This window comes from Dyadobacter sp. (genome assembly GCF_017744695.1).
GTDB lineage: Bacteria > Bacteroidota > Bacteroidia > Cytophagales > Spirosomataceae > Dyadobacter.
In genome coordinates this window covers 1,550,113-1,607,783 of the sequence record NZ_JAGIAS010000001.1, presented here as the reverse complement: position 1 = coordinate 1,607,783, position 57,671 = coordinate 1,550,113, and the positions used below count along the sequence as shown (strand labels likewise).

The window sequence follows — 57,671 nt, the reverse complement described above, 5'->3', positions numbered from 1 at the left end:
CGAAAAAGGCGGTAAATGCGAAGTCTTTGGCCTCGGAAAAATTGACGCCGGTAAGCTTGCAATTGACGAACGTTATATCGGAAATCTTACAATTTTTGACCGACGCGTTGCTCAGATTGCAATCTTCGAATACACAGTCGATGAAATCGATACCAGACAGGTCCGGGATGTTGCATTGCACAAACCGGACCTGCTCGTAGCTGCTTTCCAGCAGTGGCTCAATGTTAAAATCTTTATTTTCAATCGTGTCGAAATTGCGGGTACTACGCATTGAGCCAAAGAGGTATTAAATGTATTGCTTGATAACGGATTTCAGCTGGTCGGCCTGTACTACGCCCGACTGGCGCCAGAGCGGCTTGCCGTTTTTGAAGACGATCAGCGTAGGAACGCCCTGAATGCGGTACGCTTGCGCCGCCGACTGGTTTTTATCCACGTCGACCTTAATAATCGTTGCCGAGTCGCCCAAATCGGCCTTTACTTTTTCGAGGATCGGCTTCATCATTTTACAAGGGCCGCACCATTCGGCCGAGAAGTCCACCAAAACCGGTTTATCGCTGTTGATTAATTCTGAGAATGTTGCCATAACGCTACTGTTTTGTCTTAACTGATAACCCATCCGGGCCCCGAAAGGTTTAATCAAAGCCCAACGGAAAAGCGGGAGTAAAGATCATGCCATCAATTCCAGTTGTCCCTCAGAAATTTACCGACGCGTTTTTCCACCCATTCATAGGTGAAATGCGAATAGAGGATGGTGAGCCCGATTGAACTGAGCAGGGAAACAGCGAACATGCCCTCATTTTCCGGCGATTTGAAGAACCTGAATAGCACGATGTTGACGAATATCAGCACGATTGCGTGGTTCAGGTAAATAGAGTAGGATATTTTGCCGAGATATTGGAAGGGCTTGCTATTCAGCATTTGTGTCACAATGCCTGTCGAGCTGGCGAAAATGACAATGCCAATCGAGAAAATAAACGGAAAAATGAGTTTCCAAAGATTCAGCTCCCAATGATGCACGCAATACATAGCCGCCACCATAAAGAGCAGGAAAGGAATTTCGAACGCAGAAAGCTGAAATGTTTTTTGCCTTAACAACTGGTGCGTGAATATGCCCAGCGAGAAACACAGCAGCCCGCGTACGTAGCCGTAGTCGTAGGCGAGCAGGTATTCGCCCCTCGAATAGATGAAAATGCCGGATAATAGCCCGATGAGGGCAAATGCCGCATACTTGAACCGGGGCAGTATCAAAACGACCAGCCCGAACACGACGTAGGAAATCATTTCAGCGGAAATCGACCACGAGGGGTAATTATTGCTGATCCATCCGCCGAAAACCGTGCTGGAACCCATGAATGTGAGGGCGTCCAGGGACGTGTACAAATAGTAGCTCAAACCCATTCCGGCCACATTTTTCAATGCGCTGTGCTCACCGAGCAGATTGGCAACGACAAAAACGACTTCCGTGTAAAACAGCAGCGGATAGAGTCTGATAAAGCGCTTTTTCAGGAAAGTCAGGAAATCGCCTGTGCTATGGATGCGGTCGACATAGTTGAGTGCAATCACGAAACCGCTCAGCACGAAGAAAAAATCGACAAACAGGCTCGCATTGATGACGAAAAAGTTGTTGTAAAGAATCGACTCTTTGAATGCGTTATGGTGATGGGCAATGACCAGGACGGCAAATATGCCCCTTAACCCGTCCAGTTGTTCAACTCTGTTCTTCATGTGCGGAATGCTGGGAACCGCTCGGAAAGGTTCCACGGCTCGGGGGAGCGTATCAGGTGGTTACGGTGCTAACGGGTTGCGGCTGTGGCCTTGAAACCTTTCTAAATCTCGGGATAGCGTCCAGATATTTGATACCCAGGAAGCGGATCATGACCGAATACGGGAACCAGAATGCGATATCGTAAGGCCGGCCACCGGTAAAGAGCAGCACCATCATGGACAGGAAGAAATAGGCGAGGAACGTCGTCAGCGGATTGGTATGGCGGCGCACTTCGCGTATCACGTAGATGAACAGGAAGAAGTTGAAGCTCGTAAAGAAAATGAATCCGAAAATTCCGTGGTTTACCCACGATTCCAGGATCGGCACGTCGAGATAGTCATTCTTATAGCCCCTGCCCAGGAAAATGTCCCATGAATACAGTGTTTCCAAAAATTCTCCAAAACCACTTACGCGTCCCATTGCCGAGTAATCGACATCGGCTTCTTCGGAAAGCCGTACCCCCGTGGAGGTAAAAATCACGTTCATGATCCGGTCCTGGAAAATGTCCCAATACCCTAAAAGCAGGTTCAGAATGTCACCATAGCGGGCGAGGAAATAGTAGATCACCAGCAATATCATGATGATAAACACCATATTCCTGAACTTGAACGCGCTGCCGATGGCCGAGCCGATGTCCGAAAATTTGAAGTGGAAGAGGAAATATGCCCCGAAAGCAATACCCAGGCCCAGGTAGCTGGATTTCGCCAGCGACAGGACCACTACGCCCAATCCGAAAAAGACGGAAAAGAACAGGAAGAGCCTGGTGAGGAGGTGCTTGGTGTTGCCGAGCAAAACCATGGCCGAGAGCAGGGTAATCACCCCGTTTCGCGCCGTAATGTGCGGATTACCGCCCGGTTGGGCGCCTTCATTCGCAAAGCTTACCGCGGCCCGCATCCCCGGCGTCCAGTTAGGATCGGTGATGAGCGCGTAAACGAGGGTAATGTTGGTGAAGAACGAAAATACGAACAGTACCTGTATCAGCGTGTCTTTCACATCGTTAGGGACATGCATCAACAATGCGAGAAACCCGAACGTGAATACAAAGTTACCGATATCTGCGATGGATTTTCCCTGATGGTTCATGAACATGAAGTACCAGAGAGTCAGCAGCAGGAAACCCGCCCCGAGGTTGATCAGGATGACATTTGGTTTGTAAAGTCGTTTGAAAAGTGTTGAGGGAACCATCATTAACAGCGCCAGCGAGAAGAAAATGGCGGTAAAAATGCTGCTCGCGGGGCCTACACCGAGTGTATCGCGTATAAAAAATATCAGCGGAAACCCGTTGAACATCATCGCGATGCCCATCGAATACCGGAGATAGTTAAAATTATTGGCTACATTAAATAAGCTCCAATTCATCTGGAAAGCCGGAATCTGATGTACTGAATATCGAACCGCAGAATGAAATAGGCGATTTTACGGACGCGGCACCAAAGATACTTGATTTTGTTGACTACCGGGGAACCGATCGTTGAAATGTACAATTTTTGTACCCTAGCGTGCTCCTCCCGTCCGATCGTCGTGGCGATGGTCGACGACTTTGCTTCCGGATGGACGCGCAACGCCCCCCCGAGCCCGTCGATCTTTTTCGTGGTCGTCGACTTATGCGAAGTATACCGCGTAATGAAGTCGTAATCGAATGCAAAACGGAACGATTCATCGAACATGCCATACTTTTCCACCAGCGAACGCTTGAAGAAAAGCGACTGGTTATGAATCTGCATCCCTTCCAGGATCTGGCAATCGAAGTCGTAAGAAGTCGTTTTAAGTATTTCGGTCACTTCGTCGTCGGTAGTGATCATGTATAGGTCACCGTAAAGGATATCGACCGGATATTTCAATGCTGCTTCTCCAAAACGAGTGAAAGTGCCCGGGAAATATACATCGTCTGAATTTTGAAAGCTGATATACTCGCCCGTTGCTCGTTCCAGCGCCTTGTTGATGGCATGTACCTGCCCGCGGTCTTTCTCGGAAACCCACCACGACAAGTATTTTTCATATTTTTTGATGACCTCCACGCTCCCGTCATTTGAGCCGCCGTCGACGATAATGTATTCGAGATTGGGGTAGCCCTGGTTGAGCACACTCAGGATCGTCCTTTCGAGGAATGGCGCCTGGTTGTAGGAGGGGGTAATGACCGTCAGTTTGGGGTATTGCTGCGCATTGCTGCCCGTTTGGGCTGGTTTCAGTGCTGATACAAAGTTCCGCAGGTCCTGTGTGGTTTGTTCTAAAAAATGCATGGAATCCTGTTTCGCTGGTTTAAAACTGATCGATATAATTGGTCAATTCTTTCAATTTGGCCGCAATGCCTTTTCGCATGAGCCGGTTAGGAAGGATATTGGCATACTTTCCGAACGCCGGTTCACCGCTGATTTCCAGTTCCTGTTTCTTTTGGATGACAATGCGTTGGTACTGCATGAACAATGCCTGAAATGCTTTGTTTTCCGTCACCAGTGGAGCATGGTCCGACCAGATCGGGTCGAAATATCCGAGGCCAGCGAAATCAAGCGAGACCAGAGGCTGGCCGTCGACTTCGTGCGCGCCGTTTTGAGTAACAAGGTTTTTATTCAACACGGCATTCAGGCCATAATGCCAGCCGGGATTGTGCAGTGTTTTCGTCGCAGGAATCCACACCGGCATGTAATTCAGCCAGAGCTGGTCGGTGTTCATGCCGTTGCAAAGGTCAAAATGAGCGCGATCGATGGTCCGGTGTGCCCACCATTCCAGCGCCGCCGTCGTTTTTTCCGAAGGCCGCAGCGTCCAGCTCCCCGAATGGAACATGCCTGCATTCAAAATCCGCTTGTCGTCCAGATTGGCCGAACTTTTCAATGGCGCTGAAAGATTGGGCGTTAGAAACATTTCGGCATCCGCATCGAGCAGGCTGTTGATCGAACTTTTAAGCTGAACAGTCGGGCTTAGAAAGTTGAGCTGCCGGCATTCGGGATGTTTTTTCAACAAACCCAATGCAATCCAGGGACGGCAGGCAGGCAGGAGCTCAAAATCATAATATTCAGCGGCCATTCTCTCAAAATCAGGGATAGCCAGCTCCGAAACCGGAAACAGCTTTACGTGCTCGGGGAGTTTTTCAATATTGAGGGAATCAACCCATCCGATGTAAAATCTACTTTCAGGCTGGTGTTGTAACACAGAATCCGCCAGAGCCAGTGCATGCGCCAGGTTGGTTCGGTTACAAACTGTGTATATAATATTCATGAACGACTATTCCGTTTCAGGTAAAGTTTTAAAGTAGGGTATTTCGTGGATATTGTCCCGCGAAATGCCCGTTAAGGCAAAAGGTAAAGTTGCATCTTGATATTGGACACCAAATTGCGCAAAATGGCTGCGTACAACGTCGGTAGGTTTCCTTAAATGCGGTAAAAACCTGTTTGCTTCGAGCTCCCAGAACACCGAATCGGCATTGGGAAGGTTCGCATTGTGGCGGTATTGATGGGCAACGCTTCGTTTGCCTTTCAAAGCGGCCGTCATCCGCTCAATGCGGCAAAGGTAAAGTCCGTTATCGGTATAACCCGCCCCGAATAATCGTTTTTCCTCGTCCGACAGCCCCGAAATGCGTTTCAAAACGCCAGGTGCGGCATGAGGCTCCGTTAATCGGGGACTGGCTTTGAGGTAGTCGTAACCCTGCTTGCACCAGTAATGCAACTCGTCTTTCACCACCCAGCTATTCAACTCATGGATCAATAAAAAGTCGCACCAGTTGAAGCGATCGTAGAAATCGGCCATCAGCAACAGCTGGCCCAAATGCTGCCGTGATTCGAAAAAGCGTTTCGGGAAATGCACTACATCGATATTTTCCGCATGCTCGCGGACGACCGAAAGGTCGGCGCCTTCGCCGGCGACAAAAATGATCGGGTAGTCCGCAAGCATTTTCAATGCGTGATGCAACAGTTTTTCCTCCGTTGGATTGATCTGAGGTTCAAGGATCGGAACTATAACAGTGACCAGCTCTTTCATCAGATCGTTTGCAGCTTGCCGATCAGGTAGTTGAAAGGCATTTTCAAATATTTCCTCACACGCAGGTACCGGCGCACAGGCGCAGGCTTGATGTACGCACAGGGGAATTTGCGGTAATAGGCGTTCCCATTATTGATGAGGCTGTTTTTGTACAATGCGAAAAGGGCTGTAAGGTCAGTGCGCGTACTCAGTTCGAAGCGGTCCTGGTATTTCGAAAGAATATCGGGTTTAGCAGGATCGTAGCCGCTGTAATGGAAGAAAATCAGCGGGCTTTCTTCATTCACATACCAATGGCCGTCGCGCTGCGAAAATGTGCGCTCATGCAAATTCCAGTAAGCCGCATTGTAACCCGGACTTCTTTCGATGTGGGTATTCGGTACGAAAACCGGCAGGAAATTCATCCAGTTCTGGTCTACGAAAAGCCCATTGCAGAGGTCGATCAGGCATTCATAGCGTAGTTTTTCTTCCCACCATGCGATAAAGCGGTCGTTCTCCTCCGAACGGCTGAATGCCACAAAACCGAGGTTGTAAACACCGGTATTGAGGTGATGCAGCTCGTTGGGCGTCAGCCGGTCGTTGATCGGCGTGTTGATATGCGGCGTAAGCACGGCATTGTGCCGGGCCAACGAATTTTCAAGTTCTGTTAACGGCTGAAAGACAATGATATCCGGGTCGAAATAAATGACGTTTTTCGCCTCGGGGTAATGCTTGAAAAAATAGGTAAAATAGAAAGGTTTTACCGCCGTGTTCAGCTCGGTGATATTGTAGCGTGCGCACATTTCCTGAAAATCGCGGATTTCGATCTTGTCGATCTCGATCATCGGGTAGGAGGGTGCATACGAATCTTCAAATGCAATTCCTTGAAGCGTGTCCACCAGGCCAATGAAAAACCGGACATCCGGGTTGGTCGCTTTGAGCGAATCTCCTAATGTCCGGGCTTGCGCGAGGTAATTGATGGAGCAAATGGTAAAGGCAATGGTCATTGATTGTGCTGTTCCGAAACCTGCAAAGGTAAATACTTCTGAATAATGGCTTCGACGCTCGCTACGCTTTTATCCGTGTTATGCCTTTCCAATACTTTTTTACGTGCATTCTGGCCCAGTGTGTTCCGTAACGACGGATCGAGGATCAGTTGGATGATTGCATCCGAGGCCGCCGAAATATCCATGTACGGTACTACAAACCCGGCATCGCCCTCAATGAGTTCCGGAGCACCGCCTGCTCCTTCGAAACACACCACTGGAATTTCCTGCAATGCGGCTTCCATCACCACCAGCGGATAAGGGTCCTCGCGGGAGCTCAGCAGCAGTACATCGAAGCGGTTGATATAATCCAGCGCACGCGGGGTAGGCGGTATGAGAATGATCTTGTCGCACAGTCCCATGAGCCGGATATCGTTTTCAATCAGCTCGTAGATCTCGTGCTGCGGGCCCGCGCCCACCCACACAAAGTAAACGGGAAGCGGCTGTGTCTTGCGGATAACCCTGCTGGCAATCCAGTTGAATATATCGTTCCCCTTGCGCCATTCGGCATTTCCGCAGCCACCGATTACAATGGCATCGTCGGGGATCTTATAAGTTTTTTCAAGAATGTCGTGCTGCACGTCGGCCAGCCGTTGGTCGATGTGCTCGTGGTCGATCAGCGTAAAAGTACTGACGTGCGAGGCAGGAAAATCATATTTGCGGATATAATGATCTGCCACGGCGTGTGAAACGGCGATCAGGTGGTCCGTCTTCCTGAGCAGGAAAGAAAGTTGCTCTTCCTGTGTATAAATCTTGACAGACATGGCCAGCTCGTGTACAAAAAGCACGAGAGGCAAGTCGTGAAAAGGTTTTAGAAATTCGTAGTAAACTTCCGCGTTGGCAATGGAATTGATGAAAATAAGGCCGATATTCTGTTGTTCGAGTTCGGCCAGGACCCTTTCGTTTCCTTTATGCTGCGAATGCTCTTCGTAGAATTTCAGCAGGTTTGTTTTGCGTAGCAGCTTCCCGGTGAAGGGGGGAGTGGTGATTTTTTTGGTTTGAAAAAGACGGGTAACACCCACCACTTCTTCGAATTCCGCTTCCAGTTCCCCTCCGTTACAGAGCAGCAGGTGCATCGGAACGCCTCGTTCTTTTAACAGTCGCAATAACTGCAGTAGCAGCAGCTGACTGCCCGCCCTGTTCGCATCGTGACTTACAAAAAGTATTTTCTTCTGCTCCATTACCGATATTAGCTAGCTCAAACTTTCGTCACCGGATCGCTCAATAAGCTTCGTAGCTCAACTTTCCGGGTACTTTTTTCGCGGGGTTTCCAACATAGACGCCCCATTCCTCGGTTTCTTTCATGATCGCTGACGCCATTCCTACGAGTGTCCCCTGCGCGATCGTCGTGTAATCGCGGATGGTACTGTTCACACCAAAGAATGAGTACGATTCTACCACACAATGCCCCGAAAGCACCACATGCGAAGTGAAGAAAACGTGGTCTTTGATCTGCCCATGGTGGCCGATATGGTTGCCACTCCACAACACAACATTGTTACCAATGGTGGTGAACGGCTGGATGGTATTGTCTTCAAGAATGAAACAGTTCTCGCCGATCTGATTATTGAAAAGCGTCGCACGGGAACTGATATAGGATATGAACTGATAACCCTTCGCTTTGGCGTGGTTGTAGATCGCCTCGCGGTTACGGTTCATATTGCGGCCGGTCATGGGCGCAAAAAACTTGTATTCCGAAGGGGAAAAGATGGTTTCTACATCCTCGAACGCTACCACAGGCAGGCCGTGAAAATGATCTTGTTCGATGTATTGGCGATTGACGGTGAACGCAACAACCTCATGATCAGAGTCATGGGTTAAGTAATAGTGCGCTAATTCTGCTGTGTCGAGTACTCCAAAAACGATAACTTTCGCCATTACTAAATCAGTTCGTATGCCTCTAATTGTTTCCTGATATCGTCGAGACCGTTAAACATCAGAATGTCTATAACAGACAACCAAGGTACGAAAGCATTTTTAAATTGGGGGTACGGGCTAGATATACTTTTTATGAAGTCCAGTCTTATTCCCTCGTTTTCAAATTTCCCTTTATCGTACAATTCCACCCCGCCAATCGGATTGATGTAGTGGTTTGCTTGCTCCTGTTTACAGATATCCAGAATGCGATCCTGTCCTTTCAGGTGTTTATTATTATATACCGTTGAAGAGGGAACAATCTCCGTGCCTATGCCCATGTACGCGCAAGTTTTTTGCAAGGCGTATATACATAGCTCGTTGATTGAATCAACTTCTAAATTTACGATTTCTTCTATCAGTTCAAAAACCTTTTGATAACAGGGAGCCTTCTGATATGACTGCTGAATGGTTTTCAATAATTTCTTCTGCCACTGCTCATGTCTGGCAAGCTCCACTTCCAGGATCAGTTTGTTCTGGCTTGCGTCCTTCAACGGGATGGTAAAAAGGTGTGCCTTTCCGCCAACGAGCAGGTTGTTCCGGTTGATCCAGCCCTTGTTGATGAAGTTCACATCGTCGTAGATAATGAACTTGTCCACGGCATTGATCAGCTGGAAATAGCCGATATATGGAAAAATATACGGCTGCATGATAGCAATAGTCATGGCTTGGGCTATTTGAGTTTTCTCAGATAATAATCTTCTCCCTTTTCACTCAAAAACATGTGGTGGTAAAGGGTTGTGTCGGAGCCGAGGCGGATATCGGTCGGCAATGCACGGATCTTGCTGGTGTCGTTCACCACTTTACGGGCATAGAACAGGTAATCGGCGTCTTTCGGGATCGGGCGCAGGCCTTCTTCGAACGGGTTGATGGAAATCAGCCTCCGCGTGAGGTTCTTGCCATATAGCGGGTATTCGAAATCACTATTTACGGTTGCGAGCGCCACGGTGGCGTTTTCAGGCACGATCGAGTCGAAGCGGACATAGGCTTTGGTGATATCAGGTCTTGCAAATGTCTGGTAAGGAATACGGTCCATCGTTAATGCGGATTCCATGCCGTACGACGGAAACGGGAGACAGCGGATGTTCAGATAAACCGCCATAATGCCGGAAATGCAGGCAAGCCCTACAACCAGCATAATGTAGCCTTTCCAGATATTCCTGCGCGGCTTGATGATCGACAAGCGATGGTGCGAGAAAAGCAGTAGCAGGAAAAGCACCCCGAAAAGCCCGGCCTCCATGAAATACCGGCCTTTGAACGGATCATAAGCAGCCGAATAGGAGATAGTAGCCAGGTTAAGGCAGAATGCGATAACGAGGAAAAAATGTACCCGCGACCTGAAAACACGAATCAAGACCAGGAACATCAGCGGCAGGATCAATGCGAATCCGAATACGCCCCAGTAGGGGTTTGCATTGTAATAGTAAAAACCACGCTGGAAAGAGAACGGGACAATAGTGAAGTCTTTCTCTTCGTCGAGGCGCATTTTCAGTTTGTCTTCCAGCAATACCAATGGTTTCCTGATAGCAGTATTGAGATCGTAACCCCATTGCGCGTTCCGGATGCCGTCGAGGTTGCAGAAATCGTAGGTATAGCGGATCACGTTCCGGCTGCCTTGCTCAAAAAGATTGGCTGCTCCGCCTGCGCGCTCGTACGACTGGTGGTAACGCGCGGTGGGAGGGCCGATCGGGTGCCCGAAAACCTGGATATTGCGGATATAACCGGTTGGGAGAACGTAAATCAATGCAAAAAAAGCAATCGCGAGTCCGAGTCGTAGCGTCCTTTCGAAGAAAACCCTGAAACCGGGCGAAAGGAAAACGGTGTAGATCATGATCACGAATACCGATGGCATGAGCAATGCGAAGGTCGCCTTATGGCCGGTGACGATCGCGAATGTAATTCCTGCGAGGTATAGGTAGCGGTTGTCGCGGCTGGTGTAATAAGTAAAGAGGAAATAAAGCAGGCAGCTCAGGTAGGCGGTGAGTACAATATCGGTTTCCGTGGTAACGGCCTGCATGAGGAAATCGAGGAACAGGCTGTATGCCAGGGCGCAAAAGAAGCTGGCCGACAAGTTCCTGCCGATTCTTTGGGCAATGCCAAAAACAGACACCAGTGTGACATAGTAGGCCATCTGATGAATGAGTTTGAAGGCATTCTCAATGTTCCCGCTGATCAGGTAAGTATAAATGTGGATCGTCGTGAGGCTTTTCGGATAGGTATCCATATTCCAGTTAGCACCACCGAAATGCTCCATCGTGCCCCGCTGAATATAACGGATCGCGCGGTTCAGGTGCCCGGTCATACTGTCCCATTCGTTGGGAGCCGTGAACAACACGAGTATCAGGTTGGTGATCCCGATCACCGCCAGTGTCAGGAACAGCCCACCGAAAATCACTTTCAGGTACACCGAAAGTTCCCGGGTCCATAAACGGAATGTACCCAGGCGGTTGGCGATCAGGCCGCGGATGGAATAAGGTGCTTGCTGTGGTACGAGCCTTGTCCAGAGCAGGTATTGCAATGCCAGGACGATGTAGGTGCCGCCGATCCAGGCGAGGACATTCGCAGTAAGATCCAGCGCCGACAAAACAAAGCCGGTGGGGATAATGCTACCGACAAAGAGGATGAAGAAGGTAATAATCAGCTCCGTGAGCGAAGGTTGAGCAATCTTTTTTGCAACAAAGCTGATACCGTATAAAAACAGGAAAAAACTTAGCCAATAAAAAATGACCATGCGATTATGGTGATAAATGACCGTTGATAATGCGGGATATTCTTTCGATATCTTCAAAAGGAAGCCCTACATATAATGGCAAACTTAACACTCTTGCCGCGATATCCTCCGAAACGGGACAGGCAATTTGCCTTGGCATGAAGGAAAGGGTGTTAAGCGACGGATAAAAATATCTCCTTGGAATGATTTCTTCGACTTTCAATGCATCCATTACCCTGAACATGACTGCCTCAGAAGGAAACACCACGGGGTAATAAGCATAGTTATATTCAATATCAGCACTCAATGTGGGTTTAAACAAAATATCCCAGTTGAGCAGGCTGTCGTACGCTGCAAAAACTTCCTTGCGCGCCTGGATGATCGCGGGTACCTGTGGCAGGTTCACGAGCCCCATCGCAGCATGGAATTCGGAATTCTTTCCATTGATCCCGGCAAATTCATAATGCTCGTCGCCCTGGTGCCCGAAAGCACGCAGCAAATGCAACTTGCGGTCAAGTTCGGGGTGATTGGAGATCAACGCACCGCCTTCGATCGTGTGGAAAACCTTTGTAGCGTGGAAGCTGCAAGTGCTCAGGTCGCCGTACGAAAGCAGGGATTTCCCTTTATAGGTAACACCAAACGCGTGTGCAGCGTCGTAAATGACTTTCAGGTTATGTTTTTGGGCAATCGCTTCGATTGCTTCAATATCACAGGGGTTACCATAGACGTGCGTCGCGAGGATTGCCGACGTTGCCGGTGTAATGGCTGCTTCGATCAGTTTTGGATCGATATTGAACGTAGCGGCGTCGATGTCCACAAATACCGGCGTGCAGTTTTCCCACAGGATCGCGTTGGACGTTGCCACGTAAGAAAAAGGCGTGGTGATGATCTCGCCCTTCAGTTCCAGCGCCTTGATAGCTATTTGCAGAACGATCGTTCCATTACCGCAGAAGTAAAGGTGATCGACTTTCAGATATTCTTTAAGTTGTCCTTCGAGCTGTTGTAAAAGAGGGCCGTTGTTGGTCAGATAACCACGTTCCCAGATTCCACGGACATATTGCAGATATTCTTCCTGGTCAGGTAGAAAAGTTTTAGTGACGTTAATCATTCACTACGTGTTCAGATTGGCGAATGGAAAAATTGAGTTGAGGGCGAATGTATCCGGGCCATTTGCCATACCAGGTCACATTTTCACGGTAATCCTCAATATCAAAAACAAGGGCTTCCTCCATATTGTAGAGCACGGTGCTCGTGTCTTTCACAATCATCATCGAGACCACGTACGAGCCGTCGTTCAGGAAGTTACCCGGGATTTCACAAGTGCCACTTACAAGGCCCTTGGAGAAACTCTCGGCCTGCGTGCCTACATTGAAAATACATTCGCCGGTAAATGTGTACAGGTGCATGCTCAGGTTCAGTGAGGCGCCTTCCACCAGGTTCCAGAACTCGAACTGGAAGTTGATCGGTGTACGGACGTCGATATGCGAGAGGTCGTCCTGATATTCCGGGAAAAGTTTGAAACTCTTCACGCGTACCTGGTCGTTTCCGGGAGCAGAGTCGATATTATCCCAGTGCTTTTCCAGCGATTTATGCGAAACCTTGCTAAGATAGTTGGTCACAATGTGCGTTGTGTCACCCTGGTCTATCAACCGGCCTTTTTCAAAATAAAAAGACTTGTTGCAAAGTGCCTGAATGGCGGTAAGGTTATGGCTTACAAAAAGCAGCGTGCGGCCACTTTCTGAAACATCGCGCATTTTACCGAGACATTTCTTTTGAAACTCGGTATCACCTACGGCGAGTACCTCGTCCACAATCAGGATTTCCGGATTAAGGTGTGCCGCAATCGCGAAACCGAGGCGGACGTACATCCCTGATGAATATCTTTTAACGGGTGTATCCAGGAATTTTTCAACCCCGGCAAAATCCACGATCGCATCGAACGATTCACGGATTTCAGCTTTTGACATTCCGAGAATAGCGCCGTTAAGGAAAATATTCTCGCGTCCTGTCAGCTCAGGGTGAAAGCCAGTACCTACTTCCAGCAAGCTGGCAATACGGCCGTCGATCTTGATCTGGCCGGTGGTAGGTTCGGTAATCCGGCTCATGATTTTCAGCAACGTCGATTTACCGGCGCCATTGTGGCCTACGATACCAATGCGGTCCCCTTTATCAATACTAAAATTCACATCCTGCAACGCCCAGAACTCCTCTTTCTCGGCGAAACCGTTCTTTTCCTGCTTGCGAAACCATTTGTCAACCGTATCGGAAACAATATCACGCAGGCCGGAAGACCCGTTTTTACGCTGATGGTCGATGATATATTTTTTGCTGATATTTTCAGCTACAATTACAGACATGCCCAAGAGTAGTTATTTCAGATATGGTCTACGAAAGTATTCTCTTTTTTGCGGAAATAGATCAGCGAAATAACCAAAATGATCGATGATGTAATAACCGTTGAATACAAACTCTGCGGGTTGAAATAGGATTTGCTTCCCAAAAGACACCAGCGGAAACCGTCAATAATCCCAACAAGCGGGTTCAGGTTATAGTATTTCTCATACCAGGTGCCTTTGACGAGGCTACTGGGATAAGCCACTGGGCAAACATACATGCCCACCTGTACCATAAAGGGAATCAACTGTCCGATGTCCCGGAAGCGTACATTCAGCACAGCAAAAAACAGACCGAAGCCCATCGATGTAATAAATGTAAGCAAAATGAAGCAAGGAAGAAATATGATCTGCCAGCTAATGGGGGTTTGGAAGAAGGCCGTTACCAGCAAGTAAATTCCGAATGTGATCAAAAAATCCACAAAACCAACGGCTACCGAGCTCAATGGCATGAGCAACCGTGGGAAATATACTTTCGAAACCAGGTTATGGTTGATCAGGATACTGTTGCTGATCTGCGTGAAAGTGTTGGCAAAGAAAGTCCAGATCGTGAGCCCTCCAAGAACCATGAGGGGATATGGAATACCGGGGTCTGCTTTTATTTTGGCTACATAACTGTAAACAAACACCATGACGGTCATCGTCATAAGGGGGCGGAGTACGCTCCATGCGACGCCGAGTAATGTTTGTTTGTAGCGAACGGAAAGGTCCCTTTTGGAAAGAATCCAGAGTAGCTGCTTGTTCAGCCAAAGGTCCTTCCAATAATCCTTTTCAGACCCGCCGGCCTTGATTGTAATAGAGTGTTGAGTTGCCATGATTACGCCGTTACCGCCTCCTTACGCACGATTGTGGTGGTAGGTGTAGAAAACACTGTTCTGAAATAAATAAAGATCAGTGCGATCATTAAACCTGCCAAAGCCCCGATTTTGGCATTACGCTTATCTTCATATTTCACATCCAGCGGTACTTTGATACCTTCGATTTCTGTGAACAAGGGAGCTTCTTTTACAAGGGAAACACGCATTTTCTCGGCGTTAGCCATAGCCTCGTAATACAACTGTTGCAGGAAGGATGATTTTCTTTCCATGCTGGTCGCCGACACTTTGGCTTCCGGCATCATGATCTGGGCACTGTAATCGAGTTGTTTCGCCAGTTTATGCTCCGCGATACCCAATACCGCAGCCAGTGAGTCGGCGCGGCTTTGGAGCAGGCGGAGCGTCTTGCGCGTTTTTTGCGTCTGGTTTTCAGTATACATTTCTTCCACCGTTTCCAGAAGTGTGGTTACCCACAAACCAGCGAGATGCTCGTTCTCCATTTTGGTGGAAATCTGCGTAAAGGACGATTTGCGGTCGAGGGATGCGATCTCCGTTGCCTCGGCGGCACGCTTCACGATGGTATTGAGGTTGATACGGGAGTTAAGGTCCATTTTCTTCACGTCATTGGTCGTGAAATGGAACTTCTGCAAGTCGGGATAATCTGCCCAATCGGAAGTTTTGATACCGCTCGAATCGATGTAAAAGTTTGCAAGAAGTTGCTTTTTCCCATTGATTTCGATCTCTTTCAGCAGGTTCCGCTCTAATACCGGGCGGGACTTTACGAAATAGAAGAAGTTCTCTCCGGTAAAGATATTCGCGTCCGGTTGTGCGCCTATACCCAGCAGACCAGCTACATCGCCAAAGCCGGAACTTGCACCCGCAGCACCGAGGTTAAACACCACCGTCGCTTCATAGGTAGGCGGCTTGTTTTGGTAAGTATCCATCGCATACCCGATACCGAAACCTAAGGCTGGCAGGAGCAAAAGCCATTGCCAGTTACGGATCAATGCATTTTTGACTACCAATATTTTCTCGACGACTTCCTTGGGAGATAACTCGTCGTCGGGGATTTGTTGTGTCGTTGTTGCCATAGTTATTTAAGTGAACGGAATGCCAATACTGTTACAATCAATCCCATAATCGAGCTTAACAGGGTTGTAGCTGTTTGAATGCTTTGCTGCGTGTTCAAAGCCGGAGCATTTCTCGTCGGAACGAAAATCTCTGACCCAGGCTGTACTTTCGGGTACACATTGAAGAAAAGGAATCTTCTCGTACGATCGATATTGCCGTTTGGATATTTGATGTAAGAGCTCTTTCTGAGCGATTGCACCGTAAAACCGCCCGATTGTGAAATGTAATCCGAGAAGTTCATCCCTTTGCCGTATTTCACGGTAGTAGGGTAGAGTACCGAACCTGTTACCTGAACAGTTTCCAGGCGCTTCGGAATGCGGATAATATCACCTTCCTGTACCACGAGATCTTCGAATGAACCCGGGTTTTTCAGGATGTTTTTCAGCACAATACCAATTTTCTCTTCTTTTACATTCGGCAGGTCACCAGTGAGTGTTCCTTGCTTGATTTGCTTTTCTGTCTGCTGAACTTCCGCATAATCCACGGCCTGATCAAGGTTTTTGACAATCGTGCGACGCAAAAGCGTAGCGCCTTCCGGATAAGCAAGCTCGGTCAGGCCGCCGGCTCTTTTAATAATGTCGCTGATCTTATCGTTTTTGTTGACGATTGTATACGGACCTGTTACCAATACTTCGCCTTCCACGAAAACAGTTTGCTGCTCCACATAATTAGGCGATTTGCGTACGATCACCTGGTCGAATGGGAACAATACGAAATTGGTCGCTTTGGCATTCAGGGATAGATCCCGGTTTACATTGAACTTATAGACCTCGGAAATCTGTGCATTCGCTGCACCGGCTACGGAGTTTCTTTTTCTTCTGACCACCTCGACTTCCGATGTATAGGCCGATTCTTTCAAACCGCCGGCCTGCACCAGCACGTCTTCGAGCGTCATATCGGTCGTATATGGGAATTTACCTTCATTCTCGCCGATTTTAGTATTGTTTACTTCTCCTTCCACACTCACATACGCCGTTTCGGCCATTTCGAACTTTGAAGGAACGATTACTTCGTCGAGGCGCGTCAATACGAGGTCAGGTGTAGTGCCGTTAAGCACGTCGGTGTAGTTGAGAGGAATGGTCTGGATCGTCAGGTCTTCACGGGTACGGAGCACATTCACGCGCCCAACGAATGCGTCTTCACGCATTCCCTGCGCGTTTTCGATCAGGGCTTTCAAAGTCGGGCTGTTATCGAGGGAGTACTCGCCCGGGCGCATTACCGCACCTTGGACCCTTACAATGTTCTCGAAGCGGTCTAGTACCGTTTCCACATTAATAGAGTCGCCGGTAGCCATTTCAAAGGAGTCATATTGGCTTTCCGGTACATCCAGGATTTTACGCTCTTTGGAGGTAATGCGTTGTACTTTTAATCGCGCACGGTATGCTTTGTCGCTGAAACCGCCTGCGTAGCGGAGCACATCGCCCAGTTTCTCTTCCGGCGTCAACTCATAAATCCCCGGGCGTTTCACCATACCGGCGATTTCGGCGCGCTTCAGGTAGTAGCCTACCACCACATTGTCGTTTTCCTGAACGCGGATGTCGCCGTCGATTTTGCCATTTACGAGGTAGTCATAAATGTCCAGTTTGGATACAACCTTGCCCTGACGAACGACGCGTACTTCACGGAAAGATCCAATTTCGTTAGGGCCGCCGGCCTGGTACAATGCGTTAAACGCGGACGAGAGGGAGGACACCGTATAAGTCCCCGGATTGATCACTTCACCTGTTACAAAAACTTTTACAGAGCGAACTTCTCCGAGCGTAACCATCAGTTTCGTACGGGCTCCTTCGCCCCCTGTACCGATCATTCCCGGTACGAATTTGGCAAACTTGTCGATCAGGATTTTCTTGATCTCTTCGATCGTACGACCCGCCACCATCACATTTCCGACGCGGGGAATGCTGATGAAACCGTCCTTATTGACGATCGTTTCGTAAGTGCTTTCTGCGTAATTATAGAGGTAGATCTTCAATTCGTCACCCGGACCCACAACGTAAGTGGTTGGCGTAACGATTTGTAGATCAGGGATTAGACCCAGGTTTTTATCCGCAAAAATCGAATAACCGTAGATTTTCTGACGAAATGCTTCTTTTGCTTGTTCTTCGGGAGACAGCTTGGTGCTGGTGCTGGTGTTGATCTTACTCTGGTCACCGCCCTCAGGGCTCTGACCGTTCTGGTTGGCGGCGTTTTTACCTTTATCGCCACCTTGTCCGTCGTTCCCTTGCTGCTGGTTTCCCGGCTGCTGGTTGCCTCCGGGCTGATTCGCGCCCTGCTGGCCTGTGCCTTGCTGACCGCCTGGTCCCGATTGCGTGTTTCCACCCGTGGTACCCGTGGCATTACCTCTCGGGCCCGATTGCGTTGTACCCTGGGCGCCGGTTGACGTCGGGGCAGTTCCGGAAGGGGCTGTGGGGGCAGTAACCTGTGAGAAAGCGGGTAACGAAATGATGAAACTCAGGAAATAGGGAAGTATAGATTTATAACTTTTAGCCAACCTGGATCTGTTCATAAGAAGAATTATTGTACTATTGAAAGTCTGAAAATTCATTAAAACTATGTATAAGACTAGTATTTTTGAATTTGGGATTCGAGTACACGCATTAATGTGGTAGTGTATATCATGGCAAAGTAAATTAGATTTTTCCTATTTTTAAAGAATTTCTATTAATCGGGGTTCCTTGCCGGAAGCCCCGCAAAGTTATAACAGGGTAACGACAAAAGATTCAAAATATTAAAATACCGGCTCCAAAAGCGATAATACTCCTAAAAGAATAGTTATAAATATGGAAAGTACAAATGTTCAGTACGACGAGAGCAGTATCCGGTCGCTTGACTGGAAAGAACACATCCGTCTCAGGCCCGGGATGTACATCGGAAAGCTCGGCGACGGCTCGTCGGTGGACGATGGAATCTACGTGCTTGTGAAGGAAGTGGTCGATAACTCCATCGACGAACACATGATGGGCAACGGGAAAACGATCGAGATCAAAATCTCCGAACACCGTGTGGAAGTGCGCGATTATGGCCGCGGCATTCCGCTGGGCAAAGTCGTGGATTGCGTTTCGAAGATCAATACCGGCGGTAAATACGATTCGGGCGCGTTCCAGAAGTCGGTGGGGTTGAATGGCGTGGGTACCAAGGCGGTGAATGCGCTTTCCAGTCATTTTAAAGTACAGTCGTTCCGCGACGGCAAGACCAAAAGTGCGGAATTTAACCAGGGAGCACTGCTGAACGAATCTGCGGAGGGGCCTACCAGCCAGCGCAATGGCACGCACGTGGCGTTTGAGCCAGATGGTACGATTTTCAAGAACTTCCGCTACATCCCGCAATACCTGGACAACATGATCTGGAACTACTGCTATCTGAATGCAGGACTCACGATCAATTTCAACGGGCAGAAATACTTTTCCCAGAACGGGCTGCTCGACCTTCTGAAAAGCAAATCGGATGCCGAATCGCTGCGTTATCCGATCATTCATTTGAAGGGCGATGACATTGAATTGGCGATGACTCATGGTAACCAATATGGTGAGGAATATTACTCTTTTGTGAATGGTCAGTATACGACACAAGGAGGTACCCATCTCGCTGCATTCAGGGAAGCAGTTGTTAAAGCGGTACGTGAGCATTTCGGTAAAGATTATGCGCCGGAAGACATTCGTTCGTCCATTATCGGCGCCATTGCGATCCGCGTTCAGGAGCCGGTTTTTGAGTCCCAAACCAAAACCAAGCTCGGTTCCAACACCATTACACCCGATCCGAACAGCACTACGGTAAGGACGTTTGTGAATGATTTTGTGAAGGAAAGGCTCGACAATTTCCTGCACATGAACCCCGAATCACGCGATGCGCTGAAAAAACGCATCGAGCAATCGGAACGGGAACGAAAGGAACTGGCAGGTATCAAAAAGCTTGCCAACGATCGTGCGAAGAAAGCCAATTTGCATAATAAAAAACTCAGGGACTGCCGTTTGCACCTGACCGACCTGAAAAGCGAGCAGCGATACGAGACCACGCTTTTTATTACCGAGGGTGACTCGGCGAGTGGTTCGATCACCAAATCGCGGGATATTCAAACCCAGGCGGTATTCAGTTTGCGGGGTAAGCCTTTGAACTCGTTCGGGCTGACGAAGAAGATCGTTTACGAAAATGAGGAGTTCAACTTGCTGCAACATGCATTGGATGTGGAGAATGGTGTGGAAAACCTTCGTTTTAACCGCATTATCATTGCTACCGACGCTGATGTGGATGGTATGCACATCCGGCTGCTGTTGATGACATTCTTCCTGCAATTTTTCCCGGATCTGGTCCGGAATGGCCATTTGTTTGTGCTCGAAACGCCTTTATTCCGCGTCCGCAACAAGAAAGAGACGATCTATTGTTACAGCGAAGAAGAAAAGCAGGCGGCGATCGACAAGCTGGGCAGCAAGCCGGAAATTACCCGTTTTAAGGGCTTAGGAGAGATATCCCCCGAGGAATTTGGTAAATTTATCGGGGAGGATATGCGGGTGGAACCGGTAATCTTGCAAAAGGAAACATCCATTCAAAAACTGCTGAGTTATTTTATGGGTAAAAATACCCCTGAAAGACAACGCTTTATCATCGATAATCTCAAAGTGGAGAAGAATGTCGAAGAACTTGCACTCGCAGGCTAGGCATGCCATGTATTATCTTTGGCGCGGTCAAGTAATATCGGGCCGGGAAGTCCTTTATTCAAAAGTGTAAACGCACCTCCCGGTTTGATCAACCTATTTAAAGTGTCTTTGTGGAATTAACGGATTTAAGAAACAGGATCGATGGGCTGGACGATCAGTTGCTGAGCATTTTGAACGAGCGCATGGAGCTCGTCAAAAAGGTAGGCGAGCTGAAACGGTCTTCCCAGTCGATTATCTATCGCCCCGAAAGAGAGAAGCAGATCCTCGACCGGCTGGCGAAACATAACAACGGCTTACTCACCCGCCAGGCGATCGACGCCATTTTCTTCGAAATATTTGCGGTATCCCGTAATCTGGAACTGCCCGAGCGTGTATCCTACCTGGGGCCGGAAGGCAGCTTTACGCACCAGGCGGCCGAAGGTCGTTTCGGAGCGATGAGCGAATATCTCGTGTTGCCTACGATCCACTCGGTGTTTGAAAGTGTGGAGACCGGTCGTGCGAAGTTCGGGGTGGTGCCTATCGAGAATAACCAGGAAGGTATCGTAGTAGAAACGGCGGATTTCCTGCGTGAAAAGAATCTGTCCATCGTGGCTGAAATGCTCCTGAAAGTGCATTTTACTTTCGCGTCACAGTCCGACAATCTGAAATCAATCAAAAGGATTTATTCGAAAGATATTGCATTCCGGCAATGCGGGAAGTTTATCGGGGAATATCTGGAAGGAATGGGTATTGAGCTGATCGCGGTCGACTCTACTTCCAAGGCGGCCAAACTGGCGTCCGAAGAGCCGGATGCGGCGGCCATATGCTCGTCTATTTCAGCGCGGTTGTTTGGGGTGCCTATTCTTTTCGACAACATCGAAGACAGCGACCAGAACCAGACGCGCTTCCTGATCCTGGCGAAGGATTTTACGAACATGAGGAGCACCGATGACAAAACGACGATCATCGCCAATCTGCCGAACACCAACCGTCCCGGCGTGTTGTACGAGTTCCTGAAAGATTTCAATGACCGCGGTATTAACCTGACCAAAATCGAAAGCCGCCCGTTGAGAGGTGAGGCGTCGTTCCGGGCGTGGTTCCTGGTCGAGTTCCTCGGGCATATGGACGACCCGCAGGTGCAGGAGATCATGCACAAATACGGGACGCATTTGAAATGGCTCGGAAGCTATGTTAGAGTAGCATGACATAACTTTGCAAAAAAGCAGAAAGCTCGCTTCATCGGCGAGCTTTCTGCTTTTATCATGTATTCTAAAACTATTTCTTCAACGTCCCGCGGTACAGCGACGGCCAGTTACCGTACAATTCTATTTCGGTTTCCGTACCATCAGGCAAGCGTACCTTCATTTTCCGTTGTGCCGAAGGTTGCTGAAATGAATCTACCGCCAGCACCACAATCTGGTTTCCCTTTACAACAGAGGTAACAAATGGTTGTTTGCCATCAATAGCGAGTAAAGCCTGTTCTTCCCGAGGCTGAACCCATTGTCCGTTCAACTGGAATGCCAGGTCCCGGTTTTGGCCGCCCACAATGACATCCTCCACTTGTTTGGCCATCCAGTTGCCCAATGCGTAATACTCGGTCGGAAAATCCCAGTATGGCGCCGCGGTGCCGCCAGTGGTGTTACGCCCTACTTCGCCTTCGGGCGTTTTCCCGTCGGCCGGGTACCATTCGTAGCCCCAGCCCCACATATCTTTCGACACTTTATATGCATTTGGATTTTGGGCACTCGGAGCGCCGTCGTGCCAGAGGTAATAGCCATCGAACAGGACTAAGGAGAATAAGGAAAAGCTCAATGCCTGACTTGCCGGCATCATTTCGAGCTGGTTCATGATGAGTTCGCCCTTCGGATCCGTGAGTTGGTAATTCCAGGGAACAATGGGGTCTTTGTACAAGGGCATGTACCGGTTCCAGCCGTAGAAAATGAACTTGTTGTTTTTTTGATAAGGCAGCAGTTTGTTGATGCGCAGCGAATGGATTGCCGATAGCAACACGAAGTTGTTGGGCGAGTTACCCGCATTGTCGATCGCAAACATTGGTTTGGGGTAGACATCGATCGGGACGGTGTTAAATATGTCCCGGAAGCTATCGCCGTTAGGCAGCGGGTCGAAATTCGGGTTGTTGGCTTTCGGTTCGCTGTATTCTTTGATAAAATCTTTTGGGTTCGCCCCGCCGACAGTATTGATGTGCGGATTGGTATAAGCCCCGCCACCCCAGTAGTCCATCAGATGCACATTCGGATGGTTCTTTTTGACCACCCTTGAAAACCATATTAATCGTTGAATGACGTCTTTGGAATAGTGCTGGTTCCAAAACTCGAAATCATAGGCATATACCCCGAAGCCCGGTACACCTGCCAGCGCTTCGACCTGTTCCTTAGAAAGACTTGCAAACCATTTTTCATCCTTATCTCCAAAATAATTGGGAGTGGCGGTATAATGCAGCTTTTCCGCCGGGTACTCTTTCTCAGTATTGGATAAATACCCGATGCCCCGTTTGTAATAGTTGTCGGAAGGGACATAATTGTTCAGCCGGTACTGCATCACCAGTTTGCCTTGAATAGGTGTGAATTCAGGGAATTTGGTGTCGAAATCGACATTGATGGTACGCGACGGGGAAAACCAGTCGGGAATGCTGATACGCGTTAATGCATTGGAGGAGGTCGGGTTTGGCTTACCTGCGATGTAGATATTCTGCTGGCGGACGTTGCGGTTTTTGGCGGAATTCCACCAGTCGTTGTAAGGAGCGTCTATCCAGCGGGCGGTTACCGAGTACAAATAACCTGGTTTTATTTCAATACCATTTTCCAGCCCCTGCACGACAATGCCGTCGATCATGACCACTTTCGTGCGGCTGTCGTTATAATTGGCAAAGTCGCGAAGATAGAGTTTACCCTCTTTCCGAATTGGCCGCACGTCGAGCCAGTTGTCCTTACTCCCCTGACGTATCCAGTCCTTCGCATCCACCACCTCGTTGGCAGCGGCTGCTTCGAAGTTGAATGCCGCGGTTGTCTCACAACCCTGCTGGCCGAGGCTCGAAACCTGAATATGCGCCTCACCGCCTTTGATTTGCACATCCGGGATGGTGAGCCATGTGCCGTAGCGATGCGGTACGGACTGAAAGGTTTGTGTTTGGCCGTTCTGGGTGATTTTTACGTCATAAGGTGCAAGCCCGCCGGCATTGGCGGCGAGTTCGAACTGCATTTCACGGCCGATCTGGCGATACCGCCGGATCGTCAGATCGCATGCATGGGAGGCCGAATCGAGCGTACGCGCCATGGGGAAGCCTTCTGTAACCTGTACGTAAGTTTTGTGGTTGCTGGGGCCAAAGCGGTTCCAGGCCCAAAGCCCGGAACCGATCAGGAATGCTAGAATGCCACTAAGCCAGATAAGCGATGTTTTGGTCAAAACCTTTTTTTTATGTGTCACGATGCGTTGTTTACCACCAACGATAGAATAGGCCTATCGAACCACTCACGGATGATATGCCTTTGTCGATGTAGTCATATTTGTAAGCCGTGGCATCATACTTGACACGCACATCAAGGCCAACGTTACCGTCTTTTTTGAATAAAAATTTGGAGCCGGCTCCAATGCCGTATTTGAAGCGTACTTTCTGGTCCTGCGACGATAAAGTACCATAGTAAACAGTATAGTCCAGAATACTCGCACCACCGCTGATCTGCACGTAAGGCTGCACCTGTGCGTTGCGGGGCGGGAAGTGGTAGTTGGCGAACAGTTCCACCGGATATTGCGAAACGGTGCGCGTCTGTACGGCTGAAATGGTGCCTTCCGAACCTTCATACAGCGCCCGGGGCACGCGTTTCTCGAAATAGGTGGAGCCGATTTCACCTCCCACCGAAAGCTGGGAGTTTCTTAAGACCCATTCGATTGAGATTGAGGCATTCTGGAATGAAGTCTTGTCGATATAATTATCCTTGAAAGAGCCCATTGGTATGCCTACCGCATAGCGCGCCGTAGCCAGGTAATAGGTATATCGCTCAAAGGGGGAGGCAATGGTATATAACTTGGGCTTTTCCTGAGCCAGGGCGGGCAGTACACTTCCCAAAAAGAGGGCAATGATGATGATGCGTTTCATTTGTTACTTGATTTTAAGATAACCGGATTGGCCGAAAATGGAATCCGTCATTTTGTCTACGAGTTTCTGGTCGCCGATAGCCGCACCACGGATTTGTGCTTCCCAGATCACATTGAAAGTCTTGCCGGAAGATGTGGTTTGCGGATTTTTAAAATCGAGCATCGAGATCACCCAGGAGCTTTCGCTGGTTTGGTAATAGCTGTAATAACTTGGGTAGCCGTAGCCATAACCGCCCCAGTAGCCGCCGTAATAGGAAGAAAGAGGTTGGTAAACGTTAAGGTAGGTATTGGTGATCCAGGAGACGTTGATACCTACATCCGGATTTTCCTTGCGGCCCACATGCTTGTAACCCATTGCTTCCATATTAGTGATCAGACGTTGCAGCATGGCGCGGTCGATATCGTCCAGGGACGTGCCGGCGCGGCTATTTTCGACGATCAGCACCGAGTCGACAATGCTGAACGTTTTGTACTGATTGAAATTCGCCGACTTATCGTGATTTGTTATGTATACCAACGACTCCTCATTGGAAAGGTCGCTGATCGGGTCTTTCGAACACGACATCACTCCAAGGCCGACGATCAGTAAGAGGAAAGAGGCTTTCTTGAACATTTGAGTGGTATTTAAAATTTTGTTAAATAAACGAAAATTGAAATGCTTAAAGTTTATGAGTGTTTAAGTTCATGAGTTTAAAGTTGATGAGTTTAAAGTTCATGAGTTTAAAGTTCATGAGTTCAGGGTTTATGAGTTTAAAGTTCATGAGTTTAAAGTTTATGAGTTTGAAGTTTGAGCCTGCGAGGCTCAGCTAAATGAGCAATGGCTCCAGTCAACACACTTTAAACTCATAAACCCTGAACTCATCAACTCACAGAGGTGACGGTATCATCCGGCGATTGGTTGGAACGGCCATGTTTCCGGCACGCAATCAGGAGAGTATGGAAGCCGGCAAAATGTCTCTTTAATATTGAAAACACATTTAGACAATCTTCGCCCGAATCCCCGTAAATTTGCAGCTGTTTAATCTAATCATATGGAAGCAAAAGAAGAGATTTTAAGAATTATAGATGTACTCAACGACACCTACGAAAGCGAAGAGGCATGGTATGGGCCGTCGGTGGTAGAAGCATTGCGGGACGTAACCCCGAAAATCGCAGAGGCGCGCCTGAGCAGCAACACGCATTCTATCGCGGAAATCGTGTACCACATGACTACCTGGCGCATTTTTGCCGTTCGCAAATTGCAGGGTGATGCGGAGTTCGATATCAAGACGCAGGATAAGGACTGGAAAAAATTCCCCGTAGTCGACGAGTTTGAATGGGAGGCGATCCAGATGGAGCTAAGCCTTTCGCAGGAGGAGCTGGTTTCGGAATTGGAAAAGATCGAGGACGATAGCTTCCTGGAAGAGTTTGTGCCGGGCCGCGACTATTCCTACTATACATTGATCCACGGTGTGATCCAGCACGACGTTTACCACGCAGGCCAGATCGGACTCATTAAAAAAGCAGCGAAAGCCATGCGTCTGGAAGAGGATGATGACTACGGCGCTTATGGCGATCGTTCGGATTACGACAATTCCGCAGATTATTACTGATACTTGCATGAAATTTTGTAAAAATAGGCAACTACCTATTGTTTATAATTTAAATTTTATATTTTGCATTATAATGGAACGTGGGATGTTGAGAAATGCCAACGTTCTAATGGTGTGGATATAGACGAAAAGGCTGTCCGATATTTCGGGCAGCCTTTTTTTAAGCAAAAATCTGTGCAACATTTGGCACTTTAAACCGCTTGATCATTCTATGAAAATACTAATCGTTGAAGACGAACCGAAACTCGCAGGTTTTCTTAAAAGAGGCCTCGAAGAACAGTCGTGGGAGGTGGAACTGGCTTACGACGGACAAGTCGGTAAGAAAATGGCTTCCAACTACCGGTTCGACGTGATCATTCTGGATGTAAACCTGCCGCTGCTCAACGGCTACGATCTTGCCAAGCAGCTCCGTGCCGACGGCCTGACAACCCCCATCCTGTTCCTCACCGCATTGGGTACGATCGATGACAAGCTCGACGGTTTCGAAGCGGGCGGCGATGATTATTTGGTAAAACCTTTCGAATTCCGCGAACTCATTGCGCGTATCAAGGTGCTTTCGCAACGCAACAGCGCCCGCGAGCAATCCAGCCAGGTACTTACCCTCGCGGACCTCGAACTCAACCTCGACGAAAAGGTAGCCCGACGCGGCGGCAACCGGATCGATCTTACGGCCAAAGAATTTGCATTGCTCGAATACCTCATGCGCAATCGCGGGCGCGTAGTCTCACGCGTGGACATTGCCGAGCAGGTGTGGGACATCCGTTTCGATACCGGTACCAATGTGATTGACGTATACATCAATTTTCTCCGTAAAAAGGTCGATAAAGACTATCCTACCAAGCTGATCCACACGGTGGTAGGTATGGGTTATATTTTCAAAGAGGAATGAATATCAAATCGCGCCTGACGCTGTTGTTTACCTTGCTGGTAGGCTCCATTATGGCGCTGTTTTGTTTGGCTATTTACTTTTTCTACGACCAATACCGGGAAACGCAGTTTTATTCTTTCCTGAACGAGCGCGGGCAAACGGTGGCCCAGCTCGTAGAGGCTAGCCACGGCATCAGCAAGGCAGATATCGAAAAGATCGAAAAGGAGAACAAAACGATCCTGTTAGATGAGGAAATTACGATTTATGATGGTTCCGATTCGGTGATATTCGTTAGTGGGAAAGAGCATTTCAAGTTGTCGAAACCAATGCTTATTGAGGCACGGGCCGGAAAGGAGATCCACACCAAGCATCAGAAAAAGGAGGTCATCATCATCCGGCACATTTTGCAGGATCACCGGAAGCCGTGGGTCGTGGCAGTAATTGCCAATGACTACCTCGGCATGAACCAGCTGAACCGCCTGCGCGAAATCCTGCTGATCGGCTGGCTGCTGTCGATGGTCCTGGTGGGCGTCGCCGGCTGGCAATTTTCCAATGATGCGATCAAACCCGTAGCCGACATTATCGATCAGGTAAACAACATTTCGGCAGGTAATTTGCACGAAAAAGTGCGGGTAGGGCGGGAGAAGGACGAGCTTGCATTGCTGGCTGAGACATTCAACCAGATGCTTACACGGCTTGAAATCGCATTTGTAGCCCAGAAAAACTTCGTCTCGCACGCGTCGCATGAGCTGCGCACGCCCCTGGCGCTCATCATGACCGAGGCCGAGCTGAGTTTGATGAAAGAACGCTCTCCGGCCGATTACCAGGACGCGTTGAAAGGGATCTGGTCCGAAGCGAAGGAAATGAATGAGCTGGTAAGCCGCCTGCTCGAACTCGCGCGAACGGAGGAGAATGCATTCAGGGTAACGTTTTCGAAGATCCGGATCGACGAGGTGCTATGGCAGGCGAAAGGCTCGGTGCAACAGAAAAATCCGGGTTACCAGGTGCATATTCATTACGATAAAATCCCGGAGGACGAGGAGCAATTGAAACGCTTTGGCGACGAAAGCCTGCTCCGGACGGCATTCCTGAACCTGATGGACAATGCCTGCAAGTATTCGCCCGACAAGACGTGCAACGTTTTTCTTGAAATCAAAAACAGGCTGATCATTATCTATTTCCGCGACATGGGCATCGGCATCGCGCGGGAAGAATTACCTTACATTTTCGATACCTTCTACCGCAGCCAATCCACTATCAGCAAGGCAGGTTATGGCATCGGTCTTGCGCTCACCAAACGCATTATCAATATGCAGGGTGCGACTATCGAAGTGGAGTCTACATTAGGCACCGGCACGACCTTCATTTTGAAATTCCCGCCTTTTTAATTCCTTTTTAATTCAGCGTTAATGCCTCTTTAACAACGGAAAAGCTCTTTTGTAGTGTAAATCGCACGTGCTGATTTGCGCAAGCCGTCAGGCATTTCCATTAGCTTTCACCCGTTGGTTTTCCCCGTTTTTTGCAGGCCGTCAATATCATTTTTTCATACCAAGCGGCGCCTGTTACGATGCGGTGACAAACGGATCAAAATATCAAAGAAAAACTGTATTGAGTTAAATTGAGTTAGGTGAGTAGTAAGAAAAGACTGGCCTTCGGATCTTCCGGAGGCCAATTTTTTATATACCGGTTTCGGATATTTTGAATTTCGTCTGCGTCGTCTCTTCCACGCGGCTTGCAGGTAGCGCCTCGGGATGTTCGTTCACGATGTATTCGATCATTTTTTCGCGTACCAGGCAGCGTAAATCGAACGTCTCGCTGGAATTACGCGCCGACATCAGCGCACGCACCACCATCAGCTGCCCTTGTGTGTCCGTCACCTGTAACGCCCATGCGCGACCATCCCAAAGCGGGGTAGCTTCCAGGATTTCTTTCAATTTGGTACGAAGCTTGTCAACAGGTGTGTGGTAATTGAGGTAAAAGAATGCGGCGCCGGTCAATGCGCTTTCGTTGCGTGTCCAGTTCTGGAAGGGCGTTTCGATGAAATAGGTAATGGGCAGTACAATGCGGCGCAAATCCCAGATGTTGACGACTACGTAGGTCAGGTTAATCTCCTCGATGCGGCCCCATTCGCCCTCTACGATCACCACGTCGTCGATTTTGATCGGCTGCGTGAATGCGATTTGAATGCCCGCCATCAGGTTCGCCAGCGATTTTTGTGCTGCGAAACCGATGATCACCGACGCGATACCGGCAGACGTGAGGATTCCGACGCCATATTGCCGCACGCTGTCGAAGCTGAGCAGTAATATCGAAACACCGATGGTCACGACCATGATCACCACAATGCGCTTGATGAATTTGATCTTGGTAAAAAGGCGCCTTGCCTGGTTGTTGTCGGGTGTATTGAAATCGAGCTTGGCGATCAGGATCTTTTCGACGATGATCACGATCCGGGCCATGAGCCAGGTTGTGATACCAATGAGCGCCGTTTTGCTCAATGCGAAGACCCAGTCGTATTGCGGGTTAGAATAGGAATAGGTCTTGGCTGCGGCCGTAATGAGTACGATTGGCACGAAGAAATGCAGCACGCTGGTGAGATTTTCACGAACCGCGCGTACCACAGTCCATTCTTTCCTCGAAGCCGTTATTTTGATCAGGCTGATGATGAGAATGCTGATGACCAATCCGATGGTGCCGGCGAGTAGCAACAACAGCCAGGGGGAATTCCGGTAGTTAATCAGGTCGGTTAAATCCATTCACGGTTCAGATATCGTTGAGACGGGCCACGATCATGCCCGTATGTTTCGGGACGGAAGCCACATATTCGGCCAGGGGAATATTCGTCATGATTACCTTTTTGCCCGTCAGCGACGCGTGGATCAGGTAAGCACGGCTACCGACTTTCGAAATAATGCCCATATGGTTCACATCCAGCCCTTCCACCGACGAAGTGAATGCGACAATATCGCCATCGTGCAGCATCGGCTCGGCTTTTTGAATGCTGCTTTTGGGAATATAGCTGTGCTCCCTTGAATTGATCACAGCTTCCTGTTCTTTCAATTTTTCATAAACCTCACTGGCGGCCAGGGAAGGATACAAATTGGCATGGGTAGTCATGAAATTGATTTCCTTGTTGAAAGGTACACCACCCACTTTGGAGGTAATGTCTTCGAGGCGGCCGCGTTTCTGGTTCTCATACATCCAGTCGAGGATGTAATGCAGCCGTGAAGGATAGCCGTCGATCACGCCGTCGCGGTAACGGAGTCGGGTCAGCTCGTTCTTATATTCGTCGAAAGTTGCATTTTCGGTTTTGGCAACGGCCAGTGCGATCACGCTTTCCACCAATGTGGTGCAATCCAACCCGTCGAACTTGCATACCAGCCGCTCGGTCGGGTTTCCTTCCAGGCTGCCGGCAACATATGGCGTACCCAGGAACGATTCACTGATACGAAGGACCTGCGTGCCGATATCCGGACTGGCGGGCAGCTCCATTTTCTGCACGAAAGTCTTTTGCAGGTTGGCCTGTCCAAAAGAAACAACAGAAGCCAGCAACAAAATGGAAAGCACTACAAATCGGATCATACTTGAAATTCTTTAAAACCAGGGTACGTTAACGACAAAAAACTTGCCAGGATAAAATAGCCACAAATTCGTGGATAATGTAAAATTAATGATCAAAAGCCCCTTTTGCAATGGCAAACGGAGCGGGCAGCCAGGTCACTTCGGTACGATCTCGAAAGCGAATGCGGAAATCGGGGGGAGTTCAATATGTACACCCATGGAAGTAATGTCGGCCGCGTGCAGTTGTACCTGAGGTACTTCGAGCGGGAACACAGGTTTCAATTTATATTCACCGGTGTTGCCCAATTTGAGCACGTTCGTCCAGACATCCTGCGGCACTTTGATCAGCGTTTCTACGGTTCTGGACTCGTGAAAATTGTACACGAACAGCATTTTTTGATGGTCGGTGTGCCGCAAATAGCTGAAAATGATATTTCCGTCATAATTGAACGATTGCCCGTCGGCATTTACATATTGCAAATCATAGAAACCACCTGCATACACCGCCTCGTTTTTGAGCACAAATGCATTGAGGTTGCCGTAAAAATGACGCAGCGTCTTTTGCTCGGTAGTAAGGAGGTCTTCGTTGAATTGGCCGCCGTTGACCCATTGCTGGAATTCGGGCACACCCCAGTAGTCGAAAATAGTCGTACGGCCGTCCTCGCCCTGGAAACCTTCCTGCTGGGTAGGGTCAACACCAAGCTCCTGGCCGAAATAGAGCATCAGCGGGCCCGTATGCAGTGTAGCACTCAGTACCATCGCTGGTAATGCCGTCCATGGGTTTCCCGCAAAGTAACGGGAGGCAATACGCTGTTCATCATGGTTTTCTAGAAAACGAAGCATATGCTCGCTGAAATCACCCGATTCGTGCTGCCAGATGCGCGTAATATCCGAGGCGCTTCCGTGCCCCTCGATTATCCGGCGCAGCGAGTTGTACAGCCCTACCTTGTCGTACAGATAGTCGAAGTGGCCAGTGTAAATGTAATTGCGGTATTCGAATGGGTTGTAGATCTCGGCAATGAAAATGACCGCAGGATTTTCCTTTTTTACTTCCGGGATTACCCAGCCCCAGAACTCGACCGGCACCATTTCGGCCATGTCGCACCGGAAACCGTCTACGCCTTTGCGTGTCCAGTAAAGGAGAATGTCGCGCATTTTGAGCCAGGTCGAAGGAATCGGATCAAAATGAAGGGAGCGGCCGTCGAGGTAATCGACGCCATAGTTCAGTTTGACGGTCTCATACCAGTCGAACTGGGTGGGCTGGGCCTGGAACACATCGTTACCCGTCGCTTTGGCAGGCCGTTCATGGTAGGGAGCCGTTACCGGCAGCGGCGGCTGGTGGCCTTCCGGTACCACGAAGTCGTGGTTCGGGATGTAATAAAAGTTGTTGGACGGGTTGAAAGTGACTGTATTGTCATCATCCTCGCCGAAATCCCTTACGCCCTCAGGCCTCGCGTCCGAATGGTACTGCCTCGCAACGTGGTTGGGGATAAAATCGATAATTACTTTCAGCTCGTGCGCATGGGTACGTGCGACGAGGCTTTCGAATTCCTGCATCCGGTTCGGCACATCCGCCGCCAGGTCGGGATCTACATCGTAATAGTCCTTTACCGCATAAGGCGATCCGGCAATGCCTTTCACAATCAGCGGATGGTCGGGATTAATGCCGAATTGTGAATAATCGGTGAGTGTGGCATGTTCGAGCACGCCGGTATACCAAAGGTGGGTCACGCCGAATTCCTTCAATGCCGCCAGGGCGGTGTCGTCGATGTCGTTGAATTTTCCGCACCCGTTCTCCTCGATCGTACCGTAGACCTTGTTGGTCGTTTTCCGGTTGCCGAACAGGCGTGTAAATAGCTGGTATATAACGAATTTATCCTTGTTAACGGCGGGCATCTCTTTCGGTTTTGTAAATGTTCTGGGAACGCCGGCGAAAGGGCCCGGTAAGACCGGATAGCCCGTATTTCGGCCCTGGCGCAGCAAATTGCTATTTTTTACTATTTTGCAAGATATTAAATTTGAAATGATATGCCCTCAATACAAGCTTGCCTTTTTGATCTCGACGGGGTAATCGTTGACACCGCCCAATTCCATTACATCGCCTGGCGCGAAATGGCGCAGGGCCTTGGTTTCGACCTTACGCGTGAAGAAAACGAACGCCTGAAAGGTATCAGCCGCATGGAGTCTCTCGAAATCGTGCTGTCGATCGGCGGCGTCACATTGTCCGAAGAAGAGAAGCTTCGCAGAGCTGCCGCCAAGAATGCCCGCTACCTGGAACTTTGTATGCAGATGACGCCCGACGACGCATTGCCCGGCGTGCGCCGCTTCCTCGACGAATTGAAACAGAATGGTATCCGCAGCGGCCTCGGCTCCGCGAGCAAGAATGCGAAGGTTATTCTCGAAAGGATCGATATGCTGCATTATTTCGATACGATCGTTGATGGCAACCGCATTACCAAGGGCAAACCCGATCCGCAGGTGTTCCTCATGGGCGCGGCAGATCTCAATGTTGCACCGGTGCATTGCGCGGTGTTCGAGGATGCAGTAGCCGGTATCGAGTCGGCGAAGGCGGCGGGAATGCTGGCCGTCGGAGTGGGAGAGGCGTCAGTGCTCACTCAAGCAGATATTGTGATCGCCGGTTTTGAAAATTTTGGTTTGCCCCAATTGGAAAACATATGAAGAATTACATCACGCACGATGAATGGTGCATCGTAGAAGAAGGTTTTCACCCCGAACACAACGAAATCACGGAAAGCCTGATGAGCCTCGGCAATGGCCGGATGGGGCAGCGGGGTAATTTTGAGGAAGGATATTCAGGCAAAACATTGCTCGGAAATTATGTAGCGGGCGTTTATTTCCCGGATAAAACCAGGGTGGGTTGGTGGAAGAACGGCTATCCCAACTATTTCGCCAAGGTACTCAATGCCTGCAACTGGACCGGCATCGAAATCCGGATCGGTGTCGAAGTGCTCGATTTGAATACATGTAAGATCGATGACTTCCGCCGTGTACTGAACATGAAGGAAGGCGTGCTGGAACGTACCGCAACGGTGACGCTGTCGGGGGGCAGAAGGCTTCGGATTCATTCCAAACGTTTTTGCAGCATGGCCGACGACGAGGCCGGTGCGATCAGTTACAGCATGGTGCCGCTCAATTTTACCGACCATTTCAGCATTACCCCGTTCCTCGACGGCCATATCCGCAACCGGGATTCGAATTACGATGAGTCGTTCTGGAACGGCATCGCGCACGAGGCGTACGGGCAGGAAGGCTACCTGGTGCTCGAAACGAAGAGCAATCCCTACCAGGTAGAGCAGTTCCGCGTAGCGACCGGGATGCTGTTTGATGTGAAAGTGAATGGCATGCCTGTAACGGCCACTGTGCAGATTGCTTCCAGGGAGAAATATGTAGCTGGTACTATGCAGGTAGAAGTTCCGGAAGGACAAGAAGTTGCCGTCTATAAATATGCAGTAAATCTCTCATCGGCTAACTACCCGCACGACGAACTGGTGCCGAAAGCGAAAGCATACATTGCCCGCATTGCCGGAAAGGGATTCGATCGCATGTATGCGGAGCAGGTGCAGGCTTGGACGGGTAAATGGGAGAAGAACGATATCACCATCGCCGGCGATGTGGCCGCACAGCAGGGTATCCGGTTCAATATCTTCCATTTGGGTCAAACCTACACCGGCGAGGACGAGCGCCTGAACATCGGGCCCAAGGGTTTTACCGGAGAGAAATATGGCGGCAGCACCTATTGGGATACGGAGGCTTACTGCATTCCGTTCTACCTTTCTACCGCCGATGAAAAAGTGGCGCGCAACCTGCTCGTTTACCGTTACAAGCATTTGGAAAAAGCGATCGAGAATGCGGGGAAATTGGGTTTTACGGACGGCGCGGCGCTGTACCCAATGGTAACCATGAATGGCGAAGAGTGCCATAACGAATGGGAGATCACTTTCGAGGAAATTCACCGCAATGGCGCCATTGCCTACGCGATTTACGATTATACCCGCTATACCGGCGATGAAAGTTACCTCGCCGAGGGCGGCCTGGAAGTGCTGATTGGTATTTCGCGGTTCTGGAAGCAGCGGATCAACTGGTCGGAGGATAAGGGGCAATACGTCATGCTGGGCGTGACGGGGCCGAACGAGTACGAAAACAACGTCAATAACAACTGGTATACCAACTACATCGCCTGCTGGACGTTGCGCTACACGCTGGAGGTGATCGATAAGCTGTGGAAAGAAGATTCCCGCAAGCTGAACGAAGTGATTTTTAAAACCAACCTCCAACTGAATACGGAGCTCGCCGACTGGAAGCACATTGTCGACAATATGCATTATCCGTTTGATGAAAACAGGCAGGTGTATTTGCAACAACAGGGTTTCCTGGATAAGGAACTGCTGACCGTCGCTGACATTGCAGCGCAGCGCCCGATTAATCAACGGTGGTCGTGGGACAGAATCCTGCGGTCGTGTTTTATCAAACAGGCCGATGTGTTGCAGGGCCTTTACTTCTTCGAACATGAGTTCGATGCGGCGACCATTCGTCGCAACTTCGAGTTCTATGAGCCGATGACCGTTCATGAATCGTCGCTATCGCCTTGCGTTCACTCGATCCTGGCCGCAGGGTTGGGCTTGCGGGAGAAGGCATATGAAATGTACTTGCGGACAGCACGCCTGGATTTGGACGATTATAATAATGATACTGAGGATGGCCTGCATATTACTTCGATGGCCGGCACCTGGATGAGCGTTGTAAAAGGCTTCGCCGGGCAACGGGTGACCGACGGCCTGCTGTCGTTCAAGCCCTACATTCCGGAACAATGGGAAGGATATTCATTCCGGATCGGTTTCAGGGGCATTTTGCTGAAAGTTTCGGTCTCAAAGCAGGCGATTTTCATCGAAAACGCGTCGGAAAGTGCTCTCACTGTTCTGGTTAATGATAAAAAAGTGTTTATCGGCGCTCTGACTTCCGTGCAACTTTAATCACCGGTGGGTTACTTAAAATAATGTTATTTATTTAAAAAATTATATTTTAACCGAAATTTATCAAACGGTCTTAGCAATAATTGTAATTTTCCCTGATTACTTGTAGGTTAGGGGCTTTTGAACCATTAAGCACCCCTATGGTACAGAAAATCCACCTACTTGTAATGACAGGTATGTTGCTGATGTTGACGGTGTTAGCGCCGCGGCAGCTCTCAGCCCAGGATTTTAGTGAGTGCCAACGGCTTGTAAAAGAACTTCTACCTATTTTTAACAAGTCATTCGAAGAGAATAATCCTGCGTTATTGCGCGACGAAGAATACCAACGCGGCGTACGCAATTTGCAGGCCGCTTATGCAGCCTATCACAAGCAAGCCTTCCAGCCTTCCGATTCCGTACAGCGCATGAACAACGAGGCGGTGATCCTCGCGCTTTCCGGGAATTATTTCAAAGCATTACATATCATGGAAGCGCTGGATCTCGGGGAGCTCGATCCGTATTTGCATTATAACCGGGGCCTTTTTGCCATGCTATCGGGTAAGTTCGATGCGGCGCGGAAAGATTTCTTCGATGCGCCCGGTGGTACGGCAGCAACGGTGAATACCCTTGTGGCGCTCGGGAAACAGAAACGATACAACGAGGCGGCCAGGTATGCGACCGATAATTCTGCGAGGAACACCGGCGGGAAATGGAATTTCAACCTGGGGATGGTCCATAAGTATGCTGGCCGTATGGAGGAAGCCGTGGATGAGCTGACTACCGCGATACGCCAGAAAGACGAAATGGCTTACCGCCTCCAACGCGGCGACATTCTGATGCGCACAGGCAATGAGAAGCGGGCGGTGAAGGATTTCGAGAAAGTCGCACGGACGCACCCGAAAGCACAGATACGTTACGCCAATGCGTTGCTTTCGCTCAATCAGTTCGGGATGGCGAAAGCCGTTTTTGAAAAGTACCTTGAAACCGACGACCGGACATTCCGTGGCGATGCTTATCTAGGAATGGCGCATTCGTGCTATGGTCTGCAACAGACAAGCGAGGCGCAGCGGTACTATAAACTTGCATCGACCTTAAAGCGCGAAACGCCCGCATTGCAATCCGGGATCGCCAATACACACCTTTCCAAACATGAGTACCAGACTGCCTTCACCCTTTTCGACCGGGTGATCAAAAAGGATTCGACCTATTTGCCTGCATACCTCGGTCGCGCGGTGGCCTACTACGGGCAAAAGAAGTATGACCTCGCATTGAAAGATTTCAAGAAAGGGGAGAAGGCGATGAACGAGGATAACAAGTTCTTTGCCGACCTTTTTGTTACCAAAGCTTTTTCGGAATACTACCTGAAAAAGAGCGCTCAGGCACAGGAGGATTTCCAGAAGGCCATCAAGCTGGATCCGATACGCTACGAAGCACTGGCAGGGCTAAGCGGCATTATGATCGATCAAAAGCGGTTTTCGGAAGCAGGGCAGTATCTGGCAAAGGCGTTACAATACGAGCAGGGCTACGACCTGATGTGGAGCAACTACGGGAACCTGTTGCTGCATTTTGATATGTATAAAAAAGGGTATCAGGTATTCAAAAAGGCCATTTCATTGAATCGGTCGAACGTTAATGCGCAGAATGGCTGGGGTATCGTGCTGCTGGAAAACGATCAGCTCGATAAGTCGATGGCGGTATTTGACAGCCTTGTCCGTGAAAAGCCGGAGCTGCCATTCCTGCACAATAACCACGGGATCGTGCAGGCCTACATTGGTAACCGGCATTCCCAGAAACATCAGGTGAACGAAGCCAACGCCCGGTACGATGGCGCATTTGAAGATTTCAAACTTGCTATGGCGGCCGCACCCGCGCGGAAATTCTATAATGTAAACCAGGGCAATGTGTACCGGTACATGGAACGGTACGACGATGCGAAGCTGAGTTATCAGACCTACCAGGACAAGAGTGCGCTCAACAATACGGCCGTGATGTATGCAGGCCAGGAGCGGCTCAAAGATGCGAAGTACTACCTGGGCATCGCCATCCAGATCGATTCGCTCCACCGCGTATTTCAGTACAATATGTCGGTGCTCATGAAAGGAAAGCAAAAGGAAATTATGCGGCTCGTTGCGTCGTCAGACGAAAACAGTCCTTTCTCCGACATCGGGATTAAGTACAGCCGCGACGGTTTCGTGACCATCTACCTTTACGACTATGAATACGACGTGCTGAGCTTCCCGGGGCGTCACTACATGCCCCTGCCGGTTGCGGAGTACAAGGAAGATTATTTTATTCCCGAATATGACTTCAAGCTCGTCCCCTACGAGAAAAAGAAAGTGGATACAGAAAAGAAGAAGCGTGTCCGCTATCGTAGTCAGAAGGTGAAAATGCCGGGCGGCAGGGCCAGGTCGGGGACGAAATGCCCTGTACTGTTTTAGAAGTTAACTGCGATTTAACAGCGGGGAGGGGTCGGTTTGAGCAATATTTTCTACGGACAACCGGGATAAATCCACAATTGATGCAAGTATTTCCACGATTTGTTGGGGTGCCAGTAGCTGCGAGGCTCAGATTTCGTTTGCAGGTTTTGTGAAGATATTCTTGACTTCTACAAAGCTTATGGGTTTATCGAGGAAAAAGTCGGCGCCGTTCCTGAACGCTTCTTCTTTCAGGTTCGTCATGGCGCTCATCATCACCACTTTTGCACGTTTGCCCGGGTGTACATCTCGTATTTGCCGGATTGCCTGTATACCCTTTCCGTCGGGTAAGTTGTTGTCTATGAATATCCAATCGGGACGCATATCCCTTACACAATCAATGCCTTCCATTAATGAGGCTACCACCCTGACGTTGCCGTCGGGCGTTTTAATATTCAATTGCCTGACTAGAAAATTGCGCATCAACACTCCCAAATCCCGTTCATCTTCAATAATAACAATTTTCATAGCGCTGTGTGAGAAGTAAAATTTCAGCCATCGGTAGCGGAGGTATTTTCCGGCGCCATTCGCATGGCGTTTGAATTTTGAACTAACCTTTGCCTGTAATGAAAGCAATAACCCTGCCATCTGAGGTGGCTAAGGGCATTTCCCGATTGGTACAGGATTTGCGGCGACTCCCGATGAAACAAAATGATCCACATTAAAACAAGTGTGTTATGTCGACGAACAAAATCATTTTAGGAATAGTAACAGCGGCAGTAGCCGGTGCGGTGATCGGCTTGCTGCTGGCACCGGAGGATACTAAGAAAACAGTCAAAAAATTGAAAAAGAAAACCAATGAGCTGGCGGGTGATCTGATAGCGGCATTGGAAAAAAGCAAGGCGAAAGCAGCCGACGCTGCCGAACAGCTGAAAAAGGAAGGGGAAACGTACGCGGAAGAGTACGTGGACGCCGCCCGTGAACAGGTAGGAAACATTTGACCGGAATAGCTATGAAACCAAAGGGTGATCTGACGAAGTCGCAGAAGAAAAAGGGAACCGCTTCCCAGACGGTCGACTATTTCAAGGACCTGATGGCAGCCGGCCCCGAAGGCATTGCAGGCCGGGGCGTGGAAATAGGGTTGGGAGCCTTGCTGGGAAGGACCGCACTAAGGCGGCTTCCGACCCCGTTCAATCTGCTCGCGCCGCTGCTGATCGAAAAGGTAATCATGAAGCACGGTGTGGAGGAAGGACGTGAATTGCTGCTGAAAGGCTTGTACTGGGTCAAGAACGCGACAGACGAAAAACCTTTGCAGCCGGCCTGACCTGGCTGTACCTGATAGGAAACCCTCCCTCGCCGGAGGGTTTCGTCGTTTATAGGGGTAGGCAAGGGTTTTGCATTCCGTACTCTATGGTTTTCGTACGTTAAATGCTGCACCGGCGGCATGACAACATAGGGGAAACGAAAGACTGAATCCATTTGAAGGTACGATATCTTTTGATTTTCAGCCAGATGAAGCGGTCGGTGAGCAGGTGCTGCCGGAACTGGCCCGAATACCCGCCTGGCTATTGGGAGGCTCCAAAAGGCGACCAGAGTGGCCGCGGAGGCGTTTTTGAATGGGGATTAGCTCTACATTCTGAATTATAATACTCAGTATGTGGAAATAACTACGCAATCTTCGGTAACGCACCTCTCCGTTGAGGCAAGATTGGATAAAGAGTCGTAAATTTAAAGCACCAAGAGAATGTAAATTTTACCCTTAGTTGCTATATGCAAAGACAGACGCAGACGCAGAGACAGACTTTAAAATACTCTCCCTTGCAAATTCAGATGCTGAATTTACTGCACCTGACTACAATGGAGCTTGAACAAAGGATTAAAGAAGAACTGGAAGAAAACCCTATACTGGAAGAGGGGAAGGAGGAAAGTACGTCGGAAGATGCGCCCGAAGAATTCGACGAATCGGATAACTCGTCGGGTAGTGAAGACAATTCCGTACAAGATTATTACGACTGGGATGAGTTCCGCGACGATGATATCCCGGATTACAAAACATATGCAAATAACCAGTCGGCTGATAATGAACTGTACACCCGGCCGATGGTGGAGGCGATCTCGTTCAGGGATGATCTTAAACAGCAGGTACACTTTCTGCAACTGGATGAACGTCAGCAACTGATCGCCGACTTTATCCTCGACTCGCTCGACGAGGACGGTTTTCTGAGAAGGGAAAGCGATGTGATTGCGGACGATATTTCATTTGCGAACAGCATGTTTATCGATACCGACGAAGTGAACACAATGCTGAAAATCATCCAACAGCTCGACCCGCCTGGTATCGCCGCCAACGATTTGCGGGAATGCCTGCTTATCCAGCTCAACCGCATGGAAAACCAGAACGAGACCTGGAAATGGGCTTGCAAGATTGTGACGGACGCGTTCGATGAGCTCGGTTCGCGCAATTACGACAAAATCATGCGGATCACCGGGCTGGACGAAGAGTCGCTGAAAAAGGCTATTCAGCTGATTACCACGCTCAATCCGAAACCGGCGTCGGGACTGCGCAACGACTCCATTGTGAACGAAAGCATCAAACCCGACTTTATGCTTTGGTATACCGAGGATGGAGAGATCGAGGTACAGTTAACCTGGGGGAACAGTCCTGCATTGAAGCTGAACAAGGTATTTACCCAAATGGCGGAGCAGAAGCAGGACAAGGCTACCAACCAGTTCCTCAAAAACAAGATGAACTCGGCGAAATGGTTCATCGACGCCATTAAGCAGCGGGAAAATACGATGCTGAACACATTGAAAGCGATCGTAAAGCTGCAATACGATTATTTCCAGACCGGTGACATCAAGAAACTCCGCCCGATGATCCTGAAAGACGTGGCCGAGATCATCGATATGGATATTTCGACGGTATCCCGCGTGACGACCAACAAATATGTGCAGACACCGTTCGGGATCGTGCTGCTTAAAGACCTTTTCACAGAGGGGGTGACAAACGAGGATGGTACCGAGGTTTCGAACCGTGAGATTCAGGAGGCCATTCGTGAGATTGTGAGCGAGGAGGACAAACGCCACCCGTACAATGACCAACAAATTACAGACATGCTCGCCGAAAAAGGCTATTCCGTTGCCAGAAGGACGGTGGCTAAGTACCGGGAGCAATTGAATATTCCTACCGCGAGGTTGAGAGTTACTATTTAAAGCAAACAAGTTAAGCCCTGATACCCGGCATGAAAAAAATAGTTGTTGTTGATGATGAAGCGGATATTTGCTTCCTTTTGAAGCGTTTTTTATCAAAAAATGATTTTATAGTTGAAACAGCCCAGAACGGCAAAGACGGGCTCGCATTGATAGAATCCATTTCGCCCGACCTCGTCATGACCGATTTCAGGCTCGGAGATATTACCGGGACCGAATTGCTCACGACCATTAAATCCAAAAGGCCCAACGTGCCCGTCCTGATCATTACCGGTTATTCGGATATCAAGGTGGCCGTGAATGTGATGAAGCTGGGCGCGTACGATTATATTACCAAGCCGCTGTTCCCCGACGAAATCCTGGTTACCGTAAAAAAGGCGATTGCTGATGCGGAGGCTTCCGAAAATGAAGAACAGCAATACGTCGCTCCGGCGTCGTCCGACGGTAATGCCGAACCGGCGAAACCCGCGCGCAAGAACCAGGCGCGCACCAAAGCCGGCTACGTAATGGGCAGCAGCGATGTTTCGGATAACCTTTTCCGCCAGGTCGACCTGGTGGCCCCCACGAATTTCAGTGTGATTATCTACGGCGAAAGTGGTTCCGGTAAGGAAGCTATCGCTCAGGAAATCCATAACCGGTCGAAGCGCAAGGATATGCCATTTGTAGCGATGGATTGCGGTGCCATTTCAAAAGAGCTGGCGGGCAGCGAGTTGTTCGGACATGAAAAAGGCTCGTTCACCGGTGCTTTGCAAACCAAAATAGGACATTTCGAGCTGGCGAACGGGGGGACGCTCTTTCTGGACGAGGTTTCTAACCTATCCTATGAAATACAGGTAGCGCTGCTGCGTGTGGTGCAGGAGCGTAAAATGCGCCGTATCGGCGGATCGAAGGAGATCGATCTGGACGTCAGGATTATCGTGGCGAGTAACGAGCGACTCCTGGATTCGGCGCGTAACGGCAAGTTCCGGGAAGACCTTTACTATCGTTTCAATGAATTCACGATCGAAGTGCCCGCATTGCGTAACCGCAAAGATGATCTGATGCTTTTTGCAGGCGCATTTTTGGAAACGACCAATGTGGAACTCGGCAAAAATGTCAAAGGGTTTTCGGAGGAAGTTAAAAACGACTTCCTGAACTATTCCTGGCCGGGCAACCTCCGCGAGCTCAAAAACGTGATCAAACGTGCCACGCTGCTCTCGGATGGTGAGTTGATCGAGGAAAAGGCCCTGCCGTTCGAGATCGTCAACTACAAGCGCCTGAAAGACCTGGACGACGAGCCGGTTCCGGCCGTAAGTCCGGCAGCGTCGCTGCTGTTGGATAATGTGGATGGGGAAGATACCAAACCAAGCCTTAAAACCGTAGCGAACGAAGCGGAATATGACATGATCATGCAGGTGTTGCGGGACGTCAATTTCAATAAAAGCAAGGCGGCGCGTTTGCTGAATATCGACCGGAAGACGCTTTACAACAAAATGAAACAATTTGACATCTGACAGCGGAACAGCAGCGGGAATGAATAGTAAACTGATCAGGGTATTGTTGGTGGACGACGACGAGGACGATTACTTCCTGACCCGTGAATATTTTCAGGATCTGGTCAACTGGAAGTTTGATATCACCTGGTGTGCCACTTTCAAAGAGGCGGAAATCCAGATCAGGAATAACAAATTTGACCTGTACCTGTTCGATTACCTGCTCGGAGAAAATACGGGTATCGACCTGATCGAGCTCGCATGCAATTTCGAATGCGAGGAACCGATTATCCTCCTGACAGGCAAAGGCGACACCAAGATTGCCGTCGAGGCATTGCGCCTTGGAGCGGCGGATTACCTCATTAAAAGCGAGCTGGACGCGGAAAAACTGGAACGAAGCATCCGGTACGCATTGGAGCGTACGTCCGTTCTGAAAGCATTGCGCCACAGCGAACGCCGCTACCGCAGGGTTTTTGAAGAATCGAATGATTTCCTGTTTATCAGCGACCTGGAAGGCAATATCATCGATTTCAACGAAGCCGCGAGTATTCTCACCGGCTATTCTGCGGAACAGTTGAAGGAGAAGAAAATCACCCAACTGGTGGATGACCCTTTATTCGCAATGCGCTGGAAAGACATTGCCGATCAGCCCATTCACGACCATGAGGTGCGCCTGCTGACCAAAGATGCGGATAAAAAGTACTGCCTCTTTTCGGCGTCGGTGGAGGTGGACGATGACCATCCCTATATCCAGGGGCGCTTGCATGATATGACGGCCAGGAAACAATCGGAAAAGGAAAGACTATTTTCCGAGAAAATGGCCGTGACGGGCAGGCTCGTGCGCATGCTCGCGCATGAGGTGCGTAACCCGCTCACGAACGTGAATCTTTCGGCGGAGCAGCTGGAAATGGAGCTGACCGACGAGGATCACAAATTCTACACACAAATTATCAAGCGCAATTGCACGCGCATTAACGACCTTATTACGCAACTCTTGCAGCCGTCCTCTTCCGAGGATATTGAGTTGGTGGAGAGTTCGATACATTCGGTACTGAGCCAGGCGATCAGTGCCGCGCTTGACCGTGTACAGCTCAAAAGGATTCAGATCGTCAATGAATTTGCCGACGAAGAGCTCGCATTGCCGCTCGACCGGGTTTCACTGCAAATGGCTTTCCTGAACCTCATTACCAATGCCATCGAAGCGATGGAAGAGGACAGGGGCATACTGCGGATCGCGACGAGAAATCACGGGGACCACATTCAGGTCGTCTTCGTCGACAATGGTTCGGGGATCAGTGAGGAGCATATGGATAAGATATTTGAACCATATTTCACCGGGAAAAACAACGGAATGGGTATCGGGTTGTCCACCACCATGAGCATTATCCACGCGCACCACGGACGTATCGAAGTACAGTCGGAGCTTGGTGTGGGTACTACTTTTATCATCAGTTTTCAAACCGGCAAGTAATTGCTTCCAACCGAATTGGCCGGCGATTTTTATGCAACGATCGGGCTTAGGCGCGCGTAAGGAGAGAAAAAAGGAGCACTTCTATGAAACCCATTTTTACGATCCTCTTCTTTGCCGCATTTCTTCATGTCCGGGCTCAGGACGCGGATTATTACCAGAAAATTTATACCAAGCCCATTGGTGCAAAGCCTTATAATACCGAATCGTTTCTCAAAAAATTCGGGGATGTAAAAGTCCATGACCGCTGGTATGTGGGCGTGAGTGGTTTTGTACGGAATGATAAGAACACGATCAACAACGATTTTGACGAATTGATTGGAACCGAATCTCCCACTGTGTCGGCCTGGGGTGTAACTGCGGGATGGGTTTTCAAAGAACAATGGAATGTCGAGCTGGAATACGACCGCTCGGCGATTCATAATGTGCTGATGATCTATGGTGATAATCCCCTGAAATACCAGATGGAGAACGATAAAAATAGTCTGATTGTCCGTGGGAAAATGCGGCTGCTCTGGGGAAAACCTTCCGTACGTAAGTCGGCATTCTGGATCAGCGCGGGCGCTGGGCTGGTGCCTAATTCAGGTAAATCAAAGGACTATATGGAGTTCTCGGGCTACCGGGAGAAGGGCCGGCGGCAGGGCGTGGATACGTTATTCATGTCAAGCGACACGCGCATTGCCCCATCCATGACAGGATTGGTGGAAGCGTCGGCGGAGTATGTGATCAAGGTCGCCAAAACGATTGATATGTCGCTTTTTGCCCGAAAACAATGGGGTATGGGCAACTCCCTCACGACCGACCTGGTTTACAAGGTTAATGGTGTTGAAACCGAGCGGGCGCGTATTGAAGGCGACGGTTCGGGTTGGAACTTTGGCATTTCGCTACGCTATGTGTTCCATATCGGTTATGATTTCTCCAATTTGAATCACGGCGGCAAAATTTAGAAGATGACCGAATGACCAGCTGGTCTGCTCGCTAAACGTCACGCTGAGCGAAGTCGAAGCGCGGTGCAGTACCGCGGGCGTTCGACTCCGCTCTGGCTGACATTTAAGCATATTTCGAAACCTTGATCTTCCTGTTGAAAAACCCGTAAATAATCGGGAATACCAGCAGCGTGAGTACCGTAGCGGTAATCAATCCACCGATCACTACAATAGCAAGCGGTTTCTGGGTTTCGGAACCAATGCCGGTGGAAACCGCAGCCGGCAATAAGCCGATAGCCGCCATCAATGCCGTCATGATTACCGGCCTGATACGCGATTTCACTCCTTCCCTGATCGCCTCGTCCAGTGTCATTCGTGCGGCGAGGTTTTTATTGAATACTGAAATCAATATCACCCCGTTCTGCACGCAGAGCCCGAAAAGGGCTATAAAGCCTACACCCGCGGAAATACCGAAGTTCATATGCGTGACGTGCAGCGCGAGGATTCCGCCGATCAGCGCAAATGGAACGTTGATCAGCACCAACCCGGCATCTTTGGCATTACTGAACATGATGAAGAGCAGAATGAATATCCCCACGAGGCTGATCGGTACTACCTGGCCCAACCGCGCCGTGGCGCGTACCTGGTTTTCGAATTCGCCCGACCAGCTTACCAGGTAACCTTTCGGCAGCGAAGAAAGCAAAGGTTTTACCTTCGATTGCGCCTCGGCGATGGTGCTACCCAGGTCGCGTTCGCGAACGGAGAATTTCACGCCGATGAAGCGCTTGTTGTTGTCGCGGTACACGAATGCGGGCCCGGTAACGGTACGGATCGTGGAGATTTCTTTCAACGGAATTTTGCCTCCTGTAAGCGTCGGTACCATTAACTGCTGAATATCATCGACCGTGCGGCGGTATTGCTGCTCATAACGGAGGCGGATGTCGAATTTCCGTTCGCCCTCGTAGAGGATGGATGCGGTTTTACCTCCGATCGCCATTTCAATCACGGCCTGTGCATCAGCGATACTTACACCGTATTGCGCCATCTTGTGGTCGTGCAGGATCACACTGATTTCCGGTTGGCCGATGTTCCGCAAAATACCTACGTCTTTGATACCCGGCACGTTTTTGATCGCTTCCAGTACCTGGTTGGCCTTGTTGTTCAGTGTTTCGAGGTCGTCGCCATATATTTTCACCGCATTACTCGCATTCATACCGGCCACGGCCTCGGCCACGTTGTCGATGATCGGCTGCGAATAGTTGTAGTTAATACCCTGGAACTGTTTCAGCTTCGCATCCATCTCCTCAATCAGGTCGTCCTGGCTGATCTTGCGTTTCCATTCTTCTTTCGGCTTCAAATTCACCTGCATTTGCACATAATAGAAGCCCGACGGGTCGGTACCGTCGTTGGAACGGCCGGTTTGGGATAATACACCATTTACTTCCGGAAATTCATTCAGTTTGGCGCGAAGCGTGGTTACCATCTTCACCGTTTCGGCGAGCGAGCTGCTCATCGGCATTTTGGCTTCCACCCACAATGCACCTTCATTCAGCGTCGGAAGAAACTCGGTACCCAGGAATTTGGCCGAGAATAGCGTAATACCCAGGAAAGCGGTCGCGAGTACGACGCTGAGTTTTTTGCGGGCATAGCACCATTCAAAGCCCCGGATCACGATGTTATCGAAGAAGCGGACGACGGGATTACTCTTTTCCCGCACATTCTTTTTCAGCAAAATAGAGCAGAGCACCGGCACCAATGTGAGGGTGTACAACAATGCACCCAGCAATGCAAAACCCAGTGTGTAGGCAAGCGGTGTAAACATTTTACCCTCCACTTTCTGGAAACTGAAAATGGGTATCAATGCGGTGATGATGATGAGTTTGGAAAAGAAAATAGCCTTGCCTAACTCGCCGCCGGTGCGTTTGATCAGTCCGAGTTTGGATAGCTTGTTGAACCGGTCCATGCCGTTCCGGTGGGCCAAATGATCGAGGGCGACGAATATCCCTTCCACCATCACCACAGCACCGTCGATGATGATCCCGAAGTCGATCGCACCCATCGAGAGCAGGTTAGCGGACATGCCCTTCAATTTCAAACACATAAATGCGAAGAGCAGCGCCAACGGGATGATGATGGACACAATGACGGTCGTGCGCCAGTCGGCCATGAAAATGAACACGATTACGGTTACCAGCACGATCCCTTCCACAAGATTGTGTTTCACCGTATGGGCGCAGAACTCGATCAGGTTGTCGCGATCATAAAATGTGACCATTTTGACGTCGGGTGGAAGAATTTTGGTATTCAACTCCTCAATTTTATCCTTTACCCGCGCCAGTACTTCACTAGGATTTTCACCTTTCCGTTGCACTACAATCCCTTCCACGACGTCGTCATTGCCGTCGAGTCCCACCTGTCCCACGCGCGGCATATCCGACTCGCGTACGTCCGCGACGTCTTTCACCAATACGGGGTTGTCTTTGATATACTCGACAATGATATTCTGAATGTCGGGGATGGAGTTCAGCAACCCGATCCCGCGTACCACATACGCCTGTCCGTTCTTCTCGATCACGTCGCCGCCGACGTTGATATTGCTTTTGGTAACGGCCTGGTATACTTCCAGCGGGGTAATGTTGTATTTCACGAGTTTGGTAGGGTTCACCTGTACCTCGTAAATCTTGTCGCGGCCACCGAATGCCACCACGTCGGCCACGCCCGGTACACTGCGAAGCTGGCGGTCGATCACCCATTTGTGAAGGGTAAGCAGCTCGCGGCTGTCGCGGTCTTTGCTTTGTAATGTAAACCTGAAAATCTCGCCGGTAGGGCCGTAAGGCGGCTGCACGTCTGGCTCGACGCCGTCGGGCAGTGAAACGGTCCGGAGCTGGTTGTTAACCTGCTGCCGCGCAAAAAAGTCCTCGACGCCGTCGTCGAAAATGATCTTGACAATACTCAACCCGAACATGGTCGTGCTGCGTACGTTGGTTTTTTGCTGCACGGAGTTCATCGCGACCTCAATGGGCACAGTTACGAAACGCTCTATTTCCTCCGCGCTACGCCCGTTCCATTGCGTTACGATGATGATCTGCGTGTTGGTCACATCGGGAAATGCTTCCAACGGGGTGTTCTGGTAGCTGACAATGCCCGAGATGATCAGCAGGCCTGTCATGAAGAATATGAAGAACCGGTTCTTGAGCGAAAAGCCCACGATGCCTCGGATGAATTTGTTCATTGGTATCTAATGATTGAATGACTGAATGATTGAATGACCGAATATCTTCTTCTTGAATGAGCGAGATCGGAGTGGCTGAATGAGTACTTAGGCATAAGCAACATTCAGTCATTCAATCATTCGGTCATTCAAAATTGATATCAATCATTCAACGCATCATAAACCAGCAATTGATTCTTCGAAATGATCGTTTCGCCTGGTTTGAGGCCGTCGCGGACGTAGGTGGTGTTTGCCAGAGAGCGGTATACTTCCACGGGGCGCGTTTCGATTTTGGTACGGCTGTGATAAACCATCACCCAGTTTTTGCTCCGGTCGAAAATGACCGCTTGGGACGGGATCGCCTGCATTTGCTCGCCTTCCTCGAAATTGAGGGTAACGGTTGCGTGCATTTCAGGTTTAAGTTTGAAACCTACATTCTGCAATTGAATTCGGATTTTCATCGCCTTGGTGTCGGGGTCGAGGACATTATAGATTTTATCGACCTTTCCTTTGAAAACCTCATCCGAAAAGCTGATCGTGCGTACTTCCGCTGGCATACCCAGCTTCACGCGCGGGATGTCGCTCTCATTCACATTGGCCATTACCCACACATCGGCGATCTGACCCACGGTGAACAGGCTTTCGGAGTTATCCGAGCGCAGCTGCATACCGCGGTTCACATTTTTGTCGATGATGAAGCCGTTAATGGGCGATTTTACGGTGTAGTTGGTGGATTTACCTAAACCATAAATAGAAAAGACCTCTTTCACACGGTTCAGCTCTGCCTGTGCTTTATCCACAATCTGACGAGCTGAAATCACATCCCGCTCGGGTACAAGCTTGCTTTCGAACAAATCCTCGGTCGACGACAGGTTTTTCTGTGCAATGAGCAGGTCGGACTGTGCCTGGATCATCTGCCGCTCGAAATCAGCTACCTCACCGGAACGGATGGTCGCCAGTTTCTGGCCTTTGCGGACATTGTCGCCGAGTTCCACATCCACTTCGTCTACGTTACCACCTACCAGCGGGTATACTTTAATGACCTGATTTTCGTCGGGAACGACCTTACCCACCAGCGTGAGCTCGTTCCGGACCGGTTCCGTCCGCACAGTATCGATTTTAATGCGGCTCATCATGGTATCCGAAAGCATGAACGCCTTCGATTCGTCATTTTCGGCTTTCTTTTGTTCGCAGGAGGTCAGCCATACGCCAACAGCGGCGAGCACGACAACATACAGTGAATTTTTCATTGGGGAATGCATTAATGGCAATGCCGTGAATAAGTTGTGTTCAGTTTGAATGGTTAGTTGAATAGCTCTTCACCGACGACGTAGTTGAGCTCCTCGTATACTTTGATGCGGTCGGCCTGGAGGCGGTTATATTCCTTGATGCTCTCGTTATAGGTCTCGATGAAGTCGATGAATTCCAGCAGGGAGATGTTCCGTTTCTGGAAGTTGTCGTAAATGCCGTTGCTCAGGAGTTGGAATTGGTCAGTGAACTGCCCTTCGACACTCTGGAAAGCCTTGTCGGCAATGCCGACCTTCTGCACGGCGGCGTCGACTTCGTTGCTCACGGCATTCTGCTTTGCGTTCTCGGCTGTTTTATAGTAGCTGATGCTGCTTTTGGCCGCGCGGATGTTACCCTGGTTCCTGTTGAAAAAGGGCAATGCAATGGAGGCATTCACACCGAAGTAGTTGCTCACGTAGTTGCTCGACTGGTCGTAAATCGCGCCTACCTGCACATCCGGTTTGGCCAATGCCTTTTGTAAGGTGTAATTGAGCTCGGCTTGTTTTGTCTCCGATTGCGCTACTTTCAAATCCGCCCGGCTTTGCAATGCCTTTTCCTTCAACGTGGCGATGTTATAGCGGTCGAGGTGATAGCGCTGGATTTCTGTGCTATCAACGAGCGATTTAACAGGATTCTCTGTGCTCAGCAGCGTGCGGAGGATGCGCTGATTCTCCTGTAATTCAAAAAGAAGATTAGCCCGCTCGTTGGTCAGCTCGAAAAGGAGTGCTTTCAGGCGGACCACCTCTTTGAGCGAGATATTCTTCCGGTTATACTCTTTGTCGAATGCATTGACGGTCGTTCTGAGCGTGCCGATCTGGTTATCGTAGAGTGTGATGGTTTGTTCTAGATAATACGATTCGAAGAAGATCTGACGCAGCTCGAATTTTAGGGTGCGGATAAGGTTGTAGAATTGAAATTCGGTTTTGCGCGTCGATTCTACATCCAATGCGACCTGCTTGTTGCGCTTGCCCGCGCGCGTAATGAGTTGCTGGATCGTGAATGCTTTCTGGCCGTTCTTGCCCACGTCGAGCGCTCCGCGCGAGGGGTTATAGGCGCTGATTTCGACCCCGAAAGTGGGGTTGTTCCAAAGTTTATCCTGTATCTCGACCGACTTCGCAATATCTATCTGGTACTTTTCGGCCAGGATTTCAAGGTTGTTTTGCAAAAACAGGCTATCGGCCTGCCGGATCGAGAGCCGCAGCGTGTCCTGCGCGTGTAAAGCGGTTGTTAGGAGTACAAAGAGCCCGGTGAGGTAGGTTCGCATAATTTCCGTGTTAGAATGTGCGATATTCCGACACCGGTATTACACCAGCCTTAAAAAAACATTAGAAAAAAATTAGAATGCCCCCCGGGGCCGGGCACGGCGGGTCAGATGTGGTGCAGCTGGACTTGAAACTCGCTGCCTTTGCCGATCTCGCTGGTTACGGCGATAGTGCCGTGGTGCAGCTCCACGATCCGCTGGCATATGGAAAGGCCTATCCCGAACCCGGGAAGCTCGGTAGCGTTGGATGACCTGAAAAACGGGTTGAAAATATGCGGGAGGTCGTCTTCGCTGATCCCTATGCCGTGGTCGCGGACCTTAACGACGCACAATTTGTCGTCGGAGGAGATCAGTATCTGTGCACTATGATCGGACGAGTATTTGCAGGCATTATCGAGCAAATTGGTGAATACCCTTTTGAGCAATTCCTCGTTGCCTTCTATGACGGTTTGATTCTCATTCTCGGGAATTGTTTCATAATCGATCACGACGTTGTAATCCGGGTGAGAAGAGAGCAATTCTTCTTTGGCCAGAAACGCAAGGTCCTCAATGTGGACGTGTGCCATTTTCATGTTGCCCATGTTCTCGTACGAGCGGGCGAGGAAAAGCAGGTTGTTGGTAATGCTGATAAGCCGTTCGGTATCCGAAAACAGGTTCGCAAAAACCTCTTCAATTTCGGGGTTGTTCTTATTGAAACGCTGCCCGAGCTGGATTTCGGATTTGAGCGCCGCCAGGGGCGTGCGGAGCTCGTGGGAAGCGTGCGAAACAAAGCTTTTTTGCTGTTCAAATGCCTTGTTGAGCCGGTAAAGAACGGTGTTGAAGTTGATCGCTAACTGCGCGATTTCGTCCTTTCGGTTACCTTCGTCGAGCTTTTGGGACAAATTCTGGGCCGTAATGAGTGAGACTTGCGCGTTGATGGCGCTAATGGGTTTTAAGGCATTGCCGGCAAAGTAAATCCCCAATCCGACCGTCACCGCGATCCCTGCCAGCAATCCCCAGCCCAGCGTACTTCTTAAATTTTGCAGCTTGCTATGTCCGAAAGTGTCATAAGCAGACGCCAGTACCACCAGTGGGTCATCGCCTTCCTGATAAAGCAGGCCAATCACCTCGTTTTCGCCCTGGTGAAACTCCATATATTGCTTTTCACGTACTTCATTGAGCAGTGAAGTGTGGTAAGTCAGCAGCTTGTCGTCGACGCTGGAATAAATCAGCTCGTTGGCCGGGTCAAAGATGAGTACCTTCTCATCGAGCATTTCTGAAAGCGTGTTCTGGTCGATGGATTTGAGCAGGTCTTTATCAATCCCTTTCACTTTCACGAGCAGCCGGCAGGTCGTGCGTGCGCGGCTGCGCAGGCGATCGTAAAATTCCTCCTGACGGTAATGCTCCGAGACACTGTAAATGGCAATGGAAAACAACAGCAGCACCCCCGCTACCAGGAGCGTGAATTGGAGGGCGATACGGTCTTTGATCTTCATGGGAGGTTTATTCTTCTTTCATGATGTAACCCATTCCTGGTCGTGTGTGGATAAGCTTGGTAGGGAAGTCCCTATCGACTTTCTTACGTAAATAATTGATATACACCTCCACCACATTGGTGCCGGGGTCGAAATTGAGATGCCAGACATGCTCGGCCAGGTCCATTTTGGAAACTACCCGCCCGCGATGCAGCAGGAAATATTCCAGCAATGCAAATTCTTTGGCCGTGAGGTCGATAATGTTGCCCGCGCGTTTCACTTGTTTGGTGCCGAGATTCATCTCGAGATCGGCAATGCGCAGGATTTTGTCGGAGGTTTCGGGGTTCAAAAGATCCGAAATGCGTAATGCGGCATTCACCCGGGCAAGTAATTCCCTGAAATCAAATGGCTTGACAATATAATCGTCCGCACCGCTATTCAACCCTTCCACCTTATCCTCGATTTCCCCGAATGCCGTCAGCATGATAATAGGCAGCGACGGTTTATAAATCCTGATCTGCTGGCAAACGTCGTAGCCCTTCATACCCGGCAGGTTGACATCCAGCAATACCAGGTCAAATTTCTTTTCAAGGGCTATTTGCTTGCCCGTAATGCCGTCATAGGCGATCTCCGCCTCGAAATTTTCGGCGGCCAGTCCGCGGAAAATGTTCTGCGCGATCCTGCGGTCATCCTCAACGATCAGGATTTTTTTCATGTGTTTCCAAAGATGGGAGAGGTCAAGTTACGAAAGTGCTGAAAATTGCCAAAAGCAACCGGCAGATAATCCGTGGTGGGAAAATATGTCAGGAAACTGCTTTCTCCACAATTTCCTTCACCTCTGGTTCAGCGGGCGTCTGGAAAACGATGCCGTGATCGAGGGAATGCATGATCGCCTTGTTGCTATGGGCGAAATAGCAGATATCGATACCCAGGTCCTGGATGTTTTTCAGCAATGCCGTGGTGTGGGGCTTGCTTCGCTTGCGCGTTTGCCGCATGTACACCGCGCGGATGCTTTGTGGGAACGTCCGGCAAATCTCCTCGTAAATCTCCGGATCTTTCTGGGAATCGTCACCGAGCAGGATGAATTGCAGTTCGGGGTAAAAAGTGATGATGTTGTGGATTTTCCGCAACTTATGCTCATGTGAGCCACTGCCCGTCATCACAAAGTCGTCCAGCCCCGATTTGATTTTTTTCAATTTTAAAACAGCCTTGGGCAACCCGTTCAGTTCCGCGAACCGGACGATCATATCATACAGATTCCACTCGCTGCTCGACACATAAAAGAAGATGTTGCTATTCTTGTGCGGGTGCGTGCGGCTCGCGAACGAAAGCAGTTGATAATGCTTCACCACGTCGTCGAAAGGCTTTCGGGCTTGCACGTTTCTGGAAAGTAAAACAAATAACTTCTTGAACGAACGGCGACTATGGGAAATGAGGAATGTGTCGTCGATGTCGGAAATTAGCCCGTAAGAGCTTTTGTAAGGCATGAAAAATTCTTCAGAGCTTTCGGCGTGGTATTTCTTGCCGTTGATTTCGTCGTCTAATGTCACGCGGTAAGTGTGCCATCCACCCGGCATTTCGGCGTCGAGCGGCACCTGAAAGCGGAAATAGCCGTCGGCTTCGGCGGTCGTTTCAAAGGTTTTATCCCCCAAATGCAGGATAATCTTCAGAAACGGAATGGTTTTAATGGAGAAGAGCTCGATGATGGTTTTGGCATAGCGAAATCCTCGTCTGGTATATTTCCGGTCACCGGAAGGGTATTTTTTCACCACATGGCCAAACACACAGAGTTCCTTTTTGTTGGCGTAGCCACGGTATAGTTTTAAGTCACAACGTTTCATAACTATCTTTATCCTCTACGACATCAGGTCCCTAATTTATCGAATATGTCTTCACAACCGAAAGTTTTGCTTGTAGTAAATCCTATTTCCGGGGATGTGAACAAGGATGTAATTTTTGAAAGGGTTATTGAAAAATCAGAAGCCGAGGGCTGCGACCTGCGTATTTACAACACTACGGGCGACGATGATCAGCAGACCATCAGAGAAATGGTGGAAAATATCAGGCCGGAGCGCGTATTGGTGGCGGGAGGAGATGGTACCATTTCCATGGTTGCCCAGGCGTTACACGGTACCGATGCCATACTTTGCATTATTCCGGCGGGCTCGGCGAATGGCCTCTCTGCCGATTTCGGTTTGACTGGCTCTATTGATCAGGCGCTGGAAGTCGCATTCGAAGGAGAGGTATCCGCGATCGATGCGGTGGAAATCAATGGAGAAATCAGCCTGCATTTGGCAGATATTGGTTTGAATGCATTGCTGGTCAAAAACTATGAAGACAGTGATACGCGGGGCAAGCTGGGTTATGCCCGCGAAATGCTGCGGACATTGAGCGAGCACGAAAACTTCGATGTAAGGATTACGGCCGGCGATGAAATTCTCGAAACCGAGGCGCTGATCGTAATCATTGCTAATGCGAAAAAATATGGTACAGGTGTGAGTATCAATCCGATAGGGGATATGTGCGACGGCTTTTTTGAGCTGGTGATCGCGAAGAAGCTGGATTTTATCGAAACAGCCAAAATATTAGCCGGCAGCACGGATTTCAATCCCGAAATCATGAAAGTAATTTCCGTGGAAAAGGCGAAGATTGAATGTGTGCAGAAAGCGGCACATTTCCAGATTGACGGGGAATACAAGGGGCTTGTGGAGGTGCTGGAGGCGGTGATATTGAAGAGGTATGTAAAAGTGGCGATTCCGGTGGGGCTGCGGGAGGAGGTGTGACGCCGATTTTAACGGCTAATGGTAAAGTTGAATAACCGTATCTCGCCTCAAAATGCGCTCCGGAGAGGCTCCCTGTTTACAGCAACGATCGCATTACCGACGTTTTGGCCCCAGCGGGGCCTCCTGTTCTCGCGACGCCACGGAATCATACAGGACACCCCGCTGGGGTGGGAATTTTTGCGGTAGCATGTTTTGCTAGAAACAGGATGGCCCTCCGGGCCAAATAGGATCGTATTGTAACAGTATTCTCTTGAATTGCTGTGCTTTTGTGACCAAACTGCTATTCCCTTATGAAAATCGCATATAACATTCTTTTAGGCATACTTGGCCTCACTTCCACCTCCTATGCCCAGCAGCCTGAACTCTGCCAGGGCGCTTATTTCACCGAAGAGCAAGGCAAAGCATTTCTCGAAAAACGTATCCCCACTTCCAGGGTAGAATGGGAAGCGCGCGCCGCGCAGATCCGCCAGCAGATCCGTAATGGTATGGACTTGCAGACATTACCCGAAAAGCCGGCTTCCAAACCGATTATTCATTCAAAAAAGGTAATGGATGGCTATACCATCGAAAATGTGGCCTTCGAAAGCATGCCTGGTATTTATGTGACGGGCAATTTGTACCGGCCGATAAAACAGCAGAAGTCCTACGCAGCCGTCCTCGCGCCGCATGGGCATGGCGAGAACCCGCACGGGCGCTTCCGCGAGCAGACGCAAAAGCGCTGCGCGACGCTCGCACGTATGGGCGCGATCGTGTTCGTGTGGGACATGGTGGGACAGGGCGACGCCAAACAATGTGAGCATAAAATGGCCAAAGCATTGAAATTGCAGACAATCAATAGCATTCGCTCGCTCGACTTCCTGCTATCCCTTCCCGGCGTCGACCCGAACCGCGTGGCATGTACTGGCGAATCGGGTGGGGGAACGCAGACATTTCTGCTTGCGGCATTGGATAACCGCGTGAAAGTATCGGTGCCAGTGGTGATGGTTTCGGCTTATTTTTTTGGTGGCTGCGTGTGTGAAAGTGGCTTGCCGATCCATAAAAAAGGGGATTACCAGACAAACAACGTGGAAATAGTCGCATTGACCGCCCCGCGCCCGATGATCATGATCTCCGACGGGGGCGACTGGACCAAGAATACGCCGGAAGTAGAATATCCTTTCATGCAAAAGATTTATGCGCTTTACAACAAAAAGGATAACCTGGAAGCCGTGCATTTGGCCAACGAAAAGCACGATTACGGTCCGTCGAAGCGGAAAGCGATGTACGCGTTCATGGCCAAACATCTGAAACTGGACCTGAAAGCAGTGACCAATAAGGACGGTCAAATCGACGAAGAACCAGCCAAAGTGCTCGAACAAAAAGACCTGGCAGTATTTGATGCTGCCCATCCGCGCCCGGCGAATGCGGTAATGGGTGACGAAGCCGTGCTTAAACTTCTGTAAGCATGATCTTCGTCATTGTACTGGCCGCCATCGCATTTATTGTTCTCAGTTCCACCGTTTTGAAAATGCACCCGCTGGTCGGGCTGCTGCTGGCGGCACTTGGCGTAGGCGTTTTTGCCGGCTTGCCAATTGATAAACTGGCTGAAACCATAGGAAAAGGTTTTGGGGAACTGATGTCGAAAATAGGGCTGATGGTGATCCTCGGCTGTGTGATAGGCGCTATTCTGGACAAATCCGGTGCTGCGATTAAGGTTGCGGGTGTGATACTGAAACTTTTTGGCGAGAAGCGGCCTGCATTTGCGATGTCCGTGATCGGCGGCATTGTCGGTATTCCCGTATTCTGCGATTCGGGGTTCATTATTTTACATAAACTCAATCAGATCGTTGCAAAAAGAACTGGTAAACCGCTTGCTACCATAGCCTTGTCGCTTTCGGGAGGATTATTTGCGACACACACACTAGTGCCGCCAACTCCCGGGCCATTGTCTGCCGCCGGTAACCTGGGTATCCCGGATTCTATCGGTTTGGTAATCCTTGTCGGCCTCGTTGTTTCCATACCTAGTCTTTTCCTGTCAACCTGGTTTGCCGGGAAATATGCCAAGAATGTGAAATTGATCGACGACGCAGCCGTGGAAGAGCCGAAAATGATTGAAGAGCACTTGCTACCGCCCGCCTGGAAGGCATTTATGCCCATTGTGCTGCCCATTCTGCTCATTACCCTGGCGTCGTTCGCCAAAATTCTGCATTTCCCGGAGGAATCGACGCGTTGGCTGAGTTTCCTCGGCAGTCCGCTGGTGTCGTTCTTGCTCGCGATCTTTTTCAGTTATTCACTTTTCCCTGAAAATGCTTCGCAGCGCATGATGGCCTGTTTCAAAAGCGGGATCGAACATTGCGGTACCACACTCGTGCTCGTAGGTGCGGGAGGTGCATTCGGCGCGATTTTGAAGGAAACTTCCCTAAAAGAAATGGTCAGCGAATGGCTGCTGCACAATGAGATGTCGGGAGGTTATCTGTTGGTGATCGCCTTTCTGATTGCGATATTTTTCAAAACCGCACAGGGTTCAACTACTTCCGCGATGGTACTCACCACGAGCATTCTGGCGCCACTACTGGCATCGCTCGGTTTTGTAACGCCCGTTCAAATAACGCTGGTCGTGATGGCCGTAGGAAGCGGCGCAATGATCGTCTCGCACACGAACGACGCCTGGTTCTGGGTCGTGTCGCAATTCTCCGGCATTTCAGCGAAGGATACCTATCGCACGCACACCATTCTCACAGGCTTGCAG

The 57,671-nt window shown here is 49.6% G+C and carries 47 protein-coding genes (2 of these 47 only partly in view); 17 read left to right on the top strand and 30 right to left on the bottom strand.

The window, feature by feature from the left end; all coding sequences use genetic code 11:
- The 17 genes from J7619_RS06205 to J7619_RS06125 all read right to left on the bottom strand — a co-directional run.
- Positions 1-271 carry the 5' end (the start) of a pentapeptide repeat-containing protein gene (locus J7619_RS06205; protein WP_291195646.1) on the bottom strand. Its footprint begins 293 nt before the window's first position, so 271 of the gene's 564 nt are visible here — the first part of the coding sequence; its start codon is at positions 269-271; its stop codon lies off the left edge, out of view.
- Positions 272-286: 15 nt separating this feature from the next.
- A complete protein-coding gene (trxA, locus tag J7619_RS06200) occupies positions 287-583 on the bottom strand; it encodes a thioredoxin (RefSeq protein WP_090375102.1) in 297 nt (98 codons plus the stop codon).
- Positions 584-675: 92 nt separating this feature from the next.
- Positions 676-1,725: an acyltransferase gene (locus J7619_RS06195; protein WP_291195642.1), complete on the bottom strand. Its 1,050-nt coding sequence runs from the start codon at positions 1,723-1,725 to the stop codon at positions 676-678.
- Positions 1,726-1,777: 52 nt separating this feature from the next.
- Complete coding sequence (locus J7619_RS06190) at positions 1,778-3,124, bottom strand: hypothetical protein (protein WP_291195640.1); 1,347 nt, start codon at positions 3,122-3,124, stop codon at positions 1,778-1,780.
- Entirely contained in the window at positions 3,121-4,005 is an 885-nt protein-coding gene (locus tag J7619_RS06185) for a glycosyltransferase family 2 protein (protein WP_291195638.1), read from the bottom strand. Before J7619_RS06185 ends, J7619_RS06190 begins: the two co-directional genes overlap by 4 nt.
- Positions 4,006-4,024: 19 nt before the next feature.
- Entirely contained in the window at positions 4,025-4,978 is a 954-nt protein-coding gene (locus J7619_RS06180) for a hypothetical protein (protein WP_291195635.1), read from the bottom strand.
- Positions 4,979-4,984: 6 nt separating this feature from the next.
- On the bottom strand, positions 4,985-5,737 hold the full coding sequence (locus J7619_RS06175; protein WP_291195632.1) for a DUF5672 family protein: 753 nt from the start codon (positions 5,735-5,737) through the stop codon (positions 4,985-4,987).
- Positions 5,737-6,720, bottom strand: coding sequence for a glycosyl transferase (locus J7619_RS06170; protein WP_291195629.1), 984 nt, complete (start codon positions 6,718-6,720; stop codon positions 5,737-5,739). The genes J7619_RS06175 and J7619_RS06170 overlap by 1 nt, the downstream gene beginning before the upstream one ends.
- Positions 6,717-7,940 (bottom strand): glycosyltransferase family 4 protein, encoded by a 1,224-nt coding sequence (locus J7619_RS06165; RefSeq protein WP_291195626.1) that lies wholly within the window; start codon positions 7,938-7,940, stop codon positions 6,717-6,719. The genes J7619_RS06170 and J7619_RS06165 overlap by 4 nt, the downstream gene beginning before the upstream one ends.
- A 40-nt stretch (positions 7,941-7,980) precedes the next feature.
- The gene (locus J7619_RS06160; RefSeq protein ID WP_291195622.1) at positions 7,981-8,637 is read right to left on the bottom strand and encodes an acetyltransferase; all 657 of its coding nucleotides are present in this window, start codon (positions 8,635-8,637) and stop codon (positions 7,981-7,983) included.
- A gap of 2 nt (positions 8,638-8,639) precedes the next feature.
- Positions 8,640-9,338 (bottom strand): WbqC family protein, encoded by a 699-nt coding sequence (locus J7619_RS06155; protein WP_291195619.1) that lies wholly within the window; start codon positions 9,336-9,338, stop codon positions 8,640-8,642.
- 8 nt (positions 9,339-9,346) lie between these two features.
- On the bottom strand, positions 9,347-11,404 hold the full coding sequence (locus tag J7619_RS06150; RefSeq protein WP_291195616.1) for a glycosyltransferase family 39 protein: 2,058 nt from the start codon (positions 11,402-11,404) through the stop codon (positions 9,347-9,349).
- A gap of 4 nt (positions 11,405-11,408) precedes the next feature.
- Positions 11,409-12,491, bottom strand: coding sequence for a DegT/DnrJ/EryC1/StrS aminotransferase family protein (locus J7619_RS06145; protein WP_291195613.1), 1,083 nt, complete (start codon positions 12,489-12,491; stop codon positions 11,409-11,411).
- Complete coding sequence (locus J7619_RS06140; protein WP_291195610.1) at positions 12,484-13,740, bottom strand: ABC transporter ATP-binding protein; 1,257 nt, start codon at positions 13,738-13,740, stop codon at positions 12,484-12,486. The genes J7619_RS06145 and J7619_RS06140 overlap by 8 nt, the downstream gene beginning before the upstream one ends.
- 17 nt (positions 13,741-13,757) lie before the next feature.
- Positions 13,758-14,591, bottom strand: a complete 834-nt coding sequence (locus J7619_RS06135; protein ID WP_106597149.1) for an ABC transporter permease — start codon at positions 14,589-14,591, stop codon at positions 13,758-13,760.
- A gap of 2 nt (positions 14,592-14,593) precedes the next feature.
- The gene (locus J7619_RS06130) at positions 14,594-15,682 is read right to left on the bottom strand and encodes a hypothetical protein (RefSeq protein ID WP_291195572.1); all 1,089 of its coding nucleotides are present in this window, start codon (positions 15,680-15,682) and stop codon (positions 14,594-14,596) included.
- A gap of 2 nt (positions 15,683-15,684) precedes the next feature.
- Entirely contained in the window at positions 15,685-18,228 is a 2,544-nt protein-coding gene (locus J7619_RS06125; RefSeq protein ID WP_291195569.1) for an SLBB domain-containing protein, read from the bottom strand.
- A gap of 274 nt (positions 18,229-18,502) precedes the next feature.
- On the opposite strand from J7619_RS06125, the gene J7619_RS06120 reads away from it, so the two are divergent.
- On the top strand, positions 18,503-20,374 hold the full coding sequence (locus tag J7619_RS06120) for a DNA topoisomerase IV subunit B (RefSeq protein ID WP_291195566.1): 1,872 nt from the start codon (positions 18,503-18,505) through the stop codon (positions 20,372-20,374).
- A 110-nt stretch (positions 20,375-20,484) separates the two neighbouring features.
- Positions 20,485-21,558 carry a prephenate dehydratase gene (gene pheA, locus J7619_RS06115; RefSeq protein ID WP_291195563.1) on the top strand — a complete coding sequence of 358 codons (1,074 nt, stop codon included), beginning with the start codon at positions 20,485-20,487 and terminating at the stop codon, positions 21,556-21,558.
- Between the two features lie 70 nt (positions 21,559-21,628).
- Here the strand turns inward: pheA and J7619_RS06110 are convergent, their stop codons facing one another.
- Genes J7619_RS06110 through J7619_RS06100 form a run of 3 tightly spaced genes read right to left on the bottom strand, consistent with a single transcriptional unit; the run spans position 21,629 to position 25,079 of the window.
- Positions 21,629-23,797, bottom strand: coding sequence for a hypothetical protein (locus J7619_RS06110; protein WP_291195560.1), 2,169 nt, complete (start codon positions 23,795-23,797; stop codon positions 21,629-21,631).
- A gap of 10 nt (positions 23,798-23,807) precedes the next feature.
- Positions 23,808-24,467 carry an OmpW family outer membrane protein gene (locus J7619_RS06105; protein ID WP_291195557.1) on the bottom strand — a complete coding sequence of 220 codons (660 nt, stop codon included), beginning with the start codon at positions 24,465-24,467 and terminating at the stop codon, positions 23,808-23,810.
- 3 nt (positions 24,468-24,470) lie between these two features.
- A complete protein-coding gene (locus tag J7619_RS06100; protein WP_291195554.1) occupies positions 24,471-25,079 on the bottom strand; it encodes a DUF4136 domain-containing protein in 609 nt (202 codons plus the stop codon).
- Positions 25,080-25,497: 418 nt separating this feature from the next.
- On the opposite strand from J7619_RS06100, the gene J7619_RS06095 reads away from it, so the two are divergent.
- From J7619_RS06095 to J7619_RS06085, 3 genes are all read left to right on the top strand, one after another.
- The gene (locus J7619_RS06095; protein ID WP_291195551.1) at positions 25,498-26,058 is read left to right on the top strand and encodes a DinB family protein; all 561 of its coding nucleotides are present in this window, start codon (positions 25,498-25,500) and stop codon (positions 26,056-26,058) included.
- A 211-nt stretch (positions 26,059-26,269) separates the two neighbouring features.
- A complete protein-coding gene (locus J7619_RS06090) occupies positions 26,270-26,947 on the top strand; it encodes a response regulator transcription factor (RefSeq protein WP_090156860.1) in 678 nt (225 codons plus the stop codon).
- A complete protein-coding gene (locus J7619_RS06085) occupies positions 26,944-28,314 on the top strand; it encodes a HAMP domain-containing sensor histidine kinase (protein WP_291195548.1) in 1,371 nt (456 codons plus the stop codon). The genes J7619_RS06090 and J7619_RS06085 overlap by 4 nt, the downstream gene beginning before the upstream one ends.
- 288 nt (positions 28,315-28,602) lie before the next feature.
- Here the strand turns inward: J7619_RS06085 and J7619_RS06080 are convergent, their stop codons facing one another.
- From J7619_RS06080 to J7619_RS06070, 3 genes are all read right to left on the bottom strand, one after another.
- Complete coding sequence (locus J7619_RS06080) at positions 28,603-29,682, bottom strand: mechanosensitive ion channel family protein (RefSeq protein WP_291195546.1); 1,080 nt, start codon at positions 29,680-29,682, stop codon at positions 28,603-28,605.
- A 7-nt stretch (positions 29,683-29,689) separates the two neighbouring features.
- Positions 29,690-30,508 carry an N-acetylmuramoyl-L-alanine amidase-like domain-containing protein gene (locus J7619_RS06075; protein WP_291195543.1) on the bottom strand — a complete coding sequence of 273 codons (819 nt, stop codon included), beginning with the start codon at positions 30,506-30,508 and terminating at the stop codon, positions 29,690-29,692.
- A gap of 135 nt (positions 30,509-30,643) precedes the next feature.
- Complete coding sequence (locus tag J7619_RS06070; protein WP_291195540.1) at positions 30,644-32,383, bottom strand: alpha-amylase family protein; 1,740 nt, start codon at positions 32,381-32,383, stop codon at positions 30,644-30,646.
- A gap of 132 nt (positions 32,384-32,515) precedes the next feature.
- Here J7619_RS06070 and pgmB point away from each other — a divergent pair, with 132 nt between their 5' ends.
- The 3 genes from pgmB to J7619_RS06055 all read left to right on the top strand — a co-directional run bounded on the left by pgmB (position 32,516) and on the right by J7619_RS06055 (position 37,895).
- Entirely contained in the window at positions 32,516-33,166 is a 651-nt protein-coding gene (pgmB, locus tag J7619_RS06065; protein WP_291195537.1) for a beta-phosphoglucomutase, read from the top strand.
- A complete protein-coding gene (locus tag J7619_RS06060) occupies positions 33,163-35,478 on the top strand; it encodes a glycoside hydrolase family 65 protein (RefSeq protein ID WP_291195534.1) in 2,316 nt (771 codons plus the stop codon). Before pgmB ends, J7619_RS06060 begins: the two co-directional genes overlap by 4 nt.
- Before the next feature lie 140 nt (positions 35,479-35,618).
- A complete protein-coding gene (locus J7619_RS06055) occupies positions 35,619-37,895 on the top strand; it encodes a tetratricopeptide repeat protein (protein WP_291195531.1) in 2,277 nt (758 codons plus the stop codon).
- Positions 37,896-38,021: 126 nt separating this feature from the next.
- Here the strand turns inward: J7619_RS06055 and J7619_RS06050 are convergent, their stop codons facing one another.
- Positions 38,022-38,399 (bottom strand): response regulator, encoded by a 378-nt coding sequence (locus J7619_RS06050; RefSeq protein WP_291195528.1) that lies wholly within the window; start codon positions 38,397-38,399, stop codon positions 38,022-38,024.
- A gap of 209 nt (positions 38,400-38,608) precedes the next feature.
- Between J7619_RS06050 and J7619_RS06045 the strand changes: the two genes are divergently transcribed.
- The 6 genes from J7619_RS06045 to J7619_RS06020 all read left to right on the top strand — a co-directional run bounded on the left by J7619_RS06045 (position 38,609) and on the right by J7619_RS06020 (position 44,968).
- A complete protein-coding gene (locus tag J7619_RS06045) occupies positions 38,609-38,872 on the top strand; it encodes a YtxH domain-containing protein (protein ID WP_291195525.1) in 264 nt (87 codons plus the stop codon).
- Between the two features lie 11 nt (positions 38,873-38,883).
- Entirely contained in the window at positions 38,884-39,195 is a 312-nt protein-coding gene (locus tag J7619_RS06040) for a hypothetical protein (protein WP_291195522.1), read from the top strand.
- Positions 39,196-39,641: 446 nt separating this feature from the next.
- Complete coding sequence (gene rpoN / locus J7619_RS06035; protein WP_291195520.1) at positions 39,642-41,084, top strand: RNA polymerase factor sigma-54; 1,443 nt, start codon at positions 39,642-39,644, stop codon at positions 41,082-41,084.
- Positions 41,085-41,113: 29 nt separating this feature from the next.
- Positions 41,114-42,574, top strand: coding sequence for a sigma-54 dependent transcriptional regulator (locus J7619_RS06030; RefSeq protein WP_291195517.1), 1,461 nt, complete (start codon positions 41,114-41,116; stop codon positions 42,572-42,574).
- Between the two features lie 19 nt (positions 42,575-42,593).
- Positions 42,594-44,024: an ATP-binding protein gene (locus J7619_RS06025; protein ID WP_291195514.1), complete on the top strand. Its 1,431-nt coding sequence runs from the start codon at positions 42,594-42,596 to the stop codon at positions 44,022-44,024.
- A gap of 83 nt (positions 44,025-44,107) precedes the next feature.
- A complete protein-coding gene (locus tag J7619_RS06020) occupies positions 44,108-44,968 on the top strand; it encodes a hypothetical protein (RefSeq protein ID WP_291195512.1) in 861 nt (286 codons plus the stop codon).
- Positions 44,969-45,071: 103 nt separating this feature from the next.
- On the opposite strand, the gene J7619_RS06015 is transcribed toward J7619_RS06020, so the two are convergent.
- The 6 genes from J7619_RS06015 to J7619_RS05990 all read right to left on the bottom strand — a co-directional run bounded on the left by J7619_RS06015 (position 45,072) and on the right by J7619_RS05990 (position 54,001).
- Positions 45,072-48,179: an efflux RND transporter permease subunit gene (locus J7619_RS06015; RefSeq protein ID WP_291195510.1), complete on the bottom strand. Its 3,108-nt coding sequence runs from the start codon at positions 48,177-48,179 to the stop codon at positions 45,072-45,074.
- Positions 48,180-48,319: 140 nt separating this feature from the next.
- Positions 48,320-49,408, bottom strand: coding sequence for an efflux RND transporter periplasmic adaptor subunit (locus J7619_RS06010; protein ID WP_291195506.1), 1,089 nt, complete (start codon positions 49,406-49,408; stop codon positions 48,320-48,322).
- A gap of 53 nt (positions 49,409-49,461) precedes the next feature.
- On the bottom strand, positions 49,462-50,709 hold the full coding sequence (locus J7619_RS06005; protein WP_291195503.1) for a TolC family protein: 1,248 nt from the start codon (positions 50,707-50,709) through the stop codon (positions 49,462-49,464).
- 104 nt (positions 50,710-50,813) lie between these two features.
- The gene (locus J7619_RS06000) at positions 50,814-52,181 is read right to left on the bottom strand and encodes a HAMP domain-containing sensor histidine kinase (protein ID WP_291195500.1); all 1,368 of its coding nucleotides are present in this window, start codon (positions 52,179-52,181) and stop codon (positions 50,814-50,816) included.
- A 7-nt stretch (positions 52,182-52,188) separates the two neighbouring features.
- Positions 52,189-52,875 (bottom strand): response regulator transcription factor, encoded by a 687-nt coding sequence (locus J7619_RS05995; protein ID WP_291195497.1) that lies wholly within the window; start codon positions 52,873-52,875, stop codon positions 52,189-52,191.
- Between the two features lie 88 nt (positions 52,876-52,963).
- Positions 52,964-54,001, bottom strand: a complete 1,038-nt coding sequence (locus tag J7619_RS05990; RefSeq protein WP_291195494.1) for an App1 family protein — start codon at positions 53,999-54,001, stop codon at positions 52,964-52,966.
- 45 nt (positions 54,002-54,046) lie between these two features.
- On the opposite strand from J7619_RS05990, the gene J7619_RS05985 reads away from it, so the two are divergent.
- The 3 genes from J7619_RS05985 to J7619_RS05975 form a co-directional block, all read left to right on the top strand.
- Positions 54,047-54,943 (top strand): diacylglycerol kinase family protein, encoded by an 897-nt coding sequence (locus tag J7619_RS05985; protein WP_291195491.1) that lies wholly within the window; start codon positions 54,047-54,049, stop codon positions 54,941-54,943.
- A 290-nt stretch (positions 54,944-55,233) separates the two neighbouring features.
- Positions 55,234-56,385, top strand: coding sequence for a S9 family peptidase (locus J7619_RS05980; protein WP_291195488.1), 1,152 nt, complete (start codon positions 55,234-55,236; stop codon positions 56,383-56,385).
- 2 nt (positions 56,386-56,387) lie between these two features.
- Positions 56,388-57,671, top strand: partial view of a GntP family permease gene (locus tag J7619_RS05975; protein WP_291195486.1) — the 5' portion only. It continues 51 nt past the right edge of the window; 1,284 of the gene's 1,335 nt are visible here — the first part of the coding sequence; it begins with the start codon at positions 56,388-56,390; its stop codon lies off the right edge, out of view.

Excerpts from the sequence above, each read along its gene's own strand:
- trxA (WP_090375102.1), bottom strand. The coding sequence starts at position 583 with ATGGCAACATTCTCAGAATTAATCAACAGCGATAAACCGGTTTTGGTG.
- J7619_RS06195 (WP_291195642.1), bottom strand. The coding sequence starts at position 1,725 with ATGAAGAACAGAGTTGAACAACTGGACGGGTTAAGGGGCATATTTGCC.
- J7619_RS06190 (WP_291195640.1), bottom strand. The coding sequence starts at position 3,124 with ATGAATTGGAGCTTATTTAATGTAGCCAATAATTTTAACTATCTCCGG.
- J7619_RS06185 (WP_291195638.1), bottom strand. The coding sequence starts at position 4,005 with ATGCATTTTTTAGAACAAACCACACAGGACCTGCGGAACTTTGTATCA.
- J7619_RS06180 (WP_291195635.1), bottom strand. The coding sequence starts at position 4,978 with ATGAATATTATATACACAGTTTGTAACCGAACCAACCTGGCGCATGCA.
- J7619_RS06175 (WP_291195632.1), bottom strand. The coding sequence starts at position 5,737 with ATGAAAGAGCTGGTCACTGTTATAGTTCCGATCCTTGAACCTCAGATC.
- J7619_RS06170 (WP_291195629.1), bottom strand. The coding sequence starts at position 6,720 with ATGACCATTGCCTTTACCATTTGCTCCATCAATTACCTCGCGCAAGCC.
- J7619_RS06165 (WP_291195626.1), bottom strand. The coding sequence starts at position 7,940 with ATGGAGCAGAAGAAAATACTTTTTGTAAGTCACGATGCGAACAGGGCG.
- J7619_RS06160 (WP_291195622.1), bottom strand. The coding sequence starts at position 8,637 with ATGGCGAAAGTTATCGTTTTTGGAGTACTCGACACAGCAGAATTAGCG.
- J7619_RS06155 (WP_291195619.1), bottom strand. The coding sequence starts at position 9,338 with ATGACTATTGCTATCATGCAGCCGTATATTTTTCCATATATCGGCTAT.
- J7619_RS06150 (WP_291195616.1), bottom strand. The coding sequence starts at position 11,404 with ATGGTCATTTTTTATTGGCTAAGTTTTTTCCTGTTTTTATACGGTATC.
- J7619_RS06145 (WP_291195613.1), bottom strand. The coding sequence starts at position 12,491 with ATGATTAACGTCACTAAAACTTTTCTACCTGACCAGGAAGAATATCTG.
- J7619_RS06140 (WP_291195610.1), bottom strand. The coding sequence starts at position 13,740 with ATGTCTGTAATTGTAGCTGAAAATATCAGCAAAAAATATATCATCGAC.
- J7619_RS06135 (WP_106597149.1), bottom strand. The coding sequence starts at position 14,591 with ATGGCAACTCAACACTCTATTACAATCAAGGCCGGCGGGTCTGAAAAG.
- J7619_RS06130 (WP_291195572.1), bottom strand. The coding sequence starts at position 15,682 with ATGGCAACAACGACACAACAAATCCCCGACGACGAGTTATCTCCCAAG.
- J7619_RS06125 (WP_291195569.1), bottom strand. The coding sequence starts at position 18,228 with ATGAACAGATCCAGGTTGGCTAAAAGTTATAAATCTATACTTCCCTAT.
- J7619_RS06120 (WP_291195566.1), top strand. The coding sequence starts at position 18,503 with ATGGAAAGTACAAATGTTCAGTACGACGAGAGCAGTATCCGGTCGCTT.
- J7619_RS06105 (WP_291195557.1), bottom strand. The coding sequence starts at position 24,467 with ATGAAACGCATCATCATCATTGCCCTCTTTTTGGGAAGTGTACTGCCC.
- J7619_RS06100 (WP_291195554.1), bottom strand. The coding sequence starts at position 25,079 with ATGTTCAAGAAAGCCTCTTTCCTCTTACTGATCGTCGGCCTTGGAGTG.
- J7619_RS06095 (WP_291195551.1), top strand. The coding sequence starts at position 25,498 with ATGGAAGCAAAAGAAGAGATTTTAAGAATTATAGATGTACTCAACGAC.
- J7619_RS06090 (WP_090156860.1), top strand. The coding sequence starts at position 26,270 with ATGAAAATACTAATCGTTGAAGACGAACCGAAACTCGCAGGTTTTCTT.
- J7619_RS06085 (WP_291195548.1), top strand. The coding sequence starts at position 26,944 with ATGAATATCAAATCGCGCCTGACGCTGTTGTTTACCTTGCTGGTAGGC.
- J7619_RS06080 (WP_291195546.1), bottom strand. The coding sequence starts at position 29,682 with ATGGATTTAACCGACCTGATTAACTACCGGAATTCCCCCTGGCTGTTG.
- J7619_RS06075 (WP_291195543.1), bottom strand. The coding sequence starts at position 30,508 with ATGATCCGATTTGTAGTGCTTTCCATTTTGTTGCTGGCTTCTGTTGTT.
- J7619_RS06070 (WP_291195540.1), bottom strand. The coding sequence starts at position 32,383 with ATGCCCGCCGTTAACAAGGATAAATTCGTTATATACCAGCTATTTACA.
- pgmB (WP_291195537.1), top strand. The coding sequence starts at position 32,516 with ATGCCCTCAATACAAGCTTGCCTTTTTGATCTCGACGGGGTAATCGTT.
- J7619_RS06060 (WP_291195534.1), top strand. The coding sequence starts at position 33,163 with ATGAAGAATTACATCACGCACGATGAATGGTGCATCGTAGAAGAAGGT.
- J7619_RS06055 (WP_291195531.1), top strand. The coding sequence starts at position 35,619 with ATGGTACAGAAAATCCACCTACTTGTAATGACAGGTATGTTGCTGATG.
- J7619_RS06050 (WP_291195528.1), bottom strand. The coding sequence starts at position 38,399 with ATGAAAATTGTTATTATTGAAGATGAACGGGATTTGGGAGTGTTGATG.
- J7619_RS06045 (WP_291195525.1), top strand. The coding sequence starts at position 38,609 with ATGTCGACGAACAAAATCATTTTAGGAATAGTAACAGCGGCAGTAGCC.
- J7619_RS06040 (WP_291195522.1), top strand. The coding sequence starts at position 38,884 with ATGAAACCAAAGGGTGATCTGACGAAGTCGCAGAAGAAAAAGGGAACC.
- rpoN (WP_291195520.1), top strand. The coding sequence starts at position 39,642 with ATGCAAAGACAGACGCAGACGCAGAGACAGACTTTAAAATACTCTCCC.
- J7619_RS06030 (WP_291195517.1), top strand. The coding sequence starts at position 41,114 with ATGAAAAAAATAGTTGTTGTTGATGATGAAGCGGATATTTGCTTCCTT.
- J7619_RS06025 (WP_291195514.1), top strand. The coding sequence starts at position 42,594 with ATGAATAGTAAACTGATCAGGGTATTGTTGGTGGACGACGACGAGGAC.
- J7619_RS06020 (WP_291195512.1), top strand. The coding sequence starts at position 44,108 with ATGAAACCCATTTTTACGATCCTCTTCTTTGCCGCATTTCTTCATGTC.
- J7619_RS06015 (WP_291195510.1), bottom strand. The coding sequence starts at position 48,179 with ATGAACAAATTCATCCGAGGCATCGTGGGCTTTTCGCTCAAGAACCGG.
- J7619_RS06010 (WP_291195506.1), bottom strand. The coding sequence starts at position 49,408 with ATGAAAAATTCACTGTATGTTGTCGTGCTCGCCGCTGTTGGCGTATGG.
- J7619_RS06005 (WP_291195503.1), bottom strand. The coding sequence starts at position 50,709 with ATGCGAACCTACCTCACCGGGCTCTTTGTACTCCTAACAACCGCTTTA.
- J7619_RS06000 (WP_291195500.1), bottom strand. The coding sequence starts at position 52,181 with ATGAAGATCAAAGACCGTATCGCCCTCCAATTCACGCTCCTGGTAGCG.
- J7619_RS05995 (WP_291195497.1), bottom strand. The coding sequence starts at position 52,875 with ATGAAAAAAATCCTGATCGTTGAGGATGACCGCAGGATCGCGCAGAAC.
- J7619_RS05990 (WP_291195494.1), bottom strand. The coding sequence starts at position 54,001 with ATGAAACGTTGTGACTTAAAACTATACCGTGGCTACGCCAACAAAAAG.
- J7619_RS05985 (WP_291195491.1), top strand. The coding sequence starts at position 54,047 with ATGTCTTCACAACCGAAAGTTTTGCTTGTAGTAAATCCTATTTCCGGG.
- J7619_RS05980 (WP_291195488.1), top strand. The coding sequence starts at position 55,234 with ATGAAAATCGCATATAACATTCTTTTAGGCATACTTGGCCTCACTTCC.